At 43.4% G+C, this 57,671-nt stretch carries 42 protein-coding genes and 1 tRNA gene; 12 read left to right on the top strand and 31 right to left on the bottom strand.

The features are described 5' to 3' along the window. Window positions 1-338: 338 nt before the first annotated feature. From T357_RS0115565 to T357_RS0115530, 8 genes are all read right to left on the bottom strand, one after another. The gene (locus tag T357_RS0115565) at window positions 339-1,820 is read right to left on the bottom strand and encodes a hypothetical protein (RefSeq protein ID WP_031554648.1); all 1,482 of its coding nucleotides are present in this window, start codon (window positions 1,818-1,820) and stop codon (window positions 339-341) included. 18 nt (window positions 1,821-1,838) lie between these two features. Further along, window positions 1,839-2,168 carry a hypothetical protein gene (locus T357_RS0115560; protein WP_031554647.1) on the bottom strand — a complete coding sequence of 110 codons (330 nt, stop codon included), beginning with the start codon at window positions 2,166-2,168 and terminating at the stop codon, window positions 1,839-1,841. 212 nt (window positions 2,169-2,380) lie between these two features. Further along, complete coding sequence (locus T357_RS0115555) at window positions 2,381-3,484, bottom strand: sigma-70 family RNA polymerase sigma factor (RefSeq protein WP_031554646.1); 1,104 nt, start codon at window positions 3,482-3,484, stop codon at window positions 2,381-2,383. A gap of 366 nt (window positions 3,485-3,850) precedes the next feature. Then, the gene (locus T357_RS0115550) at window positions 3,851-4,474 is read right to left on the bottom strand and encodes a rhomboid family intramembrane serine protease (protein ID WP_044917167.1); all 624 of its coding nucleotides are present in this window, start codon (window positions 4,472-4,474) and stop codon (window positions 3,851-3,853) included. Between the two features lie 19 nt (window positions 4,475-4,493). Beyond that, window positions 4,494-5,969, bottom strand: a complete 1,476-nt coding sequence (locus T357_RS20530) for a transglutaminase domain-containing protein (RefSeq protein WP_031554644.1) — start codon at window positions 5,967-5,969, stop codon at window positions 4,494-4,496. A 208-nt stretch (window positions 5,970-6,177) separates the two neighbouring features. Next, window positions 6,178-7,545 (bottom strand): S1C family serine protease, encoded by a 1,368-nt coding sequence (locus tag T357_RS0115540; RefSeq protein WP_081828207.1) that lies wholly within the window; start codon window positions 7,543-7,545, stop codon window positions 6,178-6,180. 180 nt (window positions 7,546-7,725) lie between these two features. Then, entirely contained in the window at window positions 7,726-8,250 is a 525-nt protein-coding gene (locus T357_RS0115535) for a hypothetical protein (RefSeq protein WP_031554641.1), read from the bottom strand. A 134-nt stretch (window positions 8,251-8,384) separates the two neighbouring features. Continuing rightward, a complete protein-coding gene (locus tag T357_RS0115530; RefSeq protein ID WP_031554638.1) occupies window positions 8,385-8,573 on the bottom strand; it encodes a hypothetical protein in 189 nt (62 codons plus the stop codon). Between the two features lie 192 nt (window positions 8,574-8,765). On the opposite strand from T357_RS0115530, the gene T357_RS0115525 reads away from it, so the two are divergent. Next, entirely contained in the window at window positions 8,766-9,011 is a 246-nt protein-coding gene (locus T357_RS0115525; protein WP_031554636.1) for a thioredoxin domain-containing protein, read from the top strand. Here T357_RS0115525 and T357_RS0115520 read toward each other — a convergent pair. Beyond that, window positions 8,965-9,546: a hypothetical protein gene (locus T357_RS0115520; RefSeq protein ID WP_031554635.1), complete on the bottom strand. Its 582-nt coding sequence runs from the start codon at window positions 9,544-9,546 to the stop codon at window positions 8,965-8,967. The two genes, T357_RS0115525 and T357_RS0115520, sit on opposite strands and share 47 nt — an antisense overlap. Window positions 9,547-9,699: 153 nt before the next feature. Between T357_RS0115520 and T357_RS0115515 the strand changes: the two genes are divergently transcribed. Further along, on the top strand, window positions 9,700-10,323 hold the full coding sequence (locus T357_RS0115515) for a DUF4317 family protein (protein WP_031554633.1): 624 nt from the start codon (window positions 9,700-9,702) through the stop codon (window positions 10,321-10,323). A 114-nt stretch (window positions 10,324-10,437) separates the two neighbouring features. Here the strand turns inward: T357_RS0115515 and T357_RS0115510 are convergent. The 10 genes from T357_RS0115510 to T357_RS0115465 all read right to left on the bottom strand — a co-directional run bounded on the left by T357_RS0115510 (window position 10,438) and on the right by T357_RS0115465 (window position 22,775). Further along, window positions 10,438-10,510 (bottom strand) — tRNA-Thr (locus tag T357_RS0115510). Between the two features lie 182 nt (window positions 10,511-10,692). Further along, window positions 10,693-10,776 carry a putative holin-like toxin gene (locus T357_RS22235; RefSeq protein WP_242826581.1) on the bottom strand — a complete coding sequence of 28 codons (84 nt, stop codon included), beginning with the start codon at window positions 10,774-10,776 and terminating at the stop codon, window positions 10,693-10,695. A gap of 123 nt (window positions 10,777-10,899) precedes the next feature. Continuing rightward, on the bottom strand, window positions 10,900-13,056 hold the full coding sequence (locus T357_RS0115500) for an ATP-dependent helicase (protein WP_031554631.1): 2,157 nt from the start codon (window positions 13,054-13,056) through the stop codon (window positions 10,900-10,902). Between the two features lie 201 nt (window positions 13,057-13,257). Next, window positions 13,258-15,300, bottom strand: a complete 2,043-nt coding sequence (locus tag T357_RS0115495; RefSeq protein WP_031554628.1) for a HelD family protein — start codon at window positions 15,298-15,300, stop codon at window positions 13,258-13,260. 97 nt (window positions 15,301-15,397) lie between these two features. Continuing rightward, on the bottom strand, window positions 15,398-16,426 hold the full coding sequence (locus T357_RS0115490) for a GTP-binding protein (RefSeq protein WP_031554625.1): 1,029 nt from the start codon (window positions 16,424-16,426) through the stop codon (window positions 15,398-15,400). Window positions 16,427-16,509: 83 nt separating this feature from the next. Beyond that, window positions 16,510-17,310: a sigma-70 family RNA polymerase sigma factor gene (locus T357_RS0115485; protein ID WP_031554623.1), complete on the bottom strand. Its 801-nt coding sequence runs from the start codon at window positions 17,308-17,310 to the stop codon at window positions 16,510-16,512. Window positions 17,311-17,447: 137 nt separating this feature from the next. Beyond that, a complete protein-coding gene (locus tag T357_RS0115480; RefSeq protein WP_031554621.1) occupies window positions 17,448-18,920 on the bottom strand; it encodes an SseB family protein in 1,473 nt (490 codons plus the stop codon). Then, window positions 18,899-19,174: a hypothetical protein gene (locus tag T357_RS0115475; RefSeq protein ID WP_031554619.1), complete on the bottom strand. Its 276-nt coding sequence runs from the start codon at window positions 19,172-19,174 to the stop codon at window positions 18,899-18,901. The genes T357_RS0115480 and T357_RS0115475 overlap by 22 nt, the downstream gene beginning before the upstream one ends. 141 nt (window positions 19,175-19,315) lie before the next feature. After that, window positions 19,316-20,161, bottom strand: coding sequence for an HAD-IIB family hydrolase (locus T357_RS0115470; RefSeq protein WP_031554617.1), 846 nt, complete (start codon window positions 20,159-20,161; stop codon window positions 19,316-19,318). A 607-nt stretch (window positions 20,162-20,768) separates the two neighbouring features. Beyond that, window positions 20,769-22,775 (bottom strand): methyl-accepting chemotaxis protein, encoded by a 2,007-nt coding sequence (locus T357_RS0115465; protein ID WP_049962486.1) that lies wholly within the window; start codon window positions 22,773-22,775, stop codon window positions 20,769-20,771. A 158-nt stretch (window positions 22,776-22,933) separates the two neighbouring features. Between T357_RS0115465 and T357_RS0115460 the strand changes: the two genes are divergently transcribed. Together T357_RS0115460 and T357_RS0115455 are read left to right on the top strand one after the other, a co-directional pair. Next, window positions 22,934-23,458: a cysteine hydrolase family protein gene (locus tag T357_RS0115460; protein WP_031554614.1), complete on the top strand. Its 525-nt coding sequence runs from the start codon at window positions 22,934-22,936 to the stop codon at window positions 23,456-23,458. A 26-nt stretch (window positions 23,459-23,484) separates the two neighbouring features. Next, window positions 23,485-23,841, top strand: coding sequence for a helix-turn-helix domain-containing protein (locus tag T357_RS0115455; RefSeq protein ID WP_031554612.1), 357 nt, complete (start codon window positions 23,485-23,487; stop codon window positions 23,839-23,841). Between the two features lie 169 nt (window positions 23,842-24,010). Here T357_RS0115455 and T357_RS0115450 read toward each other — a convergent pair whose 3' ends face one another. The 5 genes from T357_RS0115450 to T357_RS0115430 all read right to left on the bottom strand — a co-directional run bounded on the left by T357_RS0115450 (window position 24,011) and on the right by T357_RS0115430 (window position 34,443). Continuing rightward, complete coding sequence (locus T357_RS0115450) at window positions 24,011-24,826, bottom strand: PD-(D/E)XK nuclease family transposase (protein WP_044917165.1); 816 nt, start codon at window positions 24,824-24,826, stop codon at window positions 24,011-24,013. Window positions 24,827-25,053: 227 nt separating this feature from the next. Beyond that, window positions 25,054-26,058 carry a class C sortase gene (locus tag T357_RS20525; RefSeq protein WP_049962485.1) on the bottom strand — a complete coding sequence of 335 codons (1,005 nt, stop codon included), beginning with the start codon at window positions 26,056-26,058 and terminating at the stop codon, window positions 25,054-25,056. A 110-nt stretch (window positions 26,059-26,168) separates the two neighbouring features. Continuing rightward, window positions 26,169-27,764 carry a SpaH/EbpB family LPXTG-anchored major pilin gene (locus T357_RS0115440; protein WP_049962484.1) on the bottom strand — a complete coding sequence of 532 codons (1,596 nt, stop codon included), beginning with the start codon at window positions 27,762-27,764 and terminating at the stop codon, window positions 26,169-26,171. A gap of 196 nt (window positions 27,765-27,960) precedes the next feature. Next, entirely contained in the window at window positions 27,961-33,570 is a 5,610-nt protein-coding gene (locus tag T357_RS0115435) for an LPXTG cell wall anchor domain-containing protein (RefSeq protein WP_031554604.1), read from the bottom strand. A 75-nt stretch (window positions 33,571-33,645) separates the two neighbouring features. Beyond that, complete coding sequence (locus tag T357_RS0115430; protein ID WP_031554602.1) at window positions 33,646-34,443, bottom strand: sortase B protein-sorting domain-containing protein; 798 nt, start codon at window positions 34,441-34,443, stop codon at window positions 33,646-33,648. 716 nt (window positions 34,444-35,159) lie between these two features. Between T357_RS0115430 and T357_RS0115425 the strand changes: the two genes are divergently transcribed. From T357_RS0115425 to aguB, 6 genes are all read left to right on the top strand, one after another. Continuing rightward, window positions 35,160-36,620, top strand: coding sequence for an aminotransferase class I/II-fold pyridoxal phosphate-dependent enzyme (locus tag T357_RS0115425; RefSeq protein ID WP_031554600.1), 1,461 nt, complete (start codon window positions 35,160-35,162; stop codon window positions 36,618-36,620). A 61-nt stretch (window positions 36,621-36,681) separates the two neighbouring features. Further along, on the top strand, window positions 36,682-37,542 hold the full coding sequence (gene speE / locus T357_RS0115420; RefSeq protein WP_031554598.1) for a polyamine aminopropyltransferase: 861 nt from the start codon (window positions 36,682-36,684) through the stop codon (window positions 37,540-37,542). Then, window positions 37,539-38,798: a saccharopine dehydrogenase family protein gene (locus T357_RS0115415; protein ID WP_031554596.1), complete on the top strand. Its 1,260-nt coding sequence runs from the start codon at window positions 37,539-37,541 to the stop codon at window positions 38,796-38,798. Before speE ends, T357_RS0115415 begins: the two co-directional genes overlap by 4 nt. Before the next feature lie 182 nt (window positions 38,799-38,980). Beyond that, entirely contained in the window at window positions 38,981-40,276 is a 1,296-nt protein-coding gene (locus T357_RS0115410; RefSeq protein ID WP_031554594.1) for a carboxynorspermidine decarboxylase, read from the top strand. Between the two features lie 191 nt (window positions 40,277-40,467). Then, window positions 40,468-41,571 carry an agmatine deiminase gene (aguA, locus tag T357_RS0115405; RefSeq protein WP_031554592.1) on the top strand — a complete coding sequence of 368 codons (1,104 nt, stop codon included), beginning with the start codon at window positions 40,468-40,470 and terminating at the stop codon, window positions 41,569-41,571. A gap of 158 nt (window positions 41,572-41,729) precedes the next feature. Continuing rightward, window positions 41,730-42,602: an N-carbamoylputrescine amidase gene (gene aguB / locus T357_RS0115400; protein ID WP_031554590.1), complete on the top strand. Its 873-nt coding sequence runs from the start codon at window positions 41,730-41,732 to the stop codon at window positions 42,600-42,602. A 45-nt stretch (window positions 42,603-42,647) separates the two neighbouring features. Here the strand turns inward: aguB and T357_RS0115395 are convergent, their stop codons facing one another. The 3 genes from T357_RS0115395 to T357_RS0115385 form a co-directional block, all read right to left on the bottom strand. Then, window positions 42,648-43,919, bottom strand: a complete 1,272-nt coding sequence (locus tag T357_RS0115395; RefSeq protein WP_031554588.1) for a dihydroorotase — start codon at window positions 43,917-43,919, stop codon at window positions 42,648-42,650. Between the two features lie 333 nt (window positions 43,920-44,252). Next, window positions 44,253-45,041 (bottom strand): hypothetical protein, encoded by a 789-nt coding sequence (locus T357_RS0115390; protein WP_031554585.1) that lies wholly within the window; start codon window positions 45,039-45,041, stop codon window positions 44,253-44,255. A gap of 228 nt (window positions 45,042-45,269) precedes the next feature. After that, complete coding sequence (locus tag T357_RS0115385) at window positions 45,270-47,768, bottom strand: EAL domain-containing protein (RefSeq protein WP_031554584.1); 2,499 nt, start codon at window positions 47,766-47,768, stop codon at window positions 45,270-45,272. A gap of 205 nt (window positions 47,769-47,973) precedes the next feature. On the opposite strand from T357_RS0115385, the gene T357_RS0115380 reads away from it, so the two are divergent. Beyond that, a complete protein-coding gene (locus T357_RS0115380; RefSeq protein ID WP_031554581.1) occupies window positions 47,974-48,999 on the top strand; it encodes a lysylphosphatidylglycerol synthase transmembrane domain-containing protein in 1,026 nt (341 codons plus the stop codon). Here T357_RS0115380 and T357_RS0115375 read toward each other — a convergent pair. Beyond that, window positions 48,963-49,997 (bottom strand): glycosyltransferase family 2 protein, encoded by a 1,035-nt coding sequence (locus T357_RS0115375; protein ID WP_044917164.1) that lies wholly within the window; start codon window positions 49,995-49,997, stop codon window positions 48,963-48,965. The two genes, T357_RS0115380 and T357_RS0115375, sit on opposite strands and share 37 nt — an antisense overlap. A gap of 378 nt (window positions 49,998-50,375) precedes the next feature. On the opposite strand from T357_RS0115375, the gene mgtE reads away from it, so the two are divergent. Next, window positions 50,376-51,728 carry a magnesium transporter gene (gene mgtE / locus T357_RS0115370; protein ID WP_031554577.1) on the top strand — a complete coding sequence of 451 codons (1,353 nt, stop codon included), beginning with the start codon at window positions 50,376-50,378 and terminating at the stop codon, window positions 51,726-51,728. A gap of 40 nt (window positions 51,729-51,768) precedes the next feature. On the opposite strand, the gene T357_RS0115365 is transcribed toward mgtE, so the two are convergent. From T357_RS0115365 to T357_RS0115355, 3 genes are read right to left on the bottom strand one after another with little or no spacing between them, the layout of a single operon-like run. Beyond that, window positions 51,769-52,698 (bottom strand): site-specific integrase, encoded by a 930-nt coding sequence (locus T357_RS0115365; protein WP_031554575.1) that lies wholly within the window; start codon window positions 52,696-52,698, stop codon window positions 51,769-51,771. Window positions 52,699-52,739: 41 nt separating this feature from the next. Beyond that, window positions 52,740-55,919: a type I restriction endonuclease subunit R, EcoR124 family gene (locus tag T357_RS0115360; protein ID WP_031554573.1), complete on the bottom strand. Its 3,180-nt coding sequence runs from the start codon at window positions 55,917-55,919 to the stop codon at window positions 52,740-52,742. A gap of 14 nt (window positions 55,920-55,933) precedes the next feature. Continuing rightward, the gene (locus T357_RS0115355) at window positions 55,934-57,409 is read right to left on the bottom strand and encodes an ATP-binding protein (protein WP_049962483.1); all 1,476 of its coding nucleotides are present in this window, start codon (window positions 57,407-57,409) and stop codon (window positions 55,934-55,936) included. Between the last annotated feature and the right edge of the window lie 262 nt (window positions 57,410-57,671).

The following is a 57,671-nucleotide window of genomic DNA, read 5'->3' as shown; positions in this document are numbered from 1 at the left end:
TCTTCTTTTTGATGAACTTTATAACAGATATACGGTGATTAATACCTTTATTGGAAAAAAATAAATCAATGAATTCAGACATATAACAAATACACGGTATAAAAACAATGATTTAATTATATTTTAATGGTTCAGAAGATTTTTATGGATTTTGGATTATAACAAATAAACGGTATCCTTCAAATAATGAAGAATACCGTCAATATATATAGGTTTCAACCGTGAATATGTTATAAAGTCTGGATTTAAAACCGTAAAACTGTTATAAGTGGTCTATATCATTTAGTAGAAAGCCGGAGAGATATTTTTAACTAACTGCTCTCCGGCTTCTATCAGGTTCAGATGTCAATCTTCTCCAAAAGTGCCTTGATATCCTCTGAGGGCTCAGCCTCCTTGAGATGCCATACAGCGTATTTTACAGCATTGGAAGGAACATAATCGTCCTTCAGCCACTCTTCCAGAACGCTCAGAGCCATCTGTCTCGTGCCGTTTACAGGAGAATTAAGAGAAGCAACTATAAAATCCTCTCCTTCTCCCGCTGAATCAGAAAGATTCTGTACCAGGAAACTTAGCTGATGATAAGGTCTGTATTCTTCTCCTGCTCCGAGATTATCCTTTGGTCCCGAAGCCATCATATCAAGTGGCAGCTTCTTTCTGAAAATGGAAAACACTTTGGAAAGTGTTTCACTGTTTTTGGGAAGAATGTCTACGAGAGAAGCATTGGCACTAAAATCCTCTTCCATGGCTGCAAGAACTTCTTTGGTGCAGTCTATATCCATACGTTTTGCAAGGCGGAAGTCTTTATTTTCAGTTAAAAGCCTTGATGCGAAGTCCTTTAATTCCTTCGAGTTAAGGATATTCTCAAGTTTTTCGCCAAGCTTTCCGCTTTCATTAAAGATGTTCCGGTTAAGATAATCCCTGAGATCAAGTAAAGTACTGAGAGCTTCAGTAGTCTTTACCCTGTGTTCTGATTGTGTTATATAGCCTGAAAGTATTTCTGTGCGGTCTGACATTGAGGAAATACCCTGGAGAGTTCCTTCATCCAGAAGTCCTTCAATGATGGGACGTGCCAGAAGATAATCATCATCATTAAAAGCAGGATTCAAAAATACTTTACCAAGGTTTATCTTCTCTGCTACAGTGCGTGCAGAATATGCGGCACCTACATTGTTCCTTACACCTTCGCGGAACAGCCAGTCCTTGATCTTTCCGGAGACAGCATCAATATGTTCAACACAGTGTATGCGGCCCCAGCCCTTTGTATGCTTTGCAAAATCCAGGATAGCTTCATTTCCGTCCTTCCAGGTTTCAGCTACCATTATGGCAAAAAGGGTCAGTTCTTCGGATCTTGAAAGTGTTTTAACAACATTCTTTACAGCTTCATTATCATCGGTATCCATCATCTCAAAAAGCACAAGGGCAAATTTGAGTGCTTCCGGGTTATTGGTTTTGATGATGATATTGGCGGCGAACTGAAACACTGCTTCGGCATCTATGTTTCCGGCGTTATCATTGACCCACTTCTCAAGTTTATCAACCAGCGGAAGCATGCGGACCTCCGGTGTGGAGAAGAAGGAATCAAGATCATATTCTGCCGACTCAAAATCATGCTGCGAAGCTTCATTTATGACGTCGATAAGTGTTTCTTCATCGCTGTCATCCTTCATATCGTGGTAAAGGTACATGCCGTCCAGGGCACCCTCCACAAGGCGGATGCCAAGTTTCCCTGAGGAAGTATCCCTTGATATACGGAAGTCCTCAGGAAGAGTGTCATCCGGTCTCAGGTTATCGCAAATTGATTCATATATTGAATTTGACATTGAAAGTTGCCTCCGATATCAATAGCCGTAATGCTCACGCTGTGTGTCTTCGTCGTAAACCTTTTTATAAGCTGCTGTTCCCTGATGCATTATCTTTATGAGATACCACTCGACACCTTTGATGGTCACCATCTCACCTACTTCCTTCTTTGCGAAAGGATGGCTGGGAAGGTTGATTCGGGTGGTTACTTTCTTTTTTCCATCAGAAATGACAATGTAATCTCCCTGCTGTGCGCCGGACTTGGCTTTAAGCTTTGTTTTGAAAAACGGACGCTGGCTGTTTTTGCCGGACTGGTGGGACTTTTCGTTTTTGGATTTGTTAAAAGGACGTGGTTTCTTATTATTCATTTATCACCTCAGAAATCATGTGATCGGCGGTTTTTTCGCCAATATAGTTTTATGCCGTGAATTTGTTATAAGTTATAAAATCGAGTAGGGAAAAACGCCCTACTCGATTCACATGTGCTTTTGTACAAGCACAACGCACGCGTGACAGCCTTATCGTGAAAAAAACAAGAGCTTTCTGTGATTATAACAGAAAGCCCTCTATAAGTATCTAATCAGTTCTCAAGGAATCCGTCAAGCTCGCGCTTATATTTCGGATTCTGGAGTTTATGTAATGCTTTATTCTCGATCTGACGGATACGCTCACGAGTAACATGGTACATGGTTCCGATCTCTTCAAGAGTTCTCTCGCGGCCATCCACAAGACCATATCTCATCTCAATGACTTCACGTTCACGCTCACTGAGGTTTACCAGAATCTTTTCAAGCTGCTGCTTCATCATTACATTATTAATATTCTGTTCCGGTGAAGTTATCTTGTCATCGGCTATAAATGAGCCAAGATCTGAATCCTCATCCTCTCCCACCTTGCTGTCAAGGGAAGCAGGACCGGCATCGTAGTTGATAACCTCCTGAATTCGATCTTCAGGAATGTCAAGTGCTTCACTAAGATCATGAGTTGTTGGCTCATGTCCAAGCTCTAATGCCAGCTGACGAGAGGTTTTCTTTATCTTATTTATGAGCTCCACCATGTGAACAGGTACTCTGATGGTTCTTGACTGATCGGCAAGGGCTCTTGCTATCGACTGACGGATCCACCATGTTGCATATGTAGAAAGCTTAAAACCTCTGTCCGGTTCAAATTTCTCTACTCCACGCATGAGGCCAATGTTTCCCTCCTGGATGAGATCAAGGAAATTCATACCACGGCCGGTATAGCGTTTTGCGATAGAAACCACAAGTCTCAGATTACATTCCACAAGCTCCTGTTTTGCAGCCATATCGCCGTTTTTGCAGCGGATTGCAAGTTCACGTTCACGTTCCGGAGTAAGGAGCGGATAGCTTCCGATCTCTTTAAGATATATACGTACAGGATCGTCAGCGGAAACATTTTCCAGATTTGTCAGAGCCTCCATATCCAGGGCTCTTACTTCCTTATCTTCCTCAGAAAGCTCTTCGTCAGATATATCCTCGTCAGAAAAGTCGTCTCTTTCCGAATTGATACTTGTCAGTGAAGACTCTTTTATTTTTGCGATGGCATCAGAGTTGTCATCAAACTCACTATAACCACTGTCTTCCGGAGAAGTTACATTATAATCATCTGAATCAATGAATATAGTGTGCTTTTCCTCCAGAAGTGCTCTATCATTTTGTATCATAAAAACTTCCTATTATCCCCATTTATTACTTCTAAACAGCCTTGCTATTTTATTTTGAAAACAAATATATTGCAAGACATAAGGGGGATATTTAGGAAAATAATACATAAATCTTATTTATGATATATATAAATTTGTGCACAAAAAATCCCGGTAGGCGTCCCGGGATCTTTTATAAAAGGATTATAATTTGAAATTTGTAAAAAAAGGATCGTGCATTTATTTCGTTTCTTTTCTTAACTTGATTCTAATATACACAATCCTTGAAAATAGTGATTGAAGAAAAACGAAATCTCTGATTATGAAATTCTTAAGACGTACATTAAGAATTTATGAAGGTGATTTTGACGATAGAAGAATCAGGTTTTACCGTTGTTTTTTTGCGCTGTACCTTAGTATCTCCTGCATTATAAATGCAAGGATAAGACCGCCTCCGAAGCCGCCTACATGGGCCATAAAGTTTATGTTAGGATCCATGCGTCCTGCTATCAGAGAAAGGGTAACGGAAATAAGAACTCTCTTAATGGGGAACAGCTTTCTCAGGCGTGGGTTCATGGCAAACAGTATAAATACTGAGAGAAGGCCAAAGATCGCTCCGCTGGCTCCGGCTGAAACTACAAAATCCTGTGATATTCCTTCATATAACATGGTCAGCATATTCCCGGATATTCCGGAAAAAATGTACAGGACAAGATAGAGAAAGTGTCCATAATAGTGTTCTACATAGGGGCCCAGGGCAAAAAGAGATATCATATTACTGCCCAGGTGTTCTACTCCGAAATGAAGAAACATAGAGGTGATAAATCGGTAAAGCTGACCATCATAAATAACATAAGGCGTGAAGAAGGCGCCAAAAGCGAGGGAAGTTTCTATATCTTCACTTCCCCCAAGGATTTCTTCAGCGATAAAAACTATCACATTAAGAGCTATAAGATAGTAAGTTACATAGGGCGCCCATCTACGGGGTGTTTTAGCATTAGTGTTTTCCATAGAAATGATTATATTACACTTAAAAGATTATTACGATGGTATCTTTCGAAGCATTCAAAACATAGGTGCAGGAACTTACGTTTTCAAGGTAATTGTAAATCTTATGTTCCGTAAACAGCTTGTTTGTGACTTCGGACATGATGTCAGCATTGGCAGTTCTGAACTGGACAAGGTTTTCTCCGTTGTTCTGGGCGGAACTTATCTTTGACCCGATTGCTTCGATATCAGAACTTGAAAAGTAGTTACCGGTGTAAATGTAATAATTGTCATTGTATGAAGAGCAGGTGGGAACCGGAATATTTGCATCCGGAGTGTGATTTACATACATTTCGTCATCCGTAAGTCCAAAATAGGAATAGTTTATGAAGGAGGTTGCTGAATCCTCGGTTGAGACCGTTGATTCTCCGAAGGTCACATCTATCTGGTACCAGCCTCCGTCCATGAGGATCACATTCCATGCATGAGGACCATTTTCTGCATAACCTGTAACAAGTATAGACGGGATACCCATGAGCTGGGACAGGTACTGGAGGGTTTTTGCGTAACCATTGCATACGGAACGATGGTAAAGAAGAACTGAAATGATATTCTGGTTCTCATCTGCACCTTCTTCATAGTCGGTAGTATTGACAATGTGATCATACAGATACTTGATCTTTGTGTAATCATCCGTTGAAGTTCCGTCCTTGAAGCCGGGAACTTCCGCCAGCAGGTTTCCGATCATCTCGGTCAGAGAGGCTTTATAGGAGGAAACCTCCTCTTCCGACAGGGTATACTGCCCTTTCACGGTTATGGAGGTGACAACACCGTTTATGGATTCCACGGAATAATGTATTCCGCTTGTGTAGAAAATTTCCGGATGGTCTGACATAACATAATTGTAGACAGTATTCAGTTCTTCGGAATCAAGAGTTGATACAGCCCGTTCTTTCCGGTTTGTTATAGAATCAAGAATCTCCCTGTAAACCGTCTTGCCATTGTCACTAAGAAGATTGTAACAGTAGTAGCCTGCCTGGCTTTCATCTGTAATGTCACCGGTATCACCAAATCTCGCATCCAGGCTTTCCTGAAGATCCTTAATGATTCCTGTATTATCCTGAGTTTCCTTTGAAACATCGGTCTCTTCCGAGGGGGGAATTACTTCTCCTTCGGAAGAAGATTCTGCAGGTTTGTTGTCTGGTGTCGGATTATCTGCCTTGGGCAGTGAAACATCTCCTTTCAAAAGGGTCTTAAGTGGTTCGGGTAAAGAAGAAATCAGGTCACCGATTCCAAGCTGTTCCGAATAATAAGAAACTACGTAGTTAACAATAGTCAGGGGCGACCGGTTATAGTATCTGCCAAGCCCTATAAAAAGAACGGCGGTTAAAAATAAAATACAGAGAAAAACAGAAAAACAGCCTCCACCGGTGTTGCGACGTCTTCGCTTTTTCCTGTGGCGCTGTGGTGTCTCATTATATGGGTCTGTATAGTCATAATGTCTATAAGGGTCTCGCATTAATCAAAATCCTTTCTGTACCTGCCCACGATCTTCGATCGCGGGAGCCGCGCGGCTTTGAGCGGTTCAAAAGAATCCGTGAGGATTCTTTCTTTATTGCCTGTGACAAATAGTATAAACTTTATAATCAAAATAGGGAAACGCTATTTGAGCGTTTCCCATGAATCCGACAGGATTCTGTCCTTGCATTCTATCAAAAAAGATTATCTTAGTTAGAAAAATATTGTGGGATTTCCTGTACAAAGTTACGGAAGTTCTGGTTACTGTCTGATGTATTTTCGCTCCTGTCAGCTGCCTTGTCCGGATTAGCTGTCAGGGTGATGGAGACAGTTACTTCATCGTAGTCACTTCCGTGAGGTCGCTTTACTGTAAGGTTAATGGTCTCACCGGCTGAATATCTGTTTAGAAGCTCCTGCATGTCATCCAGACTTGTGACACTCTGGTCATCAAACTTAACGATGATGTCCTTCTCCTGAAGATCTGAGTTTGCTGCGGCAGAACCTTCGACGATCTTGTAAACATATACGCCCTCTATCATGCCATAGGCTTCCGCTGTTGCTGAATCTATGGTCTTTGCCTGAATGCCAAGATAGCCTCTGTTTTCTTCTGATACCTTGGATCTGGTTTCCTTAAGGGCCAGTGTATTGATAACCTCTTTAGCCTTGTTGCTTGGGATGGAATAGCCCATACCCTCAACGTCTGTGCTTGAATATTTGGCAACATTGATACCGATGAGTTGTCCTTCCATATTGAGAAGGGCGCCGCCGGAGTTGCCGGGATTTATTGCGGCATCAGTCTGAAGAAGTCCGGATTCTGTACCTTCACTGGTTTCCACGTCTCTGTTTTTAGCGGAAATGATTCCTGTTGTAACGGACTGGCCGTATCCGAGGGCATTACCGATGGCTACTACCTGGTCTCCTACCTGAAGGGCATCGGAGTCACCAAATTCGGCTATTTCTATGGCAGAAAGGGTGTCTTTCGACATATCGGAGAGCTTTACTGCGATAACAGCCAGATCTGCCGAAGAATCTTCTCCCTTGATCTCTGCTGCTACTGACTCGCCATCCACAAACTGGACACTGAGTTCGGTTGAACCCTCTATAACATGATGGTTTGTTACAATGAGAAGCTCGGAATCGGTCTTTCCGACGATGACACCTGATCCGCTGGCAGCTGCCTCTGTCTCACCGCCGTTTCCGAATATGGAATAACCGTACTGCTTATATCTTATGGTGTTTGTTATGGACACTACCTGAGGCATGGCATCCTGCGCTATTTCGGTGACAGATTTTACTGCACCTGTGGTGGATGCTGTCCGGACGGTGGCATTGTCATCATTGCCTGAGAACAGAGCGTTACTTACAGTGTTGTTTTCCTGCCCTGCAATCATTTCACCGGCACTGTTTTTTCGGTCAAATGCATCTGATGAGGAAGCATCGGCAGCGGCCTCTGTATGAGCCTCTATAGTCTGCGAAGCTTTGGTTACCCCCACCATGGCAAGTCCTGATACAGAACCAAAAACTAAAGCACTAAGAACGATAGCTGCTACATTTTTTCCTAAGTTGTGTCTATACATAATAACCTCCGTTGTTAAGGTAAATTGATTTTGATGGTTGTATAGTAAGGAAAAAGTGTGACTTGTTTTTGTTGATTTGGTGGAGATTCTGTGACCAAAATGTCAAGAAAATGTGTCCTGCCCGGGAGTAAATGCCAAAGAACCGCAGGATTTCGGCTGATGTCGAAATCCTGCGGTTTTTTAAATGTTTTTAATATCGGCCAGGAGCAAAAGGCTCGAGATGTGCATGGCAGTAATGCCGGCGCACTGGAGCTTATCCAGGATCCTTATATCATCATCAATGAAGAGATGCGGGGTTTCCAGGCCATTGAATCTTTTTTCAAGGGTTTCTTTTACAATTGGGGCTTTGTCTGAACCTCTGGTAAAAAGGATGTTTTCCGGAGGGAACAAACCGGGATAAACCCTGTTGATGAATTTGACTTTTTGAGCATCCTGAGTATCGCAGCTGGATAAGCTTATAACAAAATTACGGTTAGGATCTGTGAAGCGGTTTATATACTGTTTCATTATTTCAGCTCCTACTGCGGTTTCATATATGTCATGCTCTTCTACAAAAGCATCAAATTCTTCATCACTGCAAACATTTATGCCGTCGGAACCGTATCCGTAGATCGCCAGCACACCGTCCACATCGAAAAAACGCACCAGATCTTTTCTTATCAAATAGTCTGTGTCAAGTCCAAGCCTGTAGTTTTCATCAAACATAATCTCACGTAAAATCCAATCATATTGGAAAGGTGATTGGATTATTCCTTTCTCCCAGGTTCTCCGGGCTATTCTAATCCGCTTCTATTCCACCGGTGACGGTTCTCGCCGGCGAGAACCGTCACCGGTGGCCTTTATCGGAATGCAAATTGCAGGATTACCGTTGCCACTGCAAATGTTACGAAGCTGTAAATCATAGTTCTTCTGGAAATATCTATAAGCTCTGCTTTATTTTTGAAAAGAGCAAATCCGAAAATCACAAAAGATGTTACAAATACAAGCATTATGCCACATAATAAGAAGCCGATAACATTAGTCACCATAGGGAATCCTCCGTGAATATCACCGTGAATTTGTTATAAGTGCTTTTGAAGCAATAATTGAAGCCGAAATCTGGTCATGATACAATAATCTGACGCAGGAAGGAAGTTTTAAAAACCCTGTGAAAGCATGGCAATCCGGAGTTTTTAAGGATTGTCCGGAACTAAACTCACACTATGACAGAGAGGTTTTACATGAATCCGGAACCTAAATTGCTGACAACATTTAACTGCCCAAAATGCAAGCTGGTAAAAAAAGAGCTTGTTTCAAGGGGCATTGCATTTATAGAGTGTCCCTCAGACAAAAAATCAGGGATAGATCTGGTTGTTAAGTACCGTGTCATGACAGCTCCCGCATTATTTATTCCGGAGGCTGAGGATGACTACAGGTATATCACTGATTTTCAGGAGATAATGGATTGGATTCATGAGCAGCAGTGATCTCCTCCGCTGTCATATGATCAAGCATCCCATAATCCATGTTGTAGGTCACAAAATCATCGTAATCATACATATCTTCAAAAATAGTCATTCGGAATTCAGGATCCTGTTCGTCCTTTTCGCCATCCTCAAGGTATTCGGCCTTAAGGATAGATATAACATATTTACGGTCTTCCGAAGGCATGTTTTTGGCAGGACTCTTTCCGCTGTCTTCGCAGGAATGGATATAACTCTGTATAACAGCGTGCAATGCATATTCCTCGTAGATGTTGGGAATAAATTCATCCTTTGATTTTACTCCCTTAAGCAGAGAGATGAATGCGGTCGCTGCATCAAGCTTTGAATAGTGATCAGGAAAATAGTATTTAATATTCTCTTGAAACTCTGAATCATCAGAATTTACCTTGAGATAGCTCTTCCCGGCTGCTGTTTCCATATATTTTATGAGTAGTGACATGATGCGGTTGTTTATGAATTCAGAGATGCAGGCATTGGCCTTCTGATCTCTTGTGAACTGTGTTGTGATCTTTAACATGGTTTTATCCTTATAATATAATTTGAAAATACGCTCACATAAAAGTATAACAAATTAACGGTACGTGCAAAAGAGTACTTTGCCCAATACAACCGGGGACTGTTCTCGCCGGCGAGAACAGTCCCCGGTGGAAGAATTTCAATGGAGAAATATATGATAAACAGAGAAGACATGCTGGAACTCACCAGAAGAATGACCCTTAGCAGAAACTGCTTTTACAGAGTGGCCGGTGCTTATATGGACCCGGAAGGTTATATCGATAATACTTTTAATGCCAACTTCCGGAACATGGGGACACACGATAAGAATGTGAATTTGGAGCTTGCCAAGACAATTCCATTTTCGAAAACAAATAAACAGTTAAGAAGCTATGAGTTTCCCAAAGGGGATATGGCTTATGATAGCATCCATAAGCTGGTTATGGCATTGTCACAGTATGGTCTGAAGGATGATCTTTTGGTGCAGACCCTCTGTGAGCAGCTGGCAGAAGCTATCCATATTCCTCAGGAGTACGGAATCTTCATCTATCACGGACTCTATGACGTACCGAGGAAGGGCTCTGACAATGAAGAGCAGGGTGAATCAGAGGAAGTATTTCAGTTTATAATCTGCGCTGTTGCGAGAATTGATAAGGACTACAATGCCGCAAAACCGGAGTTAGGCTTTCTGTTCCCGGCTTTTGAGAACAGATCAAGTGATCCGAGCCGCATAGATATTTACTGTATTGATCCGGAAAACCCGGATATGGGGTTTGTGAAGAAAATACTGGGGAAATAAACTGATGAAAACAGAAAACCATCGGGGACGGTTCTCGCCTGTGAGAACCATCCCCGATGGTTTTCTTACAAAAAGAAAAACCCTGAGATTTCTCTCAGGGCTCCCAAGGGTTGAAGCCGGGATTCGGACTCGAACCGAAGACCTACTGATTACAAATCAGTTGCTCTACCAACTGAGCTATACCGGCGCAAAACCTATTGCTCGGATATAGTATCAGATAGGTTCAGGTCTGTCAACCACAAATTTTTGTTTGACGTAATATAATCATAATGTTATTATTGATTTACAAGGAGGTGCTTGCCGATAGACGGTTAGCCCTTCGCTAAATAGTTAAGAAAAAATAACCGTTCAGTTGTCAGGCTGGGGCGGTTATTTTTTTACAATCTTATAAACAAGACCGATGATTGCTACTATCAAAATCCCAAATTGGAATAAATCAGAATAAGTAACCATAGTACCCTCCTTTCCGGAGGGGTTAACCGCCTACCGCATTGGCAAGCACATTACGGAATTGTAACATAAACAATGGAATCTGCATATAGTCTGATTTCGGACTATATGGCATCCAAGTCCTAGTCATTTACATTTCTGCAGCTTCACCCGGAAGGAAATCTGTCGCTCTGTTGGGATATCATCGAATAGGATAACGTAGGCGTTCTTATCCATATTCACATCTTTTATAGTGCCGAGACCGAAGGCTTTGTGGGCTATCCTGTCGCCGATACTGAAAAGCTCGGAATCGTCAGGCTTTCTTAAACGGGAGTTTACCAGGTTAATGTAGCTCTGGGTTTCGGATATAAGCCCTGCCCTGGGTGCTTCTGTGAAGCTGAGAAGTCCGGGATCGATATCCAGGATGAATCTTGAAGGATACCGGGGTGAACCGTCAAAGTTTTTTCCTGCGGCCTCCGAAAGATAAAGCCCCTTTTCTGCACGGGACATGGCTACAAACGCAAGTCTTCTCTCTTCTTCCATTCCTTCCAGAGTATTGGTCTTTTTTGATGGGAAAATGCCTTCCGACAGACTGCACAGAAATACATAAGGGAACTCAAGACCCTTGGCAGTGTGCACTGTCATAAGCTTTACTCTGTCTGTGGCATCGGCTTTATCCATATTTGAGAACATGGCTACATTTTTTAGATAGCCGGAAAGGTCAGTTTCCTCTCCTGCGCTGGTCTCAAATTCGAATACGGATTGCTTCAGCTCCGCCAGATTATCAAGTCTTTCCTGGGATCCTTCGGTTCTGAGCATTCGCTCATAGCCGGATTCATTCAGGATGGACCCGAGAACTTCTGAGATGGTTTTATCTTCATAAGTGGCCGCATATTTCTCGATCATGGCTATAAACCGTGCGGCCTCAGTTCCCTTAAATATCTCATCCTCAATATTCTTTACAAGTGCTTCATACAGACTGCATCCGTGCTCCTTTGTATAATCCTCCAGGAATTTCATGCGGCGAACTCCAAGGTTACGCTTTGGAACATTGGCGATACGTCTGAAGGAAAGGTCGTCCTTGAAAACAATCATCCTGAGATAACAAAGGGCGTCCTTTATCTCCATGCGGCCGAAAAACTGGACGCCGGAGTAAATGGTGTAAGGAATCTGAGATTTGAGAAAAACCTCCTCCAGAGTCCTGGTCACATAGTGAGCCCTGTAGAGGCAGGTCATATCCTTGTAATCACCCCCCATCTGATGCAGGGTTTCAATGTTTTTGACTATCCATTTGGCTTCCCCCTCCGCATTCTCAGCCAGATGGCACACAACAGGTACACCGTCCTGAAGAACCGGGACAAGATCCTTGGACATACGCTGCTTGTTTTTACTGATGAGTGAGTTGCATACCTTCAGTATCTGAGGGGTGGAGCGATAGTTCTCCAGCATCATGATGGTCTTCGTTCCCGGATAATGTTTATCAAAATCCAGCAGGTACTTAACATTGGCACCTCTCCAGGTGTAAATGGTCTGGTCGGGATCTCCAACGATAAACAGGTTCTTGTGGTAGCCGCAAAGCACCTCCATAAGCTTATACTGCAGTGGGTCAATGTCCTGGAACTCGTCTATTTCAATGTATTCAAGTCTCTTCTGCCACTTGAGGGCGATGTCGGGATTTTCCCGGAAGATATAGAGGCTGAGGATAATGAGGTCATTGTAATCCACCGCAAAGGTTTTACGCTGCTGATAGAGATAGCCGTAGAAAAGGATATCATCAACCGATTCGGCATCCATGTACTTTTGATAAAGTTTATCAATGGGGAGCTGTATCATATCGAGATAGTACTCCGGCTCAGACAGACATTTACGGATCTCAAACATGTCCCGGGCGTTTCCGTAGGTTTTATCCCGAAGTGTCAGGCCACGCTCCTCGTAAATGATCTTCAGCATCTCGTCAATGTCACCGTTATCAAGCACCATGAAGCTTTTGGGATAGCTGATGGCATGACTGTCCTCCTGGAGGATGTTGACACAGAAACCGTGGAAGGTGTTGATGTAGCCGGTGTCATTATCTCCGGTAAGCTGGTGAATACGCTGGCGCATTTCATTGGCGGCCTTATTGGTGAAGGTCACGCAAAGGATATTGCCGGGGAGGACGCCCAGATCATTTACGAGATAAGCAAATCTGTGAGTCAGCGCCCTGGTCTTTCCCGAGCCGGCGCCCGCTATAACCCGCACGAAGCCTTCGGTTGTAGTGACGGCTTCAGTCTGGGCTTCATTTAATCCTACAAGTACATCTTCCATAACTGGTAATAATCTCCGATATAAATTCCCGGGCAGGCATGGAATCCCAAGGTCTGGCCGGTTTTTGGTTCTGTCTTCTATGATCGTGGGCTCCGCATGAGCATGAGCGGGCAGGCATGGAATCCCAAGGTCTGCCCGGTCTTGGTTCTGTCTTATATGATCGTGGGTGCCATGTGTCCATGAGCTGGCAAGGATCAGCACTTATTCACTTTTAATCAGCGGTGAAATCTCGCCGTCTGACATTATGATAAGCTTTTCCGTCGCTCTGGACATGGCGGTATAGAGTCTGTGCCTGAAAAGTTCCCTGTCCGGGTATTCCCTTATGTTCACATCCGGAAGGATAACGGTATCGAACTCCAGTCCCTTGGCAAGCTTAAGTTCCATAAGGATAATGCCGCTCTTCGGGAGCTTCTCGTAATTTTTCACCACATGAGGCAGCTCTTCACCGAGATTCCTGGTCATCATGTTGATGCCCGACCGGTCCTGACAAATGATGGCTGTGAGACCCTCTGTCCGGGTGTTTTCGGCTATGACGGATTTAAGTTTTTCAACGTACTCCTCATGATTCCCGAAGGCAAGGATCTCCGGCTCGATGCCCTCTCTCTGAACAGAATTTGTCTGCACACTGATCTCCTTTGGAAGGAGCCCCGTAAACAGAGAGGTTATCTCCGGTGAAGAACGGTAGCTGGTCATCAGTGACATATGGGTGACTTCTTTTCCCTGTGAAGTAAACATCCTGCTAATGTCTTTGAACTTAGCTGTTCCGCTGTGTATGGACTGGAACTCATCCCCCAGCATCATGAAGTGGGCATTCCTGAAATACTTCGTCATGACCATAAGCTGTGCTTCCGTATAATCCTGAACCTCATCCACGATTACATAGCGGGTGTTATGGTCGCTGTAGCCGATAAGTGACATCTTGAGATAAGTAAACTCCGCAGGTGTCAGATCATCCTTACCCAGGATTTTTTTTCCGATGCCCTCGATGTCAAGCCAGCTGAGATTCTGGATTTTTTCCTGAACTCCGCCAAACTGGTTCTCATCCGGATCAAAATCGTCAAAACTGATGTTGCCGAGATCCAGCTCTTTATTCTTATTTTCGATTTTTTTAGCATTTTTCTTTGCCAGTTCCTGGAGATCTTCTATAGCTGTCTGTATGATCCAGGCTGTGGAGCTGGAGCTTCTGTACTTACGGAGAACCCCGGCGATCTGCTTTTTATCAAGAACCTTTGCGTGCTTTAGATTGATGCCATGGATAAAACGCTCGTCTATCTTAAATCCCTTAAGTCCTTCATCAATCTGTCTGAGGGAATCCGCCTCCGTGATATCCGCCTCCCCGAGACTCTTGACACCGATGGTATCCAGGAACAGTGACCAGGTCATGGTATTGGGGTTAGCCTCCCCCATTTCAGGCAGAACGTTATCGATGTACTGCTGGAAAACCGGGTTCAGGGTTATGAGACACACCTGATTCGGGCGCAGATTTTTACGTCTTCTGTAAAAAAGATAGGCTATTCTTTGAAGAAGCACAGAAGTTTTGCCGCTTCCTGCGATACCCTGAACCAGTAAAACCGGGACATCCGGGTGCCGGATGATGGCATTCTGCTCCTTCTGGATGGTTTCGGTGATGGACTGCATCTTATCCGTTCTTTTTCTTGTAAGGGAATGAATAAGCAGCGGGTCCTCCAGAGCGATCTTTGTGTCAAAGTAGGCTTTCAGAAGGTTCTGTTCAATGTCAAACTGCCTTCTGAGCTTTAAATCCACAGGGATCTTTCTGTCATCAACAGAATAGAAGGTCTCTCCCATCTCCTGATTGTAGTAAACCTCCGCTATAGGGCTTCTCCAGTCAATGACTACGGGCTCGTGATCTTCATTGGACACAGAGGTAGTGCCGATATAGTAGGACTCATCTTCGGTTTCCTCAGGGAACCGGACATTGATACGGGCAAAGTAGGGCCTTGGTAATAGCCTGTTGACCTTTGAAAGAGCTGTGCTTACAGTACGGCTGCTGATATTAAGCTCTTCTACAGCCCGGCTCATAGTCTCAAACTCTATGAGAGTTTCCTGAGCCTCTTCTATACCCACAAAGTCATACTGAAGGTCGTCACTTACAGTATTTTTCTCTTCCTGGGCCTGGTTCTGGAGATCAATGAGTTCTGCCTCCATCTGAGCCTTCATATTCGTAAGCTTGTTATAAAGCTTTGTCAAATGATTCTGTTCTTCTTTAAAAATATCGTCCTGCATTTATTTCTTTCCTGAAAAATGTATGTTGACAGTAATATATCTTTGGTTAAAAACCATATGCATAATGATGCCTGACCCGGATGGCCGGTTTGAATGTTTATACCGTGACTGCCCCCGGGAAATAACCGGAAATTCGTTCTTTGTTAAGCTTTTCTCCTATGACGATGAGGACATCCTGAGCCTCTCCTGATACAGGTTTTATTTCAATGTTATCTCCGGTGGCATTAATCTCCAGAGAAAGGTGGTCTTCACTCGTACTGTCTTCGTTCCGGGCATCCATACCGGATTCATAGGGATTATCCGTAGCAGATGTCCCGGTGTAGTTAATAAATCCCTTAATTCTGAAGATATTTCCGGCTTCCTTGTCTTCAAACAGTTTTGAAATCTTTTCCCGAAGCTCCGTCTCCGTCGACTTATAGTAAAGATAAAACAGTGACTGATAATGATCATCGTCTGAAGAAAGCTTTACATGAGAAGCATTCACGAAGCCGGCATTCTTTATGCTTTCAAAATCCTGATCTGTAAGCGACTCCCAGGGTTTTGCCAGAATATCCTTTTGATCGGTGAAGCGCCTTTTACACTTAAAATGCTCCATGGAAGCATTAAGGTAATTTACTGCATCCCGGGTTACCGTAATTATGTTAGATGTGCTGTCAAGCTTGCTGATCAAAATCTTTCCGGCTCTTGCAGCTTCTGACATAAGAAGGTAGCGTGATTCCTCAGACATGACGGTTGATGTGACCGGATCCATAACCGTGATAACGGAACCTGTCTCATACCATTCGTCCAATGGACTTTCGTAAAGTGTGTCGAAGAACTCATCCACATCGTAGATGCCGCTTGGTTCAACGATGACACGGGTGAATCCAAGCATCCGGATGCTGATGAGTTTCGTGCGGAAGCGTCTCTTGTGGGCTTCTGCCCCGTCACCTCCCACAACCATCTCAAGCTCGCAGTTGGGACCAAGCAGGTCCTTAAGCAGAACCATGTCAATGTTTATGGCGCCGTAATCATTCTCAAGAATGCAGACTCTTTCGCCGCGGTCTATCAGGTATTTCGCATATTTTTTTATAAAACTGGTTTTTCCGGAACCAAGGAATCCGGTTATCAGGTCAATCTTTAGCATGGTGATGTTTTAGCTAAGTATCAATATGAATTCTCAGGGTGATCATTTCCTGTCAATAGTTATCAAAGCAGCAGGAATCCGGTTCAGTCGAGTTCCTTTCGGAGTTTTCTTATGGCTCTCTGTTCTCTCTGCCTTATGGCTTCAATGGAGACATTGGAAAGTGCTGCAATTTCCTTTAAAGTGTGCTGTTTTCCGTCATAAAGACCGTATCTCAGTACCAAAGTGTCACGTTCGTCATCGGAAAGTGTATTCAGGGACTGGTATAGTTCCTGATGGAGCTCATGCTCCATAACGATCTCTTCGACATTATCCGGTGAAATGGTCATATCACCAAGCTCAGAGGTTTCGTCGTCCTCTTTTCCGACTTTTTTGTTAAGAGAGGTTGCCCCCAGGACCACGTTGTTAAGTCTGAGACATTTGCGAACCTCTTCTTCGGAAAAACCGGAGTCTTCCATGATGGCATGGATCATGTCATCACCCAGAAGATGCTCAAGATCACGTTTCCTGAGGATGCTCTGAACCTTGAAGATGCGTTCCAGCTGATGGTTTGAAAGACGGATGCCGAAGCCGGCATTGTAGATTTCTTTTACAATGCTGTCGCGGATCCAGTAAACCGCATAGGTTGAAAACTTTGCTCCGTAGGAATGGTCATAGCTTTGAGAAGCTTTTATAAGACCTATCTTTCCTACACTTTCCAGATCTTCATGGCTAAGTGTATGGTTGGACAGATTCACGTAGTTACGGACTATCTGCAGGATGAGTCCTTTATTTTTCTCACAAAGTTCTGCTTCCGCATTTTTTTTATCAAGATTTTTCTGAATGCGTTCCACAAGCTTTAAGTTTTCGTTTTCCAATGCCTGATAGTCCAGGGTTTCCTTGTCCAAATAACACCTCCGGATTTGTAAAGGTAATTTATTTATTTTAGCATTTATAAACTAGCGTGTGAAGAGCCGGAGGGCATCCCTTTAAACGCGGAGCGTTTGATTAACGCGTTTAAAGGGATGCCCTCCGGCTCTTTTTATCATTTACGTCTTGCGCTGAGGTCAATTACGTTTGAGGAATCTGCCTGAGGTTTTGGGGCAGTCTTTATACTTGCGGTTGGAGCATCTGCCTTCGCAGCAGGCTGACCGTTAGGAGCCTGAGCTCCGGGGCGGCGCTCGATGACCATGCCAGCACCCTGAGGGTTGATGACCATACCGTTGTAGTTTGCTATAAATCTGTTAATGCCCTTAAAGTCAGCACGGATAGGCTTGAAAGTCGATTTGCCAAACTCCTTTGAGTACTCGAAGATATCTGTGTATACAGGAAGCATGTTCTTTCCGTTTATCTGAACTACAGGCAGTTGTATACGGCGGTTTTTCTTCTGTGCTTCGGCAGCTGCAGTATCGGCATCCTCTGTAGACTGCTGAGCGGCAGCTGTATTTTCAGGAACATCAGCCGGCTTTGCAGTGCTTTCACTTTCACTCATGTCTGGAGCTTCCTCAGAAGCTTCATCTATTGAACGAAGAGGAACTATGAAATTTGACTTAGGAACCAGCTGCATGATGCGGTTAAACTTGGCCTTAAGTATATCCTGGCGCTTTCCATAGTTGACAGGCCACTTAACTTCAGCCACATAATCAATAAGGGCAAAGCTGAGAGCCGGGTTGTATGGAGGGATCTTTTCGGGATCTTCGTTAATGTAGAAGGGCGCTGAAATCTCACTTCTGCGGAGGAATCCCTTGTACCATCCGTTATCAACGATGACATTCTCAAAGCCGAGGAAGTACATGAAGTCAAATATCTTGAGCTGTTCTTTTCCCTCGATTAATTCAGTTTTTGCTGACATTCCGGGAACTGCGATCACTCGTGTCTTACGGAGCTGATCATCGTAAAGCTTTGCTGCAATGTTTGCGTGCTCCTCATTGAGGTACATCTGAACGTAGCCTCCGTCCAGAAGAGGGTAGCCGGTTCTGGCATCATAAATTATGTAAAGCTTTTCTGCGGCACGAACCATATTAAGGAACTGGTTACGGATCTTCTGATGATTCTGCTCATAATTCTCAAGAGCTTTCATTCTGTTGGCGGTAACCATGGCTACTTCCAGGAAAAGGATTTCCTGGAGGCTCAGATCCTTGAGCATCTCAGGCTTGAGCTCCGGCTCATATATAAGCTTTCCTATCTCATCCTTACGTTCTTTTGTGAGAGGATCATCGATCTGAACTGTTGCCCTGGGCTTTTCCTGTGGTGCAGCCTGTTCATCAGCTGTTGTATTCTCAGCCTCTTCAGTCTCTAAAGAAGCATTCTCTCCACCGTTCACAACTGTAAGATGAGGTTTTTCTTCAGGCTTCCGAACAAAAAGGTTTAATGGCATGAGCTCCGGCCATGTAAAATCCTTGTGTTCTTCTTCCTGTCTCTGAACAGCCTGATCATGCTGTTCCTGTTTCTGTTCTTCTATCTTCTGCTCGGCCAAAACCTTTTTCTTATTTCCGTTTAAAAAGTCAAATAATGCCATTTCATATGCTCCTGTAGATTTATTTTGCGGATTCCGTGCTCTATCTCATAAGGTAACAGAACTTCATCCAACATCTGTACTCTGTGAATCAGATTTACATATTTTCTAAAGTTTCCCTTTGTTATCCACCAGCGCTGTTGTTCTCTTTTGCCTTCGCTTCTGCCAAGCCGGATGTATTCAAGCTGCAGTTGCCCTGCCTGTCTTAACAAAGATTCATGTTCAAGCTTTTTTTTGGTATATAAATCTCCGGTCATCCTTAACCTCACTCACATGAGACAATATTATAACAAAAAAGCCGAAAGCTTGCATTAAGATAATGCAGACTTTCGGTATAAAAGAATTTGTCGCAGCATAAGGATACACTGAAAAAAAGGTTCGCTTCGGCTCCTTTATGGTTAAATCAAATTCAGTTCTTTCATGGCATATGCCACGCCGTCCTCTTCCACGTTTTTTGTGATGAAGGGGTCGAAGGCTTCAAGCTCCTTTGCGTGAACGCCCATGGCGATATTGTTGCCGCAGGCCTTAAACATCTCGATATCATTGGTGCTGTCACCGAAGCTGTAGGCATCCTCAGGGGTGAGGCCAAGGTACTTTAACATACGGTCAACGGCATTACCCTTTCCGTGACCCTTTGGAACCATTTCGTAAAAGCCTTTGCCACGGTCAATGATATGGAAAAGTCCGGCAAATTCCTGACGGAAGCCCTCCATATCGGATGCTTTGTGACTTGCGAAATCAGGACCCTTTCCGTTTCCCTGACCGTCGTCAGTCTGGATACAGAACTTTGAGATCTCATAGTCACCGTCAAAGGGTGTGGGATCCAGGGCATCATCACCGGACAGTGCGTTGTAAAACCTGTCGTAGTGAGCCTTAAAACTCGGGTGATCCTTTAGCAGGGACTCTGAGGGGTTGCTGTGCCAGCCGGCTCTGCCCTCCAGTAAAACCAGGATGCCGTATTTATCGGAGGCCTCAATAACACGGGCCTTCACATCCTTTGATACTTTGTAATAGTAAACAGAGGCACCTTCATATATGAGTTCAGTGCCGCAGCCGCACAGGAATCCGTCCACTTCCACCAGCTTCTGCACAGCTTTCAGCATACCGATGGTGCGTCCGGAATTAATAAAAACTTTGTTTCCAAGTTCCCTTGTTTGTTTAATGGCAGTAAGGGCGCTTTCCGGTATACTTCTTGTCTTTTCATCCAGTAAAGTGCCGTCTACATCAAAGAATAATGCTTTCATAATAAAAAAATCCTGTCTTAAAGATAAATGTTTTGAAGTGCAATAAAAAACGCTCTTGCTCCTCAGATTATAAGGAACAAAGGCGAAATAATAAAGAACAAAGATAAAAATATAGTAGCTGTGGATGCCAAACTCGTCTGCCACCCACAGCCATTGCGCAGCGCCCACACATTCCTACACGCAAAGGCCTGCTTTAAACACATAATGATAACTACGATAAAGTTTCTTCGCGGTTTTACAGTACACAAAAGTCCGACAAGTAAGATAAAGGGAGGACAAACTTGACGGACTCTTGTATTTCGAACTGATGCCATTGGATTGGTCACATCAATTACTGTTTTAAATCTATGACGCTATTGTATCAGAGGGTTAATCACAAAAGTGTCACAAATGTAAAGAATTTTGCGTTTTATTTAAAAAACTTACAAAATTTTTACTTTATGTTAAATATATCGACAGATAAGCTCCGAATATTACCCCCTAAAGCGAAAAAATTCAAAAAAATTTCGAGATCCACCAGTGACGGTTCTCGCCGGCGAGAACCGTCACTGGTGGATCAAAATACAAGAAGGAGGGGATTTCCCCTCCTTCCCGGTTTACAGCACTGTCAAAGTGAGAACTTATTAACTTCGTCGTTAAGAACATTAGCCTGTCTGGTAAGCTCCTGGCTGGCTGCGGCACTTTCCTCAGCGGTAGCAGCATTGGTCTGAACAACGCTGGAAATCTGATCGATGCCCTGCTTGATATCATTGAGAGACTGCTGCTGATGGTCTGTTGCCCTGGTGATCTCGGCAATAAGCTGAACAGCCTTCTCGGTTGATTCCTGAGTACTCTTGAGATACTCTGCGGTCTGGATGGTGAGCTTGTCACCGGTCTGAACTGCAGCGATAGTCTCGGTAATGAGGTTGGAGGTATCAAGTGCAGCAGTTGATGACTTACCGGCAAGGTTACGAACCTCGTCAGCAACAACCGCGAAGCCTTTACCTGCGGCACCTGCTCTTGCTGCCTCTACCGCAGCATTAAGTGCAAGGATATTGGTCTGGAAGGCGATATCATCGATGGTCTTGATGATGGTTGAAATACGCTGAGACTTATCAGTGATATCTTCCATTGCCTTACGAAGATCAATCATCTGGGTGTTACTTGTATTGATCTGCTCTTCTGCACTGTGGATCTGACCCTGAGCAGTGCGGGCATTTTCTGCCATGCGGATAGTCTCATCATTGATCTGATTGATCTCGGCTGACAGCTCTTCAATCGAACTTGCCTGTTCTGTAGCACCCTGGGCAAGACCCTGAGCACCGTCGGAGATCTGAACTGCTCCACTGTCCACAAGCTTTGCAGAATCCATGATAGATCCGATAATGCTTCTAAGCTGTGTAACCAGCTTATCCATGTTGACCTTGAGCTTGGCAAACTGACCGACATATTCGCGCTTTAATTCAACATTAAGATTGCCTTCGGAGACTTCTGAAAGGGCTCCGGAGATTTCATCGATATAACCCTGATAATTCTTGAGCTGTTCTGTTGTCTTGCTGAAAGCAACGGCAAGCTGACCGATTTCGTTCTGAGACTCTGTAGGAAGGTCAACATCGAAGTCGCCCTCGGAAATCTTGACTGCCGCAGTTGTAACCTTACGAAGAGGAACAGTGATAACTGTGCTTATAACTGTCAGAAGTACAAAGATGATGACAGCTATGATGATAACCATGATAATGATGCAGACTCTCTGGAATGCTCTGAGGGATGCAAGAACATCTGCCTCAGGCACTGCCGAATAGAGAACCCAGTTTGTATTTGGAACTTCGGAAGCTGCTACGTAGTAAACGCTCTTACCGTTCTTAAGCGAAATCGGCTGATCCGGCTTAACCTTTTCTACTGCCTGTGCAAGAAGAGCATCTCCGGATTCCGAAACAAGCTTACCGTTAACAGAAGGATCCGGATTTCCAAGGATCATACCGTCAGCAACGATTGCAGATATACCGGTCTGCATAGGCTTCATTGCTGCAGTTTCAGATGCAAGCTCGTCAAGGAAAATGTCTATTCCGGCAACACCGGTTTCACCGCTCTTTAAGTTCATCTTTCTTATGAAGGATACACAGAGAGCGTTGGTCATGGCATCAACGTAAGGTGCCGTAATGGTGAAGCTTGTCATATTCTGATTGAGGGCATCCTGATACCATCCTCTGGATCTGGGATCGTAATCAGCCGGAACCTCTGTATAATCAGCATAGAACATACCACCGTCTTCAAATCCGGTGTAGATTCCCTGATTCTTGAGGTCACCCATATTGTTCGAGCTGCTCATGAAATCCTGATATTCTTTCTTATTTGCGAAATCTGTGGATTCTGCAGATTTGGCGAAGGCTTCACCTCTTGCAACAACATTCTGCACTCTCGCACCAAATTTCTCAGCATTGTAATCTGATTCTGCCTGGAGCACATTTGCCGAGAGTGATTTTATCTGGTTTTCTGCCTGCCCGCTCAGAAAAAGGATGATAAATACGATACTCACTACGATGATGGGGACAAGGATAAGAAGAAGTGTTGTGCTTATGCGCCTCTTTGGTCCCTGACCGGGGTCTCTCTGAAATTTTTCTGTAAATGCCTTCATGTTACTCTCCAATTCATAAAAATTTTGCCAAATAATTACACGTTCATTTGTAGACTAGAGATAACTTCGGCAAATTTTACGATTTTATAACGAAAATTCTTTTTTGATATAATATTTGTCGTATATTAAATATAGTAGTTGTGATAAAGGAGGGAGTTATGAGAAAAATACTTGTTGTCGTAGATATGCAGAAAGATTTTGTAGATGGGGCACTGGGATCAAAGGAGGCTGTGGCTATAGTTCCGGCGGTTGTTGAAAAGATCAAGTCCTATTCTATTAAGGATGTTTTCGTTACCCGCGACACACACCAGCCGGATTATATGGAGACTCAGGAGGGAAAGAACCTTCCGGTGGTGCATTGTGTGGAAGGTACTGACGGATGGCAGCTTGATTCCAGCGTGGCACAGGTGGTTGAAGGTGCAACTTTTATCAACAAACCTACCTTCGGTTCTACCGTTCTGGCGGACACTATCAAAGCAATCAGTGAGAAGGAAGACATTGAAATAGAGCTTGTCGGGCTTTGTACTGACATTTGTGTGGTTTCCAATGCTCTCCTCTTAAAAGCCTCAATGCCTGAGGTTCCTATTTCGGTAGACCCTCTGTGCTGTGCCGGAGTCACTCCCGAAAAGCATGAAGCTGCCCTTGAAACCATGCGTTCATGCCAGATTTATGTGAAATCTTAGTAAAATTAATTGTCAAGGAGGCATTCATGAAAGCATCGTCCAACACACTTATTCCTGAACGGTTAAAATCTGCCAGAGAACAACTTCTGCTTACTAAAGCAGAAGCAGCAAGGCGGATTGGGTTAACGGCTGCTTCCTATGTCAGATATGAGTCCGGAGATCGTAGTCCTTCCTCACAGGTTATTCAGTCGATAGCGGAAAGTTTGGGAACTTCAGTTGCGTATCTTACCGGTGGAACGGATGATATAGCACCTGATGTGATTAGTGTTTTCAAAAATGATGCTCCACTCCTGTTTGAACTCTTAAATGGTGTACAGAGCGCAGATGAAGCAACTATACAGAGGTTGCTCAGCTATTATGATCAGATAAAGAATAAGGATTAACAAATATTAGTAATTGATAGTCAATTACCCCGACCCTAAAGGGTCGTGGCTTCAACCGAATCATTTAATGTGAATCGACCCCCAAAAGGTAGACATTAATCTTAACTTTTGGGGGTCGATTCACTGAACGGTTATTTTCTAAAATATAGTTTAAGGGCTAACTGTCAATTTATAATCTATCAAGAAATATATTTCTTTCAGACATAGGAATCTTAAGTGCATCCATAGCTTGATCCACAGAGAGCTTTAATGTTTCCATGAGGTTTTTAATATTATTCAGGGTTGTATCAATGTGCTCTTCTTTTTTTGCTTCTTCGCGCATATCTTCCATCACTTTACACACGGCTTCCACTCCTTCCTCTGTTTCTTTAAAATATCTTGTTCTGTCTGCTAATTCTTTATTTATCATATCATCGGGATCTGAGCAAGAAAAATCGTGCATCAGATTTCCGATTTCGTCATCACCGCGGTAGGCACCATTTATGTAAAGAATATATGATCCATCATTAAAGATTTCTCCGGTCGCCATATTCATACGTTCGATGTCATAACACGATAGCCCTTTGTCAAAGATATCGTTCTCAGTGATAAAAATTGTATATGTATCAGGAAGTTCGTTGAAATCCTGACCGGCATCCAGATTATCTACATCCATTGCACTTGAATGATATCTGGCTCTATGTTTTCCGGCACCTCTATCAGATCGCTGGATCTCCATATCGTATTTTTTACCTTCATCATCAGTCCCATATGCATCCAGACAAATTGACCGTGCACCCACAAGTCGTTTCATATCAGCCTGAGTTTTTACATTTGTAATATTGAGATCTTCTTTTCCGGTTAATATCCTGAGAACGTGCTGCGTCAGAGGAATGTTATCGCGAAAAAGACATCTCATAAAATCATCATCGATAGGCCTTAATCCACGTAATCTTTGTAAGTCTTCCTGTCTCTCTCGTTCTTTTCTTTGAAGTTCTGTTTCCAAGTATAATCTCCTGTCATAAATTATCAGTCTGCATCAATTGATGATGAATTACCAACGGTAATATAATACTGTTACCGTTGGTAATTGTCAATGAGGTTTTATGACAGCATCATCCAATTAGCTTATTCCAAAATGTTTGAAATCTGCCAAGGAATAGCTTTTCTGACAGCAATCAAAAAGAGCCTGGGAGCATCCGTTAAATTGATGCTCCCAGGCTCTTGTGATATTTACTGTTCTGATGAACTGTTATTTTCTTTTTCAGGAGTTTTTTTATCTTTCTTCTCTTTCTTTTTCACCGGAGCAAAGAGCGCGAATCCCAGAATAAGCACTGCACATACTGCGAAGGCAATAGGTACCCAGTCCGGGATAGCTCTGCCCTGATCCATGGTGCTGTTGTCGGAGGTTACAGTGGAGGCAGCAGCTGAGGTCTTCTCGTAGGTAGCTTTGTACTCCTCTTCTGTTATGGTTTCTGTGTGCTCGCCTCTCACCAGCATACGATGGGTATTAATTCCGTAAGGGGTACAGGTTATCAGTGTGCAGTAGTCCTTTCCCTCCACGATATCTATCATGTTTGCTTCTTCAGGAAGGACGATGTTAATGTTATCGACCTGATACACAAGAACCTTATCCAGGATATGAAGGAAGAAGCAGTCTCCTTCTCCCACTTCATCAAGTCTTGTAAAGAGCTTTGCGGAAGGCAGGCCTCTGTGTCCGGAAAGTACAGCGTGGGTACTATCTCCGCCTACCGGAAGTGATGTGCCGACAATATGACCTACTCCGATCTGAAGAACCGCTTCGTCGGTTGTGTGGTAGATGGGAAGCTCCACATCAATCTTTGGAATGGTGATGTAGCCCATAATCCCGGAACCGTTGATGTCAAGAGTTGACATATACTCTTCCATCTCTTCATCGCTTGGATTATAGCGATCGGCCTTTGACAGCAGATCTTCATTATACTTAATGGCAAGATCACGTATTTTTTTTAGTTCTCCTACATCAGTTGTTTTTAGCTGGTTTGTATAGCCGGAAATGGCTCTTGACTGATGCAGAGCGTTCCACTTCTCACTGATGGTAGGGTAAAGCAGAAGCCCGATGCCCACAATCATAACAAGCACGATTATTACCGTAATTATGTTAGATGTTAGGCTCCCCTTCTTTTTTTTAGGGGATTTTGCTGTTTTGGTATCAGTATCTTTTAGAGTAAGATCTTTGTTCTCTGCAGTATCATTCATTTATCTTATCACCCGTTAAACAAGAAATTAGATTTTGTTTAGAAAAAGAAGGCGAAGGACATGTCCCCCGCCTTCAATATATTATTCGTCAAAAGTTATGTTGTGATAAATTATTCAGCATCCTTTTTTCTCTTGATGAAGATTGCTGCTCCACCGCCGATTACGAGGATACCACCAATTACATAAAGGATAGTTGTACCCATACCACCGGTGCTTGGAAGAACGGTACCCTTCTGGTTCATAATGGTTGCCTTAAGAGCATCATTATCAGATGTATCTCTTGTAAGAATGATTTCTCCGGAAACCTTATCGCCGGTAAGGCTGTCAAGTGAAAGTGCCTTGTTTTCTTTTCCACCATGAGTAGCTGTTACATCAAACACTTGAGGATCGATTGTATTATATCCTGTAGGAGTTGTGGTCTCTACCAGTACATAACGTCCATCATCAATACCCTTGAAGGTAAACTGAGTACCTGCAGGAAGACTGTCTGTGGCCTGATTCTTAGTTGCTGTATATGACTGGATAGCTGTACCTTCCGCAGCAGCGTGCTCGCCCTTAGACTTTGCATCACCGGTTTCAGGCAAAACATAATCTGATGAAACCTTATAGAGCGCAAATTCGGCACCGGTAAGAGGATTCTCGTCCTGATCAACCTTATTTACTACAAGTTTGTAAGTGAAGGTTATAACGGTCTCTTCCGGAGTTTCGCCTTCATCAGATCCATCTTCATCGTTAGGGTTATTGCTATACTTAAGATTGAATTTATTTGTATTACCTTCGGAACCAATCTTAGCGCCTTCTCCAAGTGTTGCGGTAAAGTCGATGGTAACTGTTTTGCCATTCAGAGATTCGAGGGTTTTACCATCCTTAGGTGTCCACTCGATAGTAACTTCAAAACCATTCTTTGTTCTTGCATCTACGCCGGTTATTTCAACAGTATAATCATCGGTATTTTCAATAGCCTGACCATCAAGTTTGATATCCAGTGTGCTGATAGCATCAAAGCTTCCTGACTGAAGTGTATCAACAAAAGTAATGTGGTATTTCTTATACTGCTCTACTTTATCTGAGAGCTTGGCTGTGATGTGATAAGGAACCTCATCACCGATATCGTAATCAGAGGAAGTCTGAAGTGTTCCGTTTGTTGCTTCGTCGTTAGGATTTGAATCATTTGCATCATCCAAAAGCTTATGCGCTTCTGTTGTTCCGGCCTTACGGGCTACTTCTGTAGGACCAACAACCTGCACAATGTAGAGAGTTGCCTCGTCTCCTTCAGCAATGGCATCAGCGTCCTTGATTAAATAGTATCCATAAGGAACATCAACAGATGAGTTGCTATTAACAGTAAATGCAGGAGTAGATGTAAGATCAGCATAATTCTTAAGGGCTGCTGCTTTCTCTGCATCTGTTCCGGTAATTGCTGCTATTGTATCCAAAGTTGTTTTTTGAACATCTGCGCCTGCAGTACCTGTACCATTTTCGCCCCATTTTACATTGGAAAGCACTTGTTTATTATTTTCATCAGTGGAAAGTTCACCGGTAAAAATCTGGTATATTTCATAATTGTGCTTGTCTGCAGCAGGAACAGTGATTTTAGTAGTTGTTGTTGTCTGTGTTTCAGCATATGCAACTACACCTGTTGCTGCAACGTTGCAAAATGTCATTCCTGCAGCAAGAGCTAAAGCTATAAATCTGTTCTTCTTCATTCTATACTCCTATAATTTATTAGTTTTTTCCCTCAACGAGTCCTAATATACCCCATGTGATATTAAATCGAGACTTAAAAAGTGATAAAAAATTGCTGATATAAGTAAATTGTTAAACATTGCCATTGGATTGTTAAAATCCATCTATCTCTTTGGCAAATTTTGTGGGCGGCTATTGGCCGCCCACGATTAGTGATCAAAGATGGTTTTCTTTTCTTTTTCTCAAGACAAGGAAGATTCCGCCAAGAGCCACCATAATTGTACCTGCAAGATACATAATATTTACTCCAATGCTTCCTGTATCCGGAAGTGCAAATTTGATTTCTTCATTTGAAATCGAAAGTACATATCCCTTCGGATAAAGAGGGTTCTCTGAATCATAACTGAAGGTAGTTGCTTCCGGGTTTGCAAAGGCAAAGTAGTAAACATTGTTTTTATCAACCTGGTAACCTTCAGGTGCCTGGCTTTCTACGAGGCAATACTTTTGTCCGTAGGCAAATGCTTCTTCGGTATCAATATCGTTTAATGATATTTCGGCAATACCTTGATCATCGGTTGTAAACTGAATGATTTTTGTTTCACCATCCTCATCCGTATATGTCATTGGTATTCCCTTACACTGGGTCTTTCCTGTGCTGTCTTTTATAGCGGAACCGCTATTGTCAACCTTATAAAGATCAAATACAGCGCCCGCAAGCTTTTTGGAATCCTCTCCCGCCTTGTGCTTTACAAGTTTTATGCTGGCTGTGGTTCCTGAACCCTGGGCTGCAAGATAGAACTCAGCGTCAAATTTGGTTTCATCACTTGACCAGAGAAGTGTAGCCTTGTTGGTAAGTGTCACCTTATTGCTTGTAAGCTGAGGTAAAGCATTGTAAGTGATCACAACCTTTGTTTTATCAGGGATGTTAGTAAAGGTAAGCTTATTTCCTTCAATGCTGTACTTTATGTTGTCGGCTTTCTTTACGACTCCGTTCAGATCCTCTTCTGTTATCTCTATGGTTGAGATGTCAATGATCTGGTTTTCAAATTCATCTAGAAGTTTCATGACTTTTTCATCGTTTAAAGTATCCTTGTTAGGATTTATAACGATTTCGTAGTCTGCGAGACCTGTTTCCTTATTGTAAGATCCGTCCTTGTCAAGAATCTGATACTCATAAACGACGTCAGCTTCTGTTTCGAAGGATCCCCACTTAACCTTATTGTTGAAGGTAACGCTTCCTTTACTGTCATTCTTGTTCTGTAATGCAAGAGCTATGGCAGTATCCTTTTTGACCTTAAGGTAATATCTTATTCTGTATGCATCATAGTACTTTCCTGAACCGTCTACAGGTACCTTTGGAATACTTATAGTAAGTTTGTGGTTAGCATTATCTACAGAGATATCAGCTTTTCCGCGATCATCACCCTGATACCAGACGCTTCCGGTATAGATTGTGCCGTTGTCTGTGGTTCTGTAAGGAACTTCCGTATCCACAAATGAAAGTCTTTCATCATAGGTATCTTCAAATCTAAGACCATCCGGATAGGTTCCATTTAAACCGTTAAATGCGATGTCATAAGCAAAAATATAGTAGCCGTCATCAGTAACATAAGGTACGGTGCCATTGTTATCACAGTAGATGCTTCCGGTCTTTCTTATATTACTGTTGACAATGATAACGGTGTCGCCTCTCCATACATAGTCATCATTAAACAAGAACTTTGCTGTGTTGTAATGACCCTTATATGTTTCGTAGTCATTACCGGATGCTCTCGTTACCCAGTCTGTATTGTTTTTGGATGAATAAGTAATGGTAATGGTTCTTGTGCTTCCTGTACCTGTGAGACCGGTATTGTCATTATTCTTATCAGTACTTATATTCTTGGTTTCATCCTTATAGAAGATAAAGGATAATAAATAACCGTGCTGATTGTCAGAATGGCCTATCAGCTGTTTTGAAACAACACATTTTTCCTTATCTGTTAAACCTGTTATTGTAATATCCTGAGTGGTACCAAACAGGTCATCATAATATTCGTATTTGTAAGGCAGATAATCGTTTATTCTTAAGTAGTTATAACCGTTCGCAGGAACTTCAACAGTAAGCTCCCAGGTTATCTTCTCACTGGTGTAGGATTTTGCCTTCTTTGTGAATTCCTTGTAGTAAGTATACGGATTTACACCTGTTTCTGAAGTTACTGAATCATGGTGATTTGTTTTAACGCTGTTCTTTATGGATAAAATGTCTTTACTTGATCTGTCAACTGTGGTTTTGTACTTTATCTTAAATGAAGCATTTTTTCCGTACTTTTTAACAAAGTTACTATCAGTAGGTATTCTCCATGTCCAACCGTAAACCTTTCCGTCAGAATCCTTAACTAATTCAAGGTCATCCCATTTAACAGTCATATTGACTGTGTCGCTGCCATTTATATAAATATTCAATCCGGTTCCGGTGTAACTGAGATACTGTCTTGAGTTGGCATCGATGGTATCTGTTATATAAGAAAGATTCGCAATACGCTCTTCATTGGCTTCAATTGTATATGTGATCTCTCCGTATAAATTTCCGTCGCTATCTTTAAGCACTCCTCCTACACCATTTGTGTATTTTTTCAGGGTTGAGATGTTGAATATATATTCCTTCTTATTGTTAGAAGGATCTTTATCATCATCGGCAGTGACATTACCTGTATTTCCGGTTGTATCCAGAGTTGCCTTTGCACCATCAGGGACTGAATCGATCTTGGCAAGGTACTCGATATTTACAGATTCTCCATCCTTCATTTCAGGTATTTTTACTGTAAATCCCTTACTGTTTTTATTTTCTACTGTGGCTTTGATACTTCCCTTGTTGCTGGTTATCTTTATATTGCTGCTTGTATCAAGGCTTATAAGGGAACCATTAATGGTATCGGTAACCACTACATTTTCAGAAACACCGTTAGAATAAACATTAACAGTGTAGTGAATCATGCCGTCATTCTTATCATAGTATGCCCACTTATTGATGCTGACATCATGATCTTTATTTATTTTGATAGTCTTTATTACACCGTTCGGGAATTTGAAATTAACTTCCTCGTTGTTTAATTTACCGCTTATCTCCGCTGTAATCTTTACGTCAGTGGCACTCTGTAAATGCTTAAAGTTCTCATGTTTTGTGTTCCACTGGAAGTAAAGTCTTCTTTTCTGAGAGTCTACTATGACTTTGTTTCCGCTTATGGTGTATGTGTGGTCAATGATGACGTCAAAAGTTGTTTCCTTATCTTCTATGTAGAGGCCTGCCGGGATCTCGTAGTACATCCAGGTGGTATCATTAGGGAACTGAACACCTCCGGATACCTCGCTGAAAGAGAGATAAAGGGAATACAGAGTCTTGTTCTTTACTGTCCAGGTATTTCCGTCTGCTGACTGCTCGGCTCCGGTTATGGACAAAGAGGACAGGAATTCTTTTATGTCCTCTTCAGGACCGGTTATCTCTGTCAGTATGACTCCATAAGTGGAAAAGGAATCTGTTACCAGTTCCACATTCTTGATTTCACCTTTGGAGTTCTCGTTGATAACGGTATCGTCCATGGAAGTAAGGTCTTCAATATCAGAGATATCATTATTCTTAACGTGTATTACCTTAACCTCTTCATCATCTTCTGATTCTACAGGTTTGATAAAGGTAATCTTAACAGAAACATGTCCATCCGGTTCTATCTTATCGTCTTCCTCGTCAAGGAAGTAAACGTCATAGAGATAAAGGTCAGATACATGACGCTCTTCTTCACTTATTTTTTCATTGTAGGCATTTTCGATGTCAAGTTTTGTCTCTTCATCCAGAGAATCTGCATGGAGAGCTACATTTCCATCAAAGGTTGAAGCTCCGAAAGTTGCTGTAACACGTACTTTTCCGTCGTCAGAAATTACTGTCTTTGTAATCTCCTTATATACATTCAGGCTGCCTGCTGTGCCGCCAAGCTCTATGGTTAGGCAGTCTTCATCTGTGTTGTTTTCAACACGACCCTTGAAGAAAAGTGCGCCTTCGATTGATTTTCCGGATTTTACAAATGCGGTATCAAAGGTGATCTCAATCTCGTTCTTCTTAAGCTTGTAGGTTCCTACGGTCTCATCGCCGGAAATTACTTTGCCCTTTCCTTCAAATTGTGAAGTAAGTCCTTCAGGCATGGAATATGCAGCGACTCTTGTGTCCTTGTCGTACATCACATCCTCAGGGATGGAGAAGTACAGTGTAAGACCGATCTTGTTTCCTGAGTCAAAGCTTTCTGACTCGATCCAATCCTCGTGGAACTTCTTAACTGCTGAGGAAATGGTCATATACTCAGAAAGGTCAATGACATCATCATCATCATCTTCTTCGTCTGCAGAATTCTCAAAAGAATCCTCAAAAGATTCATCAACAGAATCCTCAACAGATTCATCGGAAGAAGCTTTAGTATCCTCCTCTGTCTGAGCTATTGCAGTCTTATCGGAGTGAGCTGAAATGCCGAGCGCCTTTGCTTCTGTGGTTTCAGCTTCAACTTCAGTATCCTCCTCTGTCTGAGCTATTGCAGTTTTATCGGAATGAGCTGAAATGCCGAGTGCCTTTGTTTCTGCTGTTTCATTTGTCTCATCAGAAGAGTCGTGATCTTCATCCTCAGAATTCTCTGAATCGTCTTCATAGACCTCTGTTGTCTCTACAGAATCAGAATCCTCGTCCTCTACGTAAGAGTCGATTTCAAAAAATTCATCTATTTTTATGGAATCGAAATTATTATCCTCGGAGTCGTTTTCATTAGCCGCTGCTGTTCCAACTAAGTTGGAATCTTCGTCTTCTTCCTCATCCTCAGAGTTATTATCGAAAACTTTATTATCTTCTGCAGAATCGAAAACTTCGGTCTCCTGATCCTCGGAGCTGTTTTTGAGAACTTCATCAGCAACTGCAGAATCAGAATCCTCGTTTTCCTGATCCTCGGAGTCGTTTTCGTTAGCCTCAGCTGTTTCAACTAAGCTGGAATCTTCTTCCTCTTCGGAATTATTTTTGAGAACTTCATCATCCTTAACAGAATCAGAATCCTCATTTTCTTCATCTTCAGAATCATCCTCGAAGATATTTTCAGAAACCTGATTCTCATCAGACTCTTCATCTTCAGAAACGATTTCATCTTCAGAAACGATTTCTTCTTCGTCTGCTTTATCCTCAGCAGCATCCTCTTCTGCTTCGATTTTCTCGAACTCAATTACTGAATCGGTTTCATCAGCCTGGGTTGTTTTGCTGGACTCATCATCGTTGATATCTATGCTCTTACTTGAATTCTGGCTGTCGTCAGTTTCTGTCTCGGTTTTTTCAAGGTTGCTCTGTGAAGCAATATCAGAAAGCTTTTCCACAACTGTATCAACGTTTTCATGATGCCATGCGAAAACAGCGCCGGTGTCAGTGTCGCGATTGTCCTCGATGATCTTTCTGATCTTTTCGTCTATAAGACGATCCTTCTCACCAAGCTTTTTTGCGAGATCACTTTCAGTCGCAATCTTGTTTCCGTCTTCATCTTCGTCTAAATCAATAATTGGTGAATTGGTCACACCGTTTCTGATGAGAGCTCTTTTGGCTTCGTCCCTGCTGATCTCTCCGTTCTGATACTGATCGATGATCCTGTTAATGACATCATCTTTCTTGCCGGCAAAGGCTACGGTTGTGTTTCCAAAGATAGTTACCATAAAGATAACTATAGACATGATAAGGCTGGTCAGCTGTCTGCTAAGCTTTGAGCCGACTAATGCCTTGATAAAGACAATGGGGTTAAAACCGGTTTTAGTTCTGTTTCTCGTTTCCTTCATACTATTCTCTATACTCTATAATCAAAATTCAAAGTTAAAATTAAATCCGCGGGGTTTAAGCAGTTTTTTAGAGGATCAGCTTCTGTTCCTCTTTACATAAATGATGATCCATGCAAAAAGGATGGATGCTGAGAAACCGGCAATGCTGAGATAAAGCATCATGCGGCTGTTATCACCGGTCTTTGGTGTTCTCTTGGCGCCAAGGACGATTTTCTCTTCGGGACCCTCAACGTCAGGTACTTCCTTTTCACGGCTATCACCAAGTACACTTCCGGGTTCAGGCTCCTGGCCGTCGTTGTCATTACCGTTTCCGCCTCCGTGAGGAGAATTTCCGCCGCCTCCGCTATGAGTTGAACCGCCGTTTGATTTATCCTCGATCTTAGCTTCAAGGGTTACGGCTGAGTTATTGTCATAATCAGGAACCGCTATGAAGCTGGGTGATGAATCGAATTTTGAATTTGTGCTGTAGCAGATGATATAAAGACCGTCTTCGAGATTATCAAAGGAAGCATTGCCGTTTGCATCAGATTTCACAGTGCTCTGTGCAGTGATGCCCTTTTGAGAGATGACACTTTCAAGCTCCGCAGCTTTCTCTGCGATCTCATTGGCAGTCTTTTCTTCATTAATAAATGCGATATCGATATACTCACCGAAATCATCTGTTATTAAATAGGAATAGGTTGAGGCGTCAAATCTGGCCACCTCATAGATTGACAGTTCCCAATCCTGAACGGGAACATTGTTTTTGTCATGGATATTTATGATCCTTACAGAATTGTTTCCGGCAGCGCTGGCTGTGAAAACCGTGAATGCTGTCATCATAAATGCCAATGCTCCAAGCACCAGCTTTCTTGCTCTACTCTTTTTTTCCATAAACTCTATACTCGCATTCTTTAATTTAAGAAACTGTCCCTCAACAGTTTGGTTATGAGCCGGAAGGGCTCAGAAAAGCTAAGATCATGATTGTCGTAAAAAACAAATAATATTTGTCATTTGCGGCAATTCGTATGATAGTACCATTATACTTATAAATCGGCTTAAAACGTCAAAAAATTTTAAGAAATTCACAAAATATGCAATAGCGACACAAAATTTAAAATTTTTTAGTTAAATTTCATAAATAATATAAAAATATTGTAAAACTGTACATTCAAATTAATTTAGCCATATTATAAAAACCGTTTATGAACGTAGTTGAACGAATATGACAGTTTCTTAATAAATGCGGAAAATCAAGCTCCTGAATAAATGCGTAAAATTAAGTTGACATAGAGTTTTTTTCTGATAATCTAAACTCTGATAGAAAGGTAATCCGTTTCTATACAGGCCTGTTGCAGGAACCACGGGTTCACTGTGAAAAGCTCATCGGACAGGGCCGGCCATTGCCGAAGTGGCATTATGCCACATATTGATCGAGTTAAAAGCTCAATTTTATAAGTTGGTTACTTCATAACCAGTGCTTGAAAGCACACTACTTGTGAAACGTTCAATAGGCAATCTGACAGAGGCGGATCTGAAATGATTAAAGGTTGATTACAAGGCAGTGCTGCGAAAAAGCGGCGCTGCCTTTTGTGTTAGGAAGGAAAAACATGAATCCGGAAAGACAAAAAAAAGCACCTATATATGATGCCCTTGAAAGGTTTAGAAAGCTCCACGTGGTACCCTTCGATGTCCCGGGACATAAAAGGGGAAGGGGAAATCCGGAGCTGGTCCGTTTCTTAGGTCAGCAATGTGTAGGTATAGACGTAAATTCCATGAAGCCCCTGGATAATCTCTGCCATCCTGTTTCTATTATCAAGGAAGCGGAAGAACTTGCGGCAGATGCATTCGGCGCAGCCCACTCTTTTCTTATGGTGGGAGGAACGACCTCTGCCGTACAGGCAATGGTGCTTTCCGCCTGCAAAGCCGGGGACAAGATCATACTTCCCAGAAATGTACATAAAAGTGCCATCAATGCTCTCGTGCTCTGCGGTGCAACGCCGGTATATATAGATCCAAAGGTGGATGTGGAGCTTGGGATACCTCTCGGTATGGAGGTTCAGGATGTAAAGAAGGCCATGGAGGATAATCCCGATGCCAAGGCTGTACTGGTAAACAACCCGACCTACTATGGCATCTGCTCGGATTTGAGAACCATCGTAAAGCTGGCTCATGAGCACAACATGCTTGCCCTGGTGGACGAGGCTCACGGAACCCACTTCTACTTCAGTGAGGAGCTGCCCTGTTCCGCTATGGAAGCAGGTGCCGATATGGCTTCTGTTTCAATGCATAAGTCTGGAGGAAGTCTCACCCAGAGCTCTCTCCTTTTGCTGGGACCTGAGATGAACCCGGGATACGTGGGACAGATCATTAACCTGACCCAGACCACCAGTGCTTCCTATCTCCTTATGTCAAGCCTTGATCTTTCGAGAAGGAATCTTGCATTGAGAGGAAAGGAATCCTTCGAGAAGGTGGCCCGCATGGCACAGTATGCACGTGATGAGATAAATGAGATCGGCGGGTACTATGCCTATGGCAAGGAGCTCATTAATGGCGGAAGTGTTTATGATTTTGACGTAACAAAGCTTGCGGTCCTCACAAACAAGATCGGTCTTGCGGGAATCGAGGTCTACGATCTTCTGAGAGATGAGTACGACATACAGATGGAATTCGGAGATATCAGCAATATCCTTGCCTACATTTCCATCGGAGATTCTCTTCTCGACATAGAGCGGCTTGTGGGGGCGCTTTCCGATATCAGAAGGCTTTATGCAAAACCGAAAAAGGATCTTTTTACGGCAGAATACATTTCCCCTGTGGTGGCTACAACGCCGCAGCAGGCATTTTATGCGGAAAAGACCAGGGTGCCTATCAATGAGTGCGCCGGACATATCTGCGGAGAATCCGTAATGTGCTATCCGCCAGGAATACCGATTCTTGCGCCCGGGGAAGTTATCACGAAGGATATCATCGATTATATTCAGTATGCAAAGGAAAAGGGATGCTCCATGCAGGGACCGGAAAGTGATGATATTTCCTACCTTAATGTACTGAAGAAGGGGTCGTTCTAAAAAAATTTTCAGTACTGTTTGAACCGCCGGATAAGAGCGACGGAATGGAGATTAAGATAAAATGGAATTTTGGTTTGAAGAATTACATACAGACAATGTGAAGCTGTCCATACGTGTAGATGCACAGCTGTTTTCCGGGGAAAGCGAGTATCAGAGAATTGATGTTTTCAGGTCGCCGGAGTTCGGGAAATTTCTCTGCTCCAACGGCAGCGTGATCTTTTCCGAGGCGGACGAGTTTGTTTATGACGAGATGATAGTACATGTACCCATGTCTGTTCATCCCGGTGTCAAAAAGGTGCTGGTAATCGGCGGAGGTGATGGAGGCGTTGCCAGAGAGCTTTCCTATTATGATGAGATCGAGGAAATCGATGTGGTTGAGGAGGATCAGCTTTTTATCGATGTCTGCAAGGAATGGTTTCCCGATAATGCCTGCGGTCTCGATGATCCCCGGGTAAAGATCTACAACGAAAACGGTTTAAGATTTCTGAGATCCCGCCACGATCAGTACGACCTTATCATTAACGACTGTACGGATCCCCTGGGCCATACAGCAGGCATGTTTACTAAGGAGTTTTACGGCAACTGCTTCGGAGCCCTTCATGAAGACGGAATAATGGTATATCAGCACGGAAGTCCCTTCTTTGACGAGGATGAGGAGTCCTGCCGCGCCATGCACAGGAAGGCTTTCAGAAGCTTTCCGATAAACAGAGTTTACCAGGCTCATATCCCCACCTGTCCGGCAGGCTGCTGGCTCTTCGGTTTTGCCAGCAAGAAGTATCATCCGCTGAAGGATTTCAACGGTAAAAGATGGAATGCGCGGAATATCAAAACCTGGTACTACACAACACATTTGCACCGCGGAGCATTTATGCTGCCGCGTTATGTAGAGGATCTTTTAAGCGAGGAGGAAAATAAGATATGAGTAGAGTTCTTGTAATCGGCTGCGGAGGCGTTGCACAGGTGGCTATCCAGAAATGCTGCCAGAACAGTGAGGTTTTCGCTGAGCTTTGTATCGCAAGCCGTACAAAATCAAAATGTGATGCCCTTAAGGAAAAGCTTGAAGGGAAAACTTCCACTGTTGTTACAACCGCACAGGTTGACGCGGATAATGTGGATGAGGTTATAGAGCTCATCAGGTCCTATCAGCCTGATGTTGTTCTCAATGTTGCACTCCCCTATCAGGATCTCACCATCATGGATGCGTGCCTTGCCTGTGGTGTACATTATGTAGACACCGCAAACTATGAGCCGGAAAACACCGAGGATCCGGAGTGGAGAAAGATCTATGAGAAGCGCTGCAAGGAGCTTGGTTTCTCAGCTTACTTTGATTACTCCTGGCAGTGGGCCTACGATCAGAAATTCAAGGATGCGGGACTTACTGCTCTTCTGGGAACCGGCTTTGATCCGGGAGTTACCAGTGTGTTCTCGGCTTATGCATTAAAACACTATTTTGACGAGATCCATACCATAGACATCCTCGACTGTAACGGCGGAGATCATGGCTATCCTTTCGCCACAAACTTTAATCCTGAAGTAAATCTTCGTGAGGTAAGCGCTCCGGGAAGCTACTGGGAGGACGGTCACTGGGTAGAGGTTCCCGCCATGTCCATAAAGAGAGAATATGATTTTCCTCAGGTGGGAATGAAGGATATGTATCTTCTTCATCATGAGGAGATCGAGGCCCTCGCAAAGAATATTCCGGGAGTAAAGAGAATCCGTTTCTTCATGACCTTCGGACAGAGCTATCTTACACATATGAAGTGTCTGGAGAATGTGGGAATGCTTTCCACCACTCCTATCAATTTCAATGGTCAGGAGATCGTGCCTATTCAGTTCCTGAAGGCGCTTCTTCCGGATCCTGCATCTCTCGGACCGAGAACTGTGGGAAAGACCAATATCGGCTGTATCTTTACCGGAGTTAAGGATGGAAAGGAAAAGACCATCTTTATCTATAATGTCTGCGACCATCAGGAGTGCTACAAGGAGCTTGGCAGCCAGGCCATCAGCTACACAACCGGTGTTCCGGCCATGATAGGTACTGCCCTTGTTGCAAGCGGTGTATGGAACAAGAGGGGAACCCTCACAACGGATGAGTTCGATCCGGATCCATACATGGAGATGCTCACAAAGTTCGGTCTCCCATGGGTGGTTGATGAGAATCCGGTAACTGTTGAATGAAGGTTTAACTACCGAATAGAAAAATGCAGGTTTCGTGCCCGGCACGCATTCCCTGCATTTTCTTCTGATAAAGCATTTGATAATCAGCCGGAATATATAATTCAGAAGTCCTGAAACAACGTGAATTCTTTAGTTCAGACAAATGAAGACGCTGTAGCTGTGTTAGTGTTTAGGTGTATGAAGTGGAAATCAAGGAATTGAAAACACCGGTATATCTGGTGGATGAAAAAAGAATAGAGGATAATCTCCGTATCCTGAAGGGTGTGGAGGAACGGACGGGATGCCATATACTGCTTGCCCAGAAGGCATTCTCCATGTTCCGGATTTATCCCCTTATAAGAAAATATATCTCTGGAGCAACTGCCAGCGGTCTTTTCGAGGCCAGGCTTGCACATGAGGAAATGGGTGGGGAGAATCATGTGTTCTCTCCTGCCTTTACTCATGAAGAGATGGTGGAGCTTTGTGAGATCTGCGACCATATCAGTTTTAATTCACTGAGGCAGCTGGAGCTCCACAGACCGGTCTGGGAGGGGGATAAGCCGGGCCCGGATTCGGAAATGGATTTCAAAGAAGATCCGGGTATGAAGGCCGGAAAGGATGTGCTCTCCCACGGGGATTCCTGTGAAGGTTCCGGTGAGGACTCCGTCAGGAATTTTAAAGATAACTCAGGTGTGACATCTGAAACCCATTACGAAAAACAACACCGGGTCAGTGTCGGACTTAGGATCAATCCGGAGTTTTCCACCCAGGAGGGGCACGAAATATACGACCCTTGCGCTCCCGGTTCACGTCTCGGTATCCGGAGGAAGGATATGCCGGAGCATTTGCCTGAGGGAGTTGAAGGTATACATTTCCATACCCTCTGCGAGCAGGGGGCCGAGCCTCTGGCTGCTACTGTCAGGGCTGTGGAGGAAAGCTTCGGAACATATCTCAGGGAAGCAAAATGGGTGAACCTCGGGGGCGGCCACCATATCACAAAGCCGGGATATAATCTCGCGCTTCTGGAAAAGACCATATGTCATCTCAGGGATACCTATGATGTTCAGGTTTATCTGGAGCCGGGGGAGGCTATCGCCCTTGATGCCGGTTATCTTTACACGAGGGTAATGGATATAGTTGATAATACTCTCCCCATCCTCATTCTGGATGCCTCCGCTGCCTGCCATATGCCGGATGTGCTGGAGATGCCATACCGTCCGCCTCTTCGTGACGGTGGTATGCCCGGGGAGAAGCCTTTTACCTGCAGACTTTCCTCAAGAACCTGTCTCGCAGGGGATGTCATCGGGGATTACAGCTTTGACAGAATGCCGGAAATCGGAGACACCCTGGTTTTTGAAGACATGGCCATCTATTCCATGGTGAAGAACAATACCTTTAACGGTATGCCTCTTCCTGATATCGGACTCCTGCATGAGGATGGTTCCTGCGAGATTGTGAAGAGCTTCGGATATGAGGATTTTAAATGCCGGCTTTCGTAGTACATATGGTTTTCCTGTTTGATTATTACATATGACAGAAAAAAGATCGGAATATATAGCCGATTAGATTGACATCTGTGTGTCAGAAATAAACGGCGGAAAACATGCATTTATAGATGAGGAGCTTATTGGCTCTTCATCTGTGTTTCAGAGAAAAAGACTGAAACCGGAAGTTTATAGGAGAAAGGTTTATGCTGATCAAAGACAGAATCCCGTCAGAGGACGGATTTTATATGCCGGCTGAGTTTAACGAGCATGAAGGTACTCTTCTCATTTGGCCAACGAGACCCGGAAGCTGGGGTGTGGACCCGTCAAAGGCTCAGGCGGCCTTTTGCGAGATCGCAAGGGTACTGTCCCGTAATGAAAAGGTATGGTTCCTTTGTGACAGCGAGCATAAAGAGGAAGCCTCGGCTGCTCTCTCAGACTGTGCTGAGATCCTGGAGATACCTACGGATGATGCCTGGGCCAGGGATGTGGGACCTACCTTTGTTACTGACGGTAAAGAGTTGAGAGGCATTAACTGGAAATTCAACGCCTGGGGTGGGGATTACGACGGTCTCTATGCCCACTGGGATAAGGACGATGCTGCCGCCGTCGGGTTCTGCGAGGCACTGAAAAAAGATATCTATGACTTCGGGGACTTCGTTCTGGAAGGCGGTTCCATCCATACTGACGGAGAAGGAACACTTCTTGTAACGGAAACCTGTCTTCTCAGTAAGGGAAGAAATCCGGAGCTCAGTAAAGAGGAAATAGAAAAAAGGTTGTGTGATGCCTTGGGGGTTAAAAAGGTTTTATGGCTGCCATATGGCATTTACAATGATGAAACCAACGAACACGTGGATAATGTCTGTGCCTTTATACGTCCTGGGGAAGTGGTGCTTGCCTGGACCGATGACGAAGCGGATCCCCAGTATGCCATGTCAAAGGCTGACTATGACTACCTTTCCGGGATTACGGATGCAAATGGAAGGAAGCTCATCCTTCATAAGCTTCCTGTGCCGGAGCACCCCATACTTATCGGTGATGAAGACGTAGATAAGTATGAGTTTGAGGAGGGCGAGGACATTCGCACCGAAGGGGAAAGGCTTGCGGCAAGCTATGTGAATTTCTATTTCGGAAACAAAACGGTGCTGGTGCCTCAGTTCGGAGGAGAAAACGCTGAAAGCGATGAAAGGGCTCTTAAGCTTTTCAGAGAGCTCTGCCCTGACAGAGAGGTTGTGGGGATATATTCCATGGACATACTGCTGGGTGGCGGGAACATTCACTGCATAACGCAGCAGGTGCCGATGGCGTGAGCTTTGGAATGAGGAGTGGCTGCATGTCCGGTGGATCCGGTATGCAGTGCCGGATTTTGTTAAGTGGTTTTAAATGGGATGACCTTCATGCCGTCATTGAGAGTAAGAACATCAGATGCCGGATCTTATTGTAGAGAAGATTCAGAGAGGATTATTTTATGAGTTCTGTTAAAGCAGCAGCCATTCAGATGAGCTGCACTGAAAGACCCGAGGGTAATATAGCTCATGCTGAGGAGCTTGTAAGAAAGGCTTATGAGCTGGGGGCAAGGATCATACTGCTTCCTGAGCTTTTTGAGAGACCTTATTTTTGCCAGGAGCGAAGGTACGAGTACTATGACTATGCTCTTCCCACGGAAGAGAATTCCGCGGTTAAGCATTTCAGTAAGCTTACGGAGGAGCTTTCGCTGGCAATGCCGGTGAGCTTTTATGAAAGGTCCGGGAACTGTCTTTACAATTCCATCGCAATGCTTGATTCGGGATCTCTTATGGGAGTATACAGAAAGACTCACATTCCGGATGACCACTACTATCAGGAGAAGTTTTATTTCACCCCAGGGGATACAGGCTTTAAGGTCTGGAATACCAGATATGGTAATGTTGGCGTCGGGATATGCTGGGATCAGTGGTTTCCCGAGACCGCAAGATGCATGGCTCTGATGGGGGCGGATATACTGCTCTATCCTACCGCAATAGGAAGCGAACCTATACTTGAGGTTGACAGTTCGGGACATTGGCAGAGAACCATGCAGGGACATGCAGCAGCCAATATCGTTCCGGTAATGGCCGCAAACCGTTACGGTCTCGAGAAGGTTGAACCCTGTGAGGAAAACGGAGGTCAGTCCTCTTCTCTTACCTTCTACGGCAGCAGCTTCATCACGGATGAAACCGGAGCAATACTTCAGCAGGCCGGCCGTGACAAAGATGAGATCCTTATATCCGAATTCGATTTTGACAGAATAAGAAAAGACCGCCTGTCCTGGGGCTTATTCAGGGACAGACGTCCGACGTGCTATAGTAAAATCTGTGAATAGTAATTGAGATCCAATTGGAATTGCATATGTATGACATGGTGTTTTTTAATCCCTGAAAACTATCTTACCGCCGCAGATGGTGGTCTTTATTTTTCCGTAGAGCTCCCAACCGATGAAGGGGGAGTTTGAGGCTTTTGAACGGAAGCTGTCGCCCACAGTCCACTTTTCTTCAGGATCAAAGATTACGAGGTCTGCATCAGCTCCTTCCGATAGTGTGCCGGCCGGAAGCTTATAAAGCTTTGCGGGATTTATGGTAAGGGCTTCGATGACTCTTTTGAGAGGCACCTGACCGGTGCGGACAACGCTTGTCAGAACGAGGCCGAGAGCTGTTTCCAGTCCGATCATGCCGCTTGGTGCCGATTCGAGGGGCTTCGACTTCTCTTCCTTGCTGTGAGGCGCGTGATCCGTGGCTATCATGTCTATGGTGCCGTCACGGAGACCTTCTATAAGCGCCTGACGATCCTTCTCTGTTCTTAGCGGAGGATTTACTCTTGCGAGGGAGCCCTTTTCGAGAACCAGCTCTTCAGTGGCAGCAAGATGCTGGGGAGTAACCTCTCCAAATACTTTTATGCCCATTTTCTTTGCGGACCTGAGTATATCTACTGTTACACCGCTGGATATATGCTGGATGTCCAGCTTTGCTCCGATCTTCCGGTTCAGCATTACATCCCTTGCAACAAGCACATATTCTGCTTCATCCGGAGCTCCTCCCAGACCAAGCCTGTCTGAAACCACACCTTTGTTGACTCCTGCACTGAACATCAGCGCCGGATCCTCTTCATGAAGAGATATGGGAACGTCGAGCTCTTTACATTTCTTAAGTGCCTGAAGCAGCAGCTTCTCATCTGCTATGGGGACTCCGTCATCGGTGAAGCCTGCAGCCCCTGCAGCAAGCAGCGCCTCCATATCGGTAAGCTCCTTGCCCTGCATCCCGGCTGTAACATTGGCAGCCTGAAGGACATGGATGGGAAGTTGTTTTTCCCTTGAGCAAAGCTCCGCCAATGTTTCCAACGAGTCAACAGGCGGTTTCGTGTTTGCCATGCAGATAACTGTGGTGTAGCCTCCGGCAGAAGCGGCAGCCGCACCGGTGGTGATGTCTTCTTTATAAGTAAGTCCGGGGTCACGGAAATGAACGTGAACGTCTATGAAACCCGGAGCCACTATCAGGTTTTCCGCATCTATAACTGTGTCGAAGTTCAATGCCGGATCTACGGCACCTATGCGTTCTATTTTTCCTTTATCGTTTATCACCACATCTGTTATGGTATCAATGTTGTTTGCCGGATCAATAACTCTTCCGCCTTTGATCAGTTTCATTTCGTCCTCCGGATGTATAAGTATTACGCATTGTTTTGCGTTTATTTTTATATTATAAGGTTTTTACGCAACAAAAAAGAGGTAAGCCATTGTATTGGTCACTTACCTCTATATTGTTGTAGGTTTCATTAATCCCTACCTCCTACTTTTCGTAGAATTTTGCTTAAATTTAGTATAGATTATTGCAAGCCCTTTTGCAAGGATTTCGTAAGATTTATGTTATAAAAAATATACATATAAGTTATGGTGACTTCCCCGGGAAGTTATAACAAAAAAACGGTATTCCAAAACAGAAGATACTATCCCGGAATACCGTATTTTATATTTGGAAAGCTATACGATTCCGCTGTCAAGATCCGCCAGGGAATCCCTTACCTTCACGCTGTTTGTCTCTGCCATGTAGGAAGCATAAGGTACAAGAAGGTAATCATTGGTGCCGTAGAGATCATTGGCAGAGGTATCTACAACATAGTCGGCGCCGCCGATGTTTACGATATTATAGGTATGGCTGCCGGTGCTGTTGTGGGCGCATTCGGCTTTGACATTCAGGCCGCAGTTCATGCCGATGATGTAGAAGCTTGCTGTGTAACCTCTGCAGTTGGTGACACCATATTTAAATCCTTCTACTGCGCTTGAAGAAGAACCGGTATAACGCTGGAAAGAGAAATTATCACAGATGTAGTTGTTGATAAAGATGGATTTTTCACTGTCACTCATGCCGGAGGTCATAGCCTTTACAGCATTGATGTGATAAATGAGAAGATCCAGATCCTGCTCTCTTTCCTGATAGTACTCATCATCATAACTACCTGATTTTCCAAGGCGCAGAACAAATGACCGGTCAGTAAGGTCAGCTACGGACTGTCTGTTGACATTGACCAGTGAAGTCATAGTTATGAAGTCATTGTCACTTCTTGAAAATGTTCCGATGGTACGTACATCACTGCCCGTATCCAGACCAAGTTCCTTTTTCAGCATTTTAACGCCCATACTTCTGACATTGGGATCAGTTTCGCCTGCATAGAGAGCTTCGATATCGGCTGCTGAACAGCCATAGGCACACAGAGACCCTGTGAATAGAAACAGTACAACTAAAATGAATAAAATACCCCTTTTAAACATAAGTTACACCCCCGAAAGCAAATACCCCTAATATCTACATTCGCATATTATTTTCGGATAATGTTTCCAAAAAAATAAGACTTTCGGAGCGTAAATTTAATAAAAGTTATTTATGAAAATAATTTTCCTAAAAAACGGATTTATGAAAACGAAAAGGAGCGGACTGAACCGCTCCTTTTATAAACGCTATAAGGTTGTCACGGAATGATGAACAGAGAGTTCTTTCATCTACTCGATTGCTTTAAACTCTATTGCATCCTCCGGATTCAGAGGCTTAGAGAAATAGTAGCCCTGAATGGCATCGGCATTAAACTCCCGAAGCTTTTCGTACTGCCACTTCTCTTCCACACCTTCTATGGTGATAAGCTTTCCGATGTCGTGTACCAGCTGTATCACATCTCTTATAAAGGCATCCTTGCCCTCTACCAGGTAGGTATCCACCAGAGATTTATCGAGCTTAACATTATCAACCGGCACATAGGTCAGATATGCAAGTGATGAGTAACCGGTTCCGAAATCATCAAGAAGAAGCTTTATGCCGAGCTTTCTGAAATCTTCAAACAGTTTTCCGGAAGTCGCAGACTCTTCCATCAAAAGACTTTCTGTAATCTCGATCTCGATGTACCCCGGGTCTACTCCGTACAGCTTGAGAAGCGATTCCAAAAATTCAACATAACCCGAGTCGTTGATCTGTCTGCTGGAATAATTGACGGATACAGGATAAATGGTCTTCCCGGCTTTCTTCCACTCTGCCAGCTGCTTTACTACAAGAGCTGTGGTGGCACGGCCAAGTTTTGAGGCCCATCCGTTTTTTTCTGCTATGGGAATGAACTGTCCGGGTCCGTAAGGTGAGTCCTTAAGCCGAACCAGCGCTTCATAGCCGATGACCTCTTTTGTCTGTGCGGAAACCTTCGGCTGGTACTTCATGTACAGGCCGTCGTTCTCCAGTGCATTCAGAAAAGCCTGTTTTACGTTGGTTTCCTCGGCAAACTTCTGCTTCATCACATCGGTATAAACGCAGACCATGTTTTTTCCATGCTCTTTGGCTTCAAACAAAGCCATCTCAGCATTAAGGATATGGTCCTGAGGTTCGGTGACTCCGTCAGAGTTTGAGATACCTGCACTTGTTGAAAGAAGTATACCCACATCCTCCACCATGAAAGGCTTGTTGAAGATATCCACTATGCCGGTAACTATCTCCGAATCTTTGTTGAGCCAATTGCCGGAATTGATGACGATAAACTCGTCTCCTCCGTATCTTCCCAGAGTAAGGTCGAGGGAGTCCGCAAAGCTTTTCAGACGGTCTGCTATGTCATTAAGAATCCGGTCTCCTATTTTGTGACCGTAGTTTTCATTTACATCCTTGAAACCGTCGATATCAAAAAGCATAACAGAGTATCTGTGGTCAGCCTTTAAATTATTACGCATATATTTCAGGATACTTCTTCTGTTCAGGAGATCCAGAAGCTCATCATGCTCAGCCTGGTACTGGAGCATGAATTTGGAGTTTTCTATCTCGGATTTGGATTTTTCCAGATCCTTTACATGCATTTTTTCGTTGATGAAAGCGAAGCTTATGGCTGAGACAAGACACAGCATGGAAATCATCAAAAGAGCAACAGCGGGGATGATTTCCTTGTAAGTTTCGCGGAATGACAGTGGTCTGTTAATATAGACGGTATCGTCCGGAAGCATTTTTTCGCTTATACCGTAACGTTTCATGAGACCATAGTTGAAACATGTAATGCTTGCGGCATCGGTGTAGAGCCCAAAATCGGATACCTTTGCACCATTGATCAGGATGTCAGTCAGTATGGTTGCAGCCAGCCTTGCCTGATCGAAGGCATTCATGTAAGTTCCGCCCAGTATTCCCACTTCTCTTCCTCCCACATAATTTCTCATAATGGGAGCGTCTGTGTTTTCCTGGATGATATTTGCAATATCCAGGAGGGAATATTTATGTCTGGTGGCATCATTGTAACATGCCATGAAAAATATGATGGAGTCATCCGGTAATGTTTTCAGCTTCTCTATGATCTCTGCCATGGTGAGTTTAGCGGCATTGAGTTCTATTACATTGTAGTCCGGGAAGGACTTCATATACTCATTAAATTCATCAATATCCACAAGGCCTGCTTCGGATTCGTCATGGAGTGCCACAAGAGTCTTTCTGTCCGGCATGGAATTCATGGCGGTTTTAGCGGTATCCACTATATAGTCCGGTTCGAAAACGCCGGTCATATAAGGATTGGCAACTGCTTTCTCAGCCCTCTCTTTATTGTTGATGGCAAAGAATACTATGGGCAGATCCTTGAAGAATTCCTCCTGGTGATCCATAGCAAACTGGAGAGCGTTATCATCGCTTACCACAATTCCGGTGTACTCTGCAGAGTTGTTGTTGAATCTTTCTTCGAAAAAATTGTAGAAACTGGATACATCTGAGTCGCCCTTGAAGCTCTTCACATCCATAAAAGAAATGTCAAATTCGATTCCATTGTCCAAAAAGACACTTTCCAGGCCGTTTTTCTTCTCATCGTAATTTGCATGCATGGAATCAAAGGAACTAAGGAAAAGGACATTCTGTGTTATGGGGACAGGGGGCTTTTGTTCATCAGGCTTTTTTCTTACTGCATAATAGGTGATTTGGGATAATGCTAAAAAAAGACAAAGTATACCTGTGGTAGCTATAGTGAATCTTAAAAAATTAAAGATGTTCTTTTTTGGCATACAGGTAAATTCCTTTATAGCTGGTAAATAATATGGGCGCAAATAACTGTCTCGACAGAATCTATATCGTCATATAATGAACATTTATTAATTAATGTGGCAAAATGAATTGCGTAAAATACCGTGCATATGCGGCGGTGACACATACATTGTATTATGGTACAATTTATTGGTTGGACGATGGAAACGTCCACGGAGGTAATTAATGAATTTATGGAAGAATAAATCTGTTTTGTTTGGCGTGCTTCTCCTTTTGGTACTTGGGGGAGCAACGTTTTATATTATATATAAAGAATTGAATGGACATGATATAGCGGGTACATTAAGTCATGCGGATATTCGCTGGGTGGCTGCCGCGGTGATTTCCATGATCCTTTATTCTATCGCTGACGGTGTAAACATCAGAAGATGTCTTCGGCTTACGGGATACCAGGTAAGTGTGCCACAGATGATGAAGTATGCATTTGCAGGCTTCTTCTTCAGTTCCATAACACCTTCTTCATCAGGAGGACAGCCGGGACAGTTGTACTTTATGTACAGGGATAAGATCAAGTTGTCTCACGGGACTTTTTCTCTACTGTGCGCTTTTCTGAGTTATCAGATTATGGCAGTTGTATGGGGAATCATCGGAGTTATCTTTATTCCCAAAGGGATAATGAGTCTGGGAGGACAGTTTTCCTACGTATTTCCAATAGGCTTTGCTATAAATATTGTAACGATAATCATCCTGATATGCATTCTCTTTTCCAGGCGGATGACCATATTGTTTGCGTACGTAGCACTCCGGTTAAACCGTAAAAAAAATAAACCGGGCAGCAAGAACGAAATAATGCGTTTTTTCGCAACATATCGTAAAGCTGCCGGTTTAATGAACAGTAATAAGCGTGTATTTCTGAAGATACTTCTGACTTCCTTTGTTCAGATGTCACTCTTCCATTCAGTACCGTTTCTTTGTTCCAGGGCTTTGGGCTGTGATAATTTCAGCTGGTTCACAGGAGTCTGCACCCAGGGAGCTCTGTTCCTTTCCGTTTCTTCTCTTCCGCTTCCGGGAGCTGCAGGAGTTACGGAATACGGTTTTGCCTTGTTTTTTGCGGATCTCATACCGAAGCATCTCATGGGAAGTACCATGATCCTGTCACGTTTCTGCAGTTTCCTGTTCCCGCTTATAGTAAGCGGCTCCCAGCTTCTGCTTCTTCAGTTAAATACGAAGTGCCGGCGGGCGATCCGATAGGAAATGCGGTAGGTTGGATAGCTTATAAAGCGCGGAAGGATGCGGATTGGACGGATGGGATGTCTGTAAAAGGGCTTCTGCATTATCCAATCATAAACATTGGGCTTATTGTCTTTTATCTCATCGAGGAACGACTCCATCAGTTCCTCGTTTTCTTTTGTTCCGGAACGGAGAAGTATGGTTATGGTGATCAGTGAGAGGATCTCTACATAATAGTAGAGGTACTCTCTTTTTGATTTATTGCCGATGCTTTCGAGATCCAGATCATAGAGCATGCGGCGGTTTACCTCAAGCTGCATGCCGATCCTTTGCAGCATGACGTTTTCATTAACAGACTGGTCAGCTCGTCCGATAAAGTAACGGTAAAGGTCTACATCCAGATAAAACATACTATCCACGTGTACCAGAGGATATGATACGAACAGGTGATCCACGTAGAAGGTGTGCTTCGGAAGCTCCATATTGCAGCTTACGAGCAGATCTGTTCTGAAGGTGGTGGCATGCATGAGAAGATAGGAACCCATCTCAAATTCTTTCACTTCATTCCAGGAGAAGCGGCGGTTTATGGGCAGGTTCTTATGGTAGTTGATGCTGCAGCTACGTTTTTCAATGACATTTTCATGGACGTAGTTTGTGATGATAAGGTCTACCGGATCGCCACTGTCCTGCATTTTCTTCAGAGTTCCGAGAAAGATATAAAGAGCGTTTTCGTCGAGCCAGTCATCGGAGTCCAGGACTCTGAAATAAAGACCGGTGGCTTCCTGAAGACCTGCCATAACAGCATCTCCGTGCCCTCCGTTTTCTTTGTTTACAACCTTTATTGTGCCGGGATATCTTCCGGCGTACTCTTCTGCTATTTTTTGTGTATCATCCGTTGAGCCGTCATTAACAACGATTATCTCTATCTGGTCCCTGCCGGGCAACAGACTTTCGATTGCGTGACGGACATATTCCTGTGAATTGTAGCAAGGGATTGCCACTGAAAGAAGTTTATGCATCGTATAACCTTTTCTTTAATCCGAAATTACCTTTGACGCTAAAAACAATTCTCAAAAGGACAACCTTAAGTCTGCTTTAAGCGTATTTCTACGGCTCGAATGATTGTACCATATATTTGATGTTCACGAAACTTTTTAATCAAGTAAAACCTTGACTTTGATATTTTATAAACATAGAATTGAATCGAAAATCGTTCCTGGTTTTAAATTCTTTTGAAGGGTGGTGGTCATATGTCAAGTGACAGTCGAAGTTCAGATACTGTTCCCCGAAGTACACATAATATGATCACGGCAATCTTCTGCTGCAACACCCGGAATTCCCTGTAAAGAGTATCTTCCTGTGTGCGGCTTATTTTGCCGTATAAAAGGAGATACAAGATGGAAGAAAAGAATAATGTTTTTGATGAGCTTCTCACCATGTTTGAAAACAAGGAGTACCTGAAGCTCCGTGAGGCGCTGTCCGAACATAATGATGCGGATATCGCTGCATGGATAGAGGAACTCGATGAAGAGCGAATGCTTAAGATATTCCGTATACTGACCAAGAATCAGGCTGCGGACGTTTTCTCGTACCTTGATGTGGACCTCCAGCAAAAGATCATCAGCGCAATGTCCGAAAAAGAAGCGGCAGGAATCATTGATAACCTTATGGCGGATGATGCTGCAGATCTTATGGATGAGATGCCGGCGAACATCGTTACAAGGATACTGGCCAATGCCAATGCCGATACAAGGCGTGAGATCAATCAGCTTCTGCGCTATCCGGATGACAGTGCCGGAAGCATCATGACCGTGGAGTTTGTGGACCTTAAGGAAAGCTCTACTGTCAGGGAAGCCATAGAAAGAATTCGTAAGGTCGGTGTCGACTCCGAGACCATCGATGTTTGCTATGTACTGGACAGCGGCAGACATCTCCTTGGAACCGTAGCCCTGAGATATCTCCTGCTCTCAAAGGATGATGAGATAATCGGGGACATAATGCATGAAAATGTCATTGCCCTTAATACCATGATGGATCAGGAGGAAGTTGCGAGACAATTCAAGAAGTACGACTTTACCACCATGCCGGTAGTAGACAATGAAAACAGGCTTGTGGGTATCGTTACAGTCGATGATATCGTGGATATCCTGGAAGAAGAGGCCACAGAGGATATGGAAAAGATGGCAGCTATCCTTCCTTCCGATAAGACCTACATGAAAACCAGCGTGTTCGAAACCTATAAAAAGAGGATTCCCTGGCTTCTGCTTCTCATGGTAAGTGCTACCTTTACCGGTGCCATCATTAAGTCCTTTGAGGACGCCCTCAGTGTGTGCGCTGTGCTTGTGGCTTACATTCCCATGCTCATGGATACAGGCGGTAATGCCGGCGGCCAGGCGTCTGTTACTGTTATCCGTGGATTGTCTCTCGGTGAGATTGAATATTCCGATGTTCCCGGGGTTATCTGGAAGGAAATCAGAGTTGCTGTTTTCTGCGGACTGACATTGGCAGTTGCCAATTTTGCAAAGCTTCTCATCTTTGATCATGTGGCTGTGCCTGTAGCTATCACGGTATGTCTGACGCTTATTGCGGCGGTACTTATGGCTATGCTCATAGGCTGTGTGCTTCCGGTTGGAGCAAAGCGCCTTGGTTTTGACCCAGCGGTTATGGCGAGTCCTTTCATCACTACAATCGTTGATGCTCTCTCGCTGCTGGCATATTTCAGGTTTGCGACGATGATTTTGAAGCTGTGAAAAAAGGCAGACGCCTTCATCGGCGTTAGTTTTTTTACGATTACGTCAGATTTGACAGAGATCTCATAACAAGGTCAATGTCCTGGTTCTCAAGTTCCTGGATAACATGAAGGTATGTCTTCTGTGTTGTTGTCATACTTGCATGCCCAAGTCTTCTCGCAACGCTCGCTATAGATACTCCTGCATAGAGAAGTATGGAGGCATGTGTATGACGAAGACCATGAACAGATATCACAGGAATGTTCAGCTTAGTGCAGTATCTTGTCAGGATGTCATTAACGGTAGAGTTATATACCTTCTCTTTGGTGGCAAAGATAGGTTTATCTAAAGGTAGCTCTTTGACCAAGGTTGCAAACTGCATTACAAGCTGCCAGTCTATCTGGATTTTTCTGACAGAAGACTTATTCTTCGTTGGGGAGAAACCGCCGCCTGCTTTATAGTTCCAGGTCTTGTTTACGGATAATGCCTGATGAGCAAAATCAAAGTCATTAGGCGTAACAGCGAGTGCCTCCGAAAACCGCATTCCGGTTTTGGCAACAAGTAAGATAAACCAATCCCAGTTAATTGTGTCATCAAGCTTCAAGCTTTTAAGAAGGGTATGTAATTCAAATTGGTTTAGATATTTTGTCTTCTTTGTAGACGGAGTTTTTCCTTTTATTATGACCTTCCTTGTGGGGTCTCTGGGCACAAGACCCTCATCAACAGCATCCAGTACTGCCCCTTTCAGCTGATGATGAAAGTCCATGGTTGTTTGTCTCTCATGCTCCTTTGCATATTCATTTATGATTTGTTGGTATGCAACACGTGTAACATCACAAAGTCTGAGTTCAGGCGCAAGCCTGGTGATCCACATGTGGCTCATTTGATACTTTGCCAGAGTGACATCCCTGATTGCTCCCTCTTTGTATACTGAAATCCACTTCTCATAGTAGTCCTTCAACATGTCGGTCGGTTGAAAATCATTCGGCATTTTTGTCTCCTTCCTACGCCGATGAAGGACTTTAAAGCTATTTAATTGTTTTCTGTCTTGTCAGGATCCGGGATATCGAACCCATCTTCAAGGATAAACTTAGTCAGAAGCTCGTCTACACGATTACTTACAAGAAATGGCGGTAGCTTTTTCCCATCAACTCTGGAAAAGTATTCCTGTGCTTTTTCACGAACCACAGTGGCTTTCAAAGCATCAAAACGTCCGTACTCGTTAAGCTTTGTTTGAGAAACGTGAGCATTCATCATATCTCTAAGTTTAGGCTCTGACACACCCAGATATTTGACCAGTATTCGTATCTGCTCAGTTTTTGTGTTCTGAGCGTATTCAATGATATAGTCACGCAGCGTATAATCTGCATAAAATTTGGCATCTCCTGACTGAACATCATGAAGGAAAAGATTTGCATACTTCTGTTCCTCCTGAGACAGGAAAGCGAATGACTTATGCAGTTCTTCTAAAGTTGCTTCAATCTCCTTCGGATCGGCGTTAGGGTCATCCAGCTGCTTCTTCCACTTTTCAAATCGTGAATTCATGTAGTCATTATCGATAACACCGGTATTCTGCTCAGAAAGATACGGGTCAATGGGAAAAGTAATTTCTTCAAAATCGCCATTTACACTACCGGGTCTTCGAAGCTCTTTATATCTTTGGGCAAGAATCTGATACTGTTCTTCTGTTGGAATCAGTATAATGTTTTCGCCCTCCACATCATCACTCTCCGTTTTTACCGGATACTCTTTCCTATTCCAGCTAAAGCCCTGAATCCTTGCTGCCTGAAGATATGTAGAAAATTCACGGAAAAGCTTTGCAAACTTAGCCCTTGAAGGAGTATCATCCGGCAGTCGGTCCATATCGGGAATGCCGGATTGTTTGAGAATATCCACCATATCCTTAAATGATATGTTCATATGCGCTACATTTGCAGGAAGATGATCTGCAAAGAGTCCCTGCGGTTTGTCACCGGAATAAAGTTTAACGGCATCATCCACATTTCTTTTCATTGTATGAGGAAGCCTGTAATATCTTATGGAACCAAAAGGCTTTTCATTTATATTGAAAAGACGGTTTGTTCTTGAAAAGGCCTGGATAAGGTTTTGATAAGTAAGCACTTTGTCAAGGTACAGAGTATTTATCCATTTTGAATCAAAACCTGTAAGCATCTGGTTTACAACGATCAAAAGGTCCAACTGTTGTTCCGGCTTCAGGCGCTCATAAGGGCGCTTGTGAGCAAGTCTTGAAGAAACATCCTTTTTAAACTTCGCATAACCACCGATATCAAAGTTTTGACCGTAAATACTATTGTAGTCTTCCAGCATTTCCTTTAATCCATCTTCCTTTTCAAGTGACTTGCTGCCACCTTGATTATCGATGGTCGGATCAAATAAACCGGTGATCTTTAAATCAGGATATCTGTCACGGAATTTACGGTAGTAACGTATGGCTTCCGGGATGCTTGCAGTTGCAAATATGGCATGGAACTTATTGTTCCTGCTTAATGTAGGCCAGTTTTCCATCATATCGTCGATAACTGCATACTGATACTCATCTGTTTGCCATGCTTCTTTCTCTATATAATCCTCTATTCCCTTTCGATAACTGCCATCAGGCAGAACCTTTCCTGCCATGGGAACTTCTGATGAGGACATAAATTTATAATATTTTTTGCTCATTACCGGGTCAGAGATTGCTTCTGCCTCGGATGAAGCACCCGATTCCCGAATAGCAACCCTCTTTCTAAGGTCTTTGTCACGGTATACAGACACCATGGTAGGATCAAATCCCAGAACATTCCTATCCCTTATTCCATCGGCAATACTGTATCGATGAAGCTCGCTTCCGAAGATATCTGATGTGGTGCTTAAAGCCTGCTCATTTTCTTTAAATACCGGAGTTCCGGTAAATCCGAAGAAAAGAGCATTGGGAAATGTTTCTTTTATGGTTGATAACATCTCTCCGAAGGTTGAACGATGGCACTCATCTATGATGAAAACTAATCGCTTACTCTTCATGTCCTCAAGATCCTTTGCACGCATCTTGCTTACAGCATCTTCTTTGATATTACTCATTTTTTGAATAGAGGATACTATCAACGTATTCTTAGGGTCTGTGCTTTTGAGCTTGGAAATAAGAGTTATTGTATCTTCAGTTTCCTGCACGTCGTCAGCATTATCTGCAAAAGCGCGATACTCTTTAAGGGACTGAGTGCCAAGTTCGATTCTGTCCATAAGGAATACAACCTTATCTGCATCCTTTGAATTTGCGATAAGCTGCGCTGACTTAAAGGAAGTCATGGTCTTTCCGGAGCCGGTTGTGTGCCAAACGTATCCCCCAAGCTGATTGCCTGCATTCCAGTCGTTTTTTGCTACGCGATCAGAAATCTTGTTTGCGGCATAGTATTGATAGCTTCTCATTACCTTTAGGACACCGTCAGCATCATCTGCGACAGTGTAGAATCCTATGAGCTGATGTGCCATAGGGATGGATAGAAGGCGCTCAACAACTATTTTCCAATTATTTATAGGGTCATTGTTCATGTCCGCCCAATGAAAGTAGAAATCAGGATTGAATTTCCCATCCGGTCCCGGGTTTGCAAAGTACAAGGTCTCATCCGGGTTCATAGCGACAAAAACCTGAACCAGTGAGAACAGACCGGTGAAGATGTTTTCGTGGGCATACTTTTCAATCTGATTTACTGCTTCATTTACATGCACTCCTGAACGTTTTAGCTCGATATGAAAAACGGGCATACCGTTTATCAGAAGCATCAGATCTCCTCTTCTGTCCTGAAGAACCTTATCGTGACGTGGAAACTGTGGCTGTTCGGCAATCTGATATCTGCTCTGACCTGCTGCAATCTCCATGCGGTCATATATTTTCAGGCTTACTTCTTTCCCATAGTGGAGCTTGTCATCAGGATTCTTTCTGGTGATGGCAACAGTTTTACCGTTTATAAATCCATTAAGGGCAAGAGGTGTTCTCTTTTCTCTGATCTGCTCAAGCAGTTCATCCATTTCCTCCGGAATCAGGGGGCAGTCATTAAGGCGGTCAATATCTCTGTTGTTCTCAAACAGGATATCAGCCCAGTTCTGTATCAGATCCTTTTCCGTAGGATTGTAAATCACCTTCTTCTCCCAGCCATAACTCTGAAGTGCGGTGATAAGTGCTTTTTCAAAATCCATTTCTTTTTTGAAATAATCCATGAATATTGCTCCTGTTAATTTTGGACTTTACTGCTCACATATTTCTGATTCTTACTTTGGGGCTTGTCCGGAATAGTCATTTTCAGACGACCTGATTCAAGTAAAGGCTTAAGATAATATTCTGAAAAATGCTTTCTATTTACCAATTTCATATATTCCATCATTTCTGTTCTGCTTCTTGGTACGGAGCAGAATTCTATAAGACTACTTACATCATGTGTGGTGTCTTGTACCTCATCATGCGTGGTATCATGTGTGGTATCTTGTCCCCCATCATGCGTGGTCACCACCCATGATGCATCGGTCTTGCCCCAGTTTTTATTTTTAAGAGTTGCATAAAGCATAAACTCTGATTGCTTGTATTCAGGTTCCGGAAGTCCTGCTTCAGCCATGTCTCTGTATATACGATCAACACCCTCTCCGAATTCCTTAACCATATCATACTCATTAAGCAATTCCACAATCATAGGATTACGTGAGTAGTGGAACTCACGGATATTATTGATTCGCACAACACCGGGAAGGATCCCGGGACTTTCCACAGTAAAATGATCATCAAACATTTTAATCTGAATATCGGTTCCGCCGATACTATAATCGCGATGTGCGGCAGCATTGACAATCAACTCTGTCCAGCAGAACTCAGGGAATTCAGGGATAGTCTGAAACTTAGCGCCCTTACCAAGCTTAGTGTATTCTCTTATCTGTGTTTTAACAAAAGCAATCGCGTCATTTAACTGGTCAAGGATTCTTCCATCAAATTTTTTATCCTTGATTACATTCATCCTGTCTCCAACTTCTGCAGTCTTTCCTTCATATCGTATAAACCGGATCCGTGCACGTGGAAAGAAACGCTGCGGATTTTTTCCAAACAAAAGGATAGCCGATCCACTCACCAAATCTTCATCGCCCTGAGTAGTGATAAAGTCATGGTTGTGTCGAAGATAATGTTCTGCATCACCCTTTTCATAACCGATTCTCTGACAGTAGTTGGTTACATATTTTAAGTCTATGTCATCAATGGAAGCACCTGCTACAGGCTGATTTTCAAAGAACTTTACCCCTTTAGCGTAAACGAGCTGTAATCGTTGTTCAAAATTCAATTTTTTGCTTTTATCGCCAACACGAAGAAAAACTACATCGGACTGATTTGCGATAACTTTGTCGCTTGGGAATACCTGCATTCTGAGAATATGATTGGCTTTTCCGTTGCAATCAACTACATCTATTGTTTTTACATCAACTTTAACGCTTGGTTTGCAGTAGTCAAACGGAACCGTTAGTAACTCATTGATATTTTCCTCATAGTCATCTATGCCTGTTATATCACCATTATCTTCAATGCCTATAGCAAGATATCCGCCATCTGCATTTGCCATTGCTACAATAGGTTCAGCTAAATTAATGGCTTTAATTCTTGCAGATTTCCGATCCATAATCTGTTTTTCTGTGCTGAATTGCAAATCTTCTAATCTGTCGGGATTAAACATGATATTTATGCTCCTTTATGTAGTTCAAAACTTATATCTATAATATTTCGCTCAAATATAATATGTGGTTCAAATCGTGTATGATTTGAGTGATTGTAACTTACGCTCGTCTAAAGACATAGTATGATAAGGTTTTTCATAATTCTATAGATGAAAACATACTTTTCCTGATGAAGGGTGATAAGGTTATCGATACCTGTCAAAAACTCTCCGATTTGTTTTTGTTCTCCAACGCTCGGAACTAAAAAGCTCTGTTCGAGAA

The sequence above is a fragment of the Oribacterium sp. FC2011 genome (assembly GCF_000701645.1).
Taxonomy (GTDB): Bacteria; Bacillota; Clostridia; order Lachnospirales; family Lachnospiraceae; genus Oribacterium.
Note: the sequence above shows the minus strand (reverse complement) of the source record. Positions and strands in the feature narration are given on the sequence as shown.

What these genes read in the sequence shown, in the direction of transcription:
- T357_RS0115565 (WP_031554648.1), bottom strand. Translation starts at nt 1,820, where the DNA reads ATGTCAAATTCAATATATGAATCAATTTGCGATAACCTGAGACCGGAT.
- T357_RS0115560 (WP_031554647.1), bottom strand. Translation starts at nt 2,168, where the DNA reads ATGAATAATAAGAAACCACGTCCTTTTAACAAATCCAAAAACGAAAAG.
- T357_RS0115555 (WP_031554646.1), bottom strand. Translation starts at nt 3,484, where the DNA reads ATGATACAAAATGATAGAGCACTTCTGGAGGAAAAGCACACTATATTC.
- T357_RS0115550 (WP_044917167.1), bottom strand. Translation starts at nt 4,474, where the DNA reads ATGGAAAACACTAATGCTAAAACACCCCGTAGATGGGCGCCCTATGTA.
- T357_RS20530 (WP_031554644.1), bottom strand. Translation starts at nt 5,969, where the DNA reads ATGCGAGACCCTTATAGACATTATGACTATACAGACCCATATAATGAG.
- T357_RS0115540 (WP_081828207.1), bottom strand. Translation starts at nt 7,545, where the DNA reads ATGTATAGACACAACTTAGGAAAAAATGTAGCAGCTATCGTTCTTAGT.
- T357_RS0115535 (WP_031554641.1), bottom strand. Translation starts at nt 8,250, where the DNA reads ATGTTTGATGAAAACTACAGGCTTGGACTTGACACAGACTATTTGATA.
- T357_RS0115530 (WP_031554638.1), bottom strand. Translation starts at nt 8,573, where the DNA reads ATGGTGACTAATGTTATCGGCTTCTTATTATGTGGCATAATGCTTGTA.
- T357_RS0115525 (WP_031554636.1), top strand. Translation starts at nt 8,766, where the DNA reads ATGAATCCGGAACCTAAATTGCTGACAACATTTAACTGCCCAAAATGC.
- T357_RS0115520 (WP_031554635.1), bottom strand. Translation starts at nt 9,546, where the DNA reads ATGTTAAAGATCACAACACAGTTCACAAGAGATCAGAAGGCCAATGCC.
- T357_RS0115515 (WP_031554633.1), top strand. Translation starts at nt 9,700, where the DNA reads ATGATAAACAGAGAAGACATGCTGGAACTCACCAGAAGAATGACCCTT.
- T357_RS22235 (WP_242826581.1), bottom strand. Translation starts at nt 10,776, where the DNA reads ATGGTTACTTATTCTGATTTATTCCAATTTGGGATTTTGATAGTAGCA.
- T357_RS0115500 (WP_031554631.1), bottom strand. Translation starts at nt 13,056, where the DNA reads ATGGAAGATGTACTTGTAGGATTAAATGAAGCCCAGACTGAAGCCGTC.
- T357_RS0115495 (WP_031554628.1), bottom strand. Translation starts at nt 15,300, where the DNA reads ATGCAGGACGATATTTTTAAAGAAGAACAGAATCATTTGACAAAGCTT.
- T357_RS0115490 (WP_031554625.1), bottom strand. Translation starts at nt 16,426, where the DNA reads ATGCTAAAGATTGACCTGATAACCGGATTCCTTGGTTCCGGAAAAACC.
- T357_RS0115480 (WP_031554621.1), bottom strand. Translation starts at nt 18,920, where the DNA reads ATGGCATTATTTGACTTTTTAAACGGAAATAAGAAAAAGGTTTTGGCC.
- T357_RS0115475 (WP_031554619.1), bottom strand. Translation starts at nt 19,174, where the DNA reads ATGACCGGAGATTTATATACCAAAAAAAAGCTTGAACATGAATCTTTG.
- T357_RS0115470 (WP_031554617.1), bottom strand. Translation starts at nt 20,161, where the DNA reads ATGAAAGCATTATTCTTTGATGTAGACGGCACTTTACTGGATGAAAAG.
- T357_RS0115465 (WP_049962486.1), bottom strand. Translation starts at nt 22,775, where the DNA reads ATGAAGGCATTTACAGAAAAATTTCAGAGAGACCCCGGTCAGGGACCA.
- T357_RS0115460 (WP_031554614.1), top strand. Translation starts at nt 22,934, where the DNA reads ATGAGAAAAATACTTGTTGTCGTAGATATGCAGAAAGATTTTGTAGAT.
- T357_RS0115455 (WP_031554612.1), top strand. Translation starts at nt 23,485, where the DNA reads ATGAAAGCATCGTCCAACACACTTATTCCTGAACGGTTAAAATCTGCC.
- T357_RS20525 (WP_049962485.1), bottom strand. Translation starts at nt 26,058, where the DNA reads ATGAATGATACTGCAGAGAACAAAGATCTTACTCTAAAAGATACTGAT.
- T357_RS0115440 (WP_049962484.1), bottom strand. Translation starts at nt 27,764, where the DNA reads ATGAAGAAGAACAGATTTATAGCTTTAGCTCTTGCTGCAGGAATGACA.
- T357_RS0115435 (WP_031554604.1), bottom strand. Translation starts at nt 33,570, where the DNA reads ATGAAGGAAACGAGAAACAGAACTAAAACCGGTTTTAACCCCATTGTC.
- T357_RS0115430 (WP_031554602.1), bottom strand. Translation starts at nt 34,443, where the DNA reads ATGGAAAAAAAGAGTAGAGCAAGAAAGCTGGTGCTTGGAGCATTGGCA.
- T357_RS0115425 (WP_031554600.1), top strand. Translation starts at nt 35,160, where the DNA reads ATGAATCCGGAAAGACAAAAAAAAGCACCTATATATGATGCCCTTGAA.
- speE (WP_031554598.1), top strand. Translation starts at nt 36,682, where the DNA reads ATGGAATTTTGGTTTGAAGAATTACATACAGACAATGTGAAGCTGTCC.
- T357_RS0115415 (WP_031554596.1), top strand. Translation starts at nt 37,539, where the DNA reads ATGAGTAGAGTTCTTGTAATCGGCTGCGGAGGCGTTGCACAGGTGGCT.
- aguA (WP_031554592.1), top strand. Translation starts at nt 40,468, where the DNA reads ATGCTGATCAAAGACAGAATCCCGTCAGAGGACGGATTTTATATGCCG.
- aguB (WP_031554590.1), top strand. Translation starts at nt 41,730, where the DNA reads ATGAGTTCTGTTAAAGCAGCAGCCATTCAGATGAGCTGCACTGAAAGA.
- T357_RS0115395 (WP_031554588.1), bottom strand. Translation starts at nt 43,919, where the DNA reads ATGAAACTGATCAAAGGCGGAAGAGTTATTGATCCGGCAAACAACATT.
- T357_RS0115390 (WP_031554585.1), bottom strand. Translation starts at nt 45,041, where the DNA reads ATGTTTAAAAGGGGTATTTTATTCATTTTAGTTGTACTGTTTCTATTC.
- T357_RS0115385 (WP_031554584.1), bottom strand. Translation starts at nt 47,768, where the DNA reads ATGCCAAAAAAGAACATCTTTAATTTTTTAAGATTCACTATAGCTACC.
- T357_RS0115380 (WP_031554581.1), top strand. Translation starts at nt 47,974, where the DNA reads ATGAATTTATGGAAGAATAAATCTGTTTTGTTTGGCGTGCTTCTCCTT.
- T357_RS0115375 (WP_044917164.1), bottom strand. Translation starts at nt 49,997, where the DNA reads ATGCATAAACTTCTTTCAGTGGCAATCCCTTGCTACAATTCACAGGAA.
- mgtE (WP_031554577.1), top strand. Translation starts at nt 50,376, where the DNA reads ATGGAAGAAAAGAATAATGTTTTTGATGAGCTTCTCACCATGTTTGAA.
- T357_RS0115365 (WP_031554575.1), bottom strand. Translation starts at nt 52,698, where the DNA reads ATGCCGAATGATTTTCAACCGACCGACATGTTGAAGGACTACTATGAG.
- T357_RS0115360 (WP_031554573.1), bottom strand. Translation starts at nt 55,919, where the DNA reads ATGGATTATTTCAAAAAAGAAATGGATTTTGAAAAAGCACTTATCACC.
- T357_RS0115355 (WP_049962483.1), bottom strand. Translation starts at nt 57,409, where the DNA reads ATGTTTAATCCCGACAGATTAGAAGATTTGCAATTCAGCACAGAAAAA.